Origin of the sequence: Bartonella grahamii ATCC 700132 (genome assembly GCF_000518085.1) — a bacterium.
GTDB lineage: Bacteria > Pseudomonadota > Alphaproteobacteria > Rhizobiales > Rhizobiaceae > Bartonella > Bartonella grahamii.
This window is the reverse complement of sequence record NZ_JACX01000004.1, coordinates 115,343-164,960: the sequence shown is the minus strand read 5'-3', so window position 1 is coordinate 164,960 and position 49,618 is coordinate 115,343. Positions and strand designations below refer to the sequence as shown.

Sequence of the window (49,618 nt, the reverse complement as noted above, 5' to 3'; positions counted from 1 at the left end):
TTTGCTCTAAAATCTCAATAATGCCCGCACTTGAAATAACCCTGTCTTATTCCCCTTTTCTCGCACTGTTGATTGGGTTAAAATATTCGAATAAGACACATCAACATCCGTAATGTCTCCGGTTGCATGGAAACCCAGAGTTGCCCCAACGAGGCGCCCGCCAAAACTGTTTTTGCTTACATCATTGGCTACAGCCCCCAGATCAAGCGCCATATAAGGGGAGAATTGGCTCATAAATTTACGCCCCATTCTCGAAGAAAAACCTGGCAACAACAGCGACAATTCATTGCGCCAAAACACCCCATTATTGCCATAATAAATCGCCTCACGCACCCCGCGCACAGAGGAACTGCCACCAAGCGATATTTGCTCTGAACTAAACAACGTGTCGGGTGATAATTGTCCTGAAAACAGTGTGTTATAGCGAAAGTTATACTGTTTGAGCGAAAAAGGACGCACGTAGCCTAGGGAAAAAGACAATTTGGAAAATTGCCCTTTGGGTGAATTTTTTGTTGCATTCTCTTGCTCTTTATCGTCATAAGCGCCAAGAATTGCCAAACCCTTATGAAATCCTATATGCGCGCTTAATTCTCCTCCAAGCCACTTGCGCGAATGATCAAGCTCAAAGGTTGCAATAGCCAATTTACGGCTGGAAACATCAACCCGACTGCCCATAATAAAATTATCAGAATATTTCCATGTCAACCGTCCCGTAACCCAGGTCTTTCCCTCTTGATCACGGTCGATAACCCGTGAAATCCATGGTGTCAGCGATAAAGACTTCCCCGCAGTCATAATATCGGAAAATATCCCCTTAACACTCGAATGATATTGGCTCCACGTCCCATCAAAACCTGTTGTCCAAGTGCCATAGGGAAGAGAAAATGATCCCGTTAGAGTATCACTATTGGGGCGCTTGTGAGAAAAATGATGCGGACTACCATCCATAGAACGCTGATAGCTAAACGACCATTGATCATTGATCCCTAACAGATCATCAAAAGAAAGGCTCAAGCGCGTTTGATAAATTCCTGTTGCTTTAGCACCAAGATTATCGCTGGAAAGCGTAATAAGCCAAGGTTTCTGTTTTTCAATATGAACATCGAGTATCGAACCACCCGAATTGCTCCCCGCACCAAGATTAATGGTGGCTTGGCGTGAGAAAAGCCGATTGATTTGATCAAGCCCTTGCTCTATCTGGCGCAGATTGGTCGGCTTCCCAATAAGGTTTGGAAAAGCTGTGGTGATTTCTCCTTGAGATTTCCTTCCAACTTTATGCCCATCAAGGGTAATATCTTCCATCACACCTTCAACAACAACAATCTTGAGATGACCGTGCAGACAGAGTAAAATAGACTTAAAATTTGCCAACAGTTAGATGAATTAGTGTCTAAAAAATTCTGCTAATGAGATTTATTTTGCTTTTCGTTTACTTTCTTCTGGAATGAAAATCCCTAAAGATATGAACCATGATTTTTTTTTGCTCTTTTCTACGAAATGGCTCTTAAAAGCGTTTCATCTCTAATCCTACAAGAGGCTATTAAGCAAATTGCTGTGGTAAAGTAGAAGAAATATCCAAAGTTATTCATGCCAAGCGCTTCAGAGCTTGCATCATATTGCAAAAAGTTAGAATCAGAAATTTTGTCAAACACCAAGACTATTCGCAAAGCCATCATGAATACATACGAAAAAGTAGAAAAAGAAAATGTTGTTTTACTTACAAATCTTAATCACTCCAAAGCAATAGCCTGAAATAGCAGTGTGTCGTATGGAAAATTAAAAACAAAAACCGAATGAAGAAAAACTTATGTGGGTAAACAAAGAAAATGCACTTAAGGCTTGATGGCGTCACAGATTTATTGCTATAAAAGCTTCAAATGATGATATCTCTGACACTTTTCGCTTGTTCTCTTGTGGTGGCTTTCACATGCGAAAAGATATGGACTATGACACCTCTTCTCAAGCTTATCAAACTGAACTCAAAGGTATTTCCTTATTGATTTTGAAAGAGTCCTTAAAACGCATTTTGCAGAGCAAAGTAGAAGGCATGTCTAAAAAAATCATTCCAAGAGCAACAGATTTTTTTAAGTATTGTGAAGAGATTTAAAAGATCTTCTTTCACGAGACAAAACTCTTCATGAATTAATGATAGGAGAGTTTAAAATAGATTTCTAAAAAATAGCAAAATAGTGAAAAGTGCTGATCATTTTTGGATTGGATATGCATTTAAAGAGTGATTAAAAAGTTTTTTTAATGTACAATGCATTTCTAGAAGCCAAAATGGCTCTGTAGTATCGAATTTATAAAGTAAATAAATCCATTAATACAAATTAAGGATTTTAGGATACGCGAATTTCAAAATATTTGTTTTTTAAAACATGAATAGCCAGCATCAGCGCAAAAGATATTGTGGCAGTTATGAATCCCTTTCGTGTATTTTTGAAGTAGCAGAGTGTTTCTTTAATCTTTATGAAAGGGTTGCCAGTGCTATGGACTTTTTTGAAAGTGGATTTGGGTATCAAAATGCAAGCGGAGGTACGGGGTATGGAGCTCTGTGTTTAAAGCTATCATCAACTATAGATAAATCATAGACGAGGTTAACTAAAATATTAAAAGCAACTGGATGCAATAGAAGACATTGCTATTAAAAGAAAAGCAAATGCTGAAAAAACTAAACGGTAGTTTGTGTTTTTATATCAGAAAATAATTTAAGAAATTGAGATCATAATTTTTCCACAGGAAATGAATATGTTTACAAATAAGCAAAGAAAAGCCTTGTTTGGCATTATAATTTTTGTATTTTTATGTTTTTCAGGAATAAGAAAAAATCTTGACTTTATTCAGGGTATTTTGACATTCGCGTCTATTTCTTTGGTGATAGTTACAACTGTTTTTGCAATTTTATGCAATTCTAATATCCCTTCTGAGTTGCAAAACAACCCACAATATAAATGCGGCAATACAACAGGTTGGAAGAGATTAACATGTGATTTACAACAGTATATGCACAGTCTCCTAAAATTAATAACTTTAGTGCTTGTTGTTTTGATTTTCCCAAGTAGTTATAAAGAAACTGTTTCTTTTCCTGTCATTTCTAATTACGTGGAGCACAAGTTTTCTTTTTCATTGGATACCGTACTTTGGTACTTAGATATTGCTCTTGGATATTCAAATATTATACTTTGGTACTTTTTTTAGTCTGTGTATTCTTTCTTATGTCCCGTACACGCAGTTTAATAAATATATCTATTTACGCGCTACAGAGCTCTATTAAAGAGGTACAGTAAAATTTACGATTTCATGCTTTAATTCTGCTTTTACAGAGTCTTCATTATACATACCATTATTATCTTTATGTGCTTTAATAGAAAATTTATGTTGAAAAGTTTCAGTATTAAAGATTATATCAAAATCATCATATGTATTTCCAACAAAACTTAATTTTTTCAATGCGGGATTTATTTCATCTTTTCTTAAAAAATTCCAAAAAAAATCATTTAAATTATTTTTTTCTTTAAATTTAATGTCTAAGCTTAACTCTATTTCTCTCAAATCATCAGTGGGAAGTTCATCAAGGGAATTTTTAGCCATCTCTATCAAGTAACTTTCTGATGGCATTGCAAAAAAGTCTGATTGTTTTGGTTGTTTATATTTCAGTTTTATTTCTCTAATTGAACGCAATTTTTTTTCGAACTCTTGCTTATCAACAATGTCAGGTGAGATATCAATCGTTTTCGGAGAAAAAGATTCTTTGTAGTGTAACTGCAAGAATTTGTTTAACTTTTTATTAGAAGAAAAAAGAGTGAACTTTGTAGGAATCAAAATTCCAAAATATTGCTGATTCTGTTCAACTAATTTTTTAGGACGTGGGTTAGGAATATTCTGAAAGCCATTTTCAGAATCAATCACTTCGGGATTGTAAGGACTTTTTTCTCCCATTAAAACATAAATCCAATAGCAGATCTTCGAGTTCACAGAAAACTTTTCAATTATTAAGGTAACACATTGATTATCAACTATAGGATGGTACATTCCCTCCTCTAGAAATTTATCAGCACGACTTATATTAACTAATTCTGAGTCTACATCTATTTTATATTTATAAGAAAGGAATTTAATGGTATTCATAGAATTAACACAATTACAATGTTCATAATCTTATCAGATGGTGAGTCCTGTCCAATTTATCTCAGTGATTATGTGGAAGTTCCATCTATCTAGGATATATTACATCGTTTAGAATCGTTTAGCTGAAAATGAAAGCTATAAAATTTAAATTACAAAAGCAATACGAGTTTAGAGAACTCTGCAGTGAAAGTTGTTTAGATTTTTAGAATATGGCTCCCCCTTCCCTGCTTTTAAGTGGAAGAGAAATCAACGCATCGAACGAAGCGTGGCATCACGTAAAATGGCGTTAATCCGTGTTTGATATCCTTTTCCTTGACTTTTAAGCCACGCTAGCATGTCTGAATCCACACGCACAGTTAGCAACAGTTTTCGTTGGTTTATAGAATGGATTGAGAACGGCGTTTTTCGAGAACGCATCATTGAGTGACGAAATATCTCTATGATCAATTGCACTGTCCGACATTACAGCCAGTTTATCAACTTCAACTCTCTCTGTCATAGGTGATAAGTTACCTACCTCAATTTCATAACGAACTTTCTTCTTTATAACGTTTCCTTTCTTTCAAGTTGGCTCACCGTGCTGAAATAATACGGATTACCTCTATGCCATCTTTATCGTCATGGACAGTATGCGCTACGAATAATAATAAAAAACCATCCATGAGCCCTAAAGCTTGCTAACCATACTCTCCGTTTTCAATACGATCTTGTTTAGCTATGGAGAATGGGTCCGAAAAAACACATGCAGCCATTTCAAAACTTACACGGTGCTTTTTAAGATTAATTTTTGTTTTAGCTTCATCCCACTCAAATCTTATTTTTATACCTTATATTAACACATTTATAAGGGTATTATGTACATCAAGAGTTTTAAATGAACACTGAATTATCGATTAATTAACTGAAAATATAAAAAATAATCCTAAGGCGTTATGCATATAATATGCAAATCGAATAAAACTTACAAGCATGTTGAATAAAATGATATTAATTGACTATTTAGGGGTCTGCTCCTGAAAGCAAAAAATAAATTTTGGTGCCGAAATATTCAACTTTCGTATGGCTACCTTTGAGAGCTATACAGATAAAATACCAATAAAAAGTAAATAAAACAGAATAGTATTCCGTGGTACTTTTTAATCCACATACATTTGGCAAAAATTGTTCTTCAGTACAGAACTACCCCTTTTTAAGAATGAATGAGAGGAGCGATTTTTTTAATGGTCAACGCTACAAAGGATGCAATCAGCACTTTCAAGAAACCACCAGCCAAAAAACCTAATGAACTTATTAAAACCGTCAGCAAAGGAACCTGAGTCATATAAGCTACCCATGGTATTCCAAAAGAATAAACTATCCCAATGCCGCCCACAGTATTTATCACAAATAATGTTATAAAATTTAACCGCTTCCAAAACAATTCTACCATTAAACCAATAAAAAATGCAGCAAATGGAAAACTAATCAGATAACCACTCGTAACTCCTGAAAAAACACTAATTCCACCACGACCACCAGGCAATAGAGGTAACCCAATCGCAATAAGAACAAGGAAAAGAAGTGATGCTAAAGCTCCCCTTTTCGCTCCAAGTATAGAGCCTGCTAACATCGGAGCCATAGACTGAGCTGTAATAGGGACACCCAGCGAAAAAGGAAGATAAATAGGAGGAAAAAGACTCAAAACAGCGTAAATAGCGGCAAATAAAGCAATATAAACTAAATCTTTTGTATTCACTGAATTATTCCTTCACTATGAAAAAACTTTTGTTATTGTTGTATAATTAATAAAAAGTATCAGATTTATAAAAGTACACTTTAAATGCCTTAGATATAGAGAAAAATACTATAATAATTTATTTTAATAATATCACTTATATAAATCACATTAGATTCTACAATGTTTAATTACATCATAGATTACTATGGTTAAATTCAGTAAACTTATTGTGATACATGAATATCATATAATAACAGCATAACAAAATAATACATTTATTTTAGCTTGTTCTTATTATGCTTTGAATGAATGAGAGGAACAGATCTTTTAATCGCGAGTGCAACAAAGGATGCAATCAACACTTTTAAACAATCGCCTATCAAAAAACCTGATGAAGCCATTAAAACCTTCGGTAAAGAGACTTTGGTCATATACGCTGTCCATGGAACACCAAAAGAATAAACTATCCCAATGCCACCAACAATATTTATCACAAATAATGTTATAAAATTTAACCGCTTCCAAAACAATTCTACCATTAAACCAATAAAAAATGCAGCAAATGGAAAACCTATTAAGTAACCACTTGCAATCCCTGAAAAGACACTGATCCCACCGCGACCACCAGGCAACAGAGGTAATCCAATCGCAACAAGAACAAGAAAAAGGAGTGACGCTAAAGCACCCCTTTTTGCCCCAAGAATAGACCCTGCTAGCATCGGTCCCATCGATTGAGCTGTAATAGGTACCCCTAGAAGAAAAGGAAGATAGATAGAAGGGAAAAGGCCCAAAATAGCATAAATAGCGGCAAATAAAGCAATATAAACTAAATCTTTTGTATTCATTTGATTCTTCTTTCACTATAAAAAACTTTGATTATTATGAGATGCTGTATCAATGGTATCAGCATCATAAGAACGCGCTTCCAATGCTTCAGCCACTTCTGAAGCCATTCTTATGGTTCGTATAATTAAAGGTATCGCAAGAGCGACAATGTTAGTATTAAGTCCCCGTGCTTGCTGTGCTTCATGTACCTCATTAAACTTTTCACTCAAAAGAGGAATAAACCTGATCGCCATAGAGATAACCATACTCACTTTTGATGGATTTATACCAAAACAGCAAAAAGGCTGAAGCCCGACTTCAATTGCATCCACCATATCTGAAACTTTTGTTGTGAATGAAACAAGTGATGATAAAGAAAAGAGGATAACAAGACGTAATATGACCTCAACCCCCGTAAGCCAACCGCTAAAAATAGTTTGAAATACAAATAGAAGAACTAAAAGCAATCCCATCGATTTAAATTGCTTTATCGCAGTTTTGAGAGGGACCTTGGCGACTCTATAGAATAAGATGACCAACAACAAAAATAACCCAAGAAGCGCTATGGAAGAAACCATTATTATAAAAGTTCCACACGCCGCAAGAAATAATAACTTAACTCCAGGACTTAACCTATGAATAAACGTATCCCTTGGAATATATAAACCGATCATGACATTCTTCTTATATACTCCTTGATAGCAACAAAAGGTACATCATCAATTGCTATCTCCCCCTTATCAAAAACCAGCACTCTATCAAACTTTTTCAAAAACTCCAAATCATGCGATACAACTATTGCCGTTTGTGGTAATTCTTCTATCACTTGCGTAACGCGATGCTTATTTCGCAAATCAAGTAATGTCGTCGGCTCATCAAAAATAATGTAGTCTGGTTTCATTGCAACTACACCGGAAATAGCAACGAGTTGTTTTTGTCCACCACTTAATAAATGGACAGCGTGATTTCTGAAGTCTTGAAGTTCATAGCGCTGTAAAATTTCATCTACACGCTCCTTAATTTCATCTTTACTAAGCTTTAAATTTTTGAGACCAAATGATAAGTCCTCTTCAACTAATGGTAAAACAATCTGATTATCGGGATTCTGAAATACAAATCCAACTTTACGCTTTACTGCTTTTGCATCGCGCTTGGTATCAAGCCCATCAACGCTTACAAAACCGTGAGATGGTAATTGGAGTCCATTAATAAGACGAACAAATGTACTTTTTCCAGAACCATTCGCACCTATAACAGCAATTCGTTTTTCGGTAAGCTGTACAGTAATATTCCTTAAAACACACAAATCACCAAAAACTTGTGTTACCTCATCAAATTTTATAGTCCCCAAGATTTATTCCAATCAATCCCTTTTATTAGCTCTTCTTTCTCTATCGTTTCAGTTTATAACCTAAAAGTAATAATAAGCACCATAGAGGAATAATAATGACTGCCAAACTCATATCAGGCATCTGTACAGGAATATATGTTTCAAGAAAAGGCACGCTTATTCCTATCATATCAAAAAGTCGAGTCATCAATCCATTTTGCCCAAAACCACTGATAAACATAATGCAAAATAATAAAGTAAGAAAGCAGAGACAAAGATAGTTAGCGTAAGGATATAAACCAAACGCATAAGTAAAGTTGCCTTTTCTGTTCTTATGTGCATTGCGAAATTTCAAATGAACAATAACAATAATAGCCCAAGTGATCACTGCTGCTGCAGTTGCAAGAGCCATGATCCGCATGAAACTATTATCAGGAACAAGAGCATTAACAACGACAATCAACACCGTACAGAATGATGAAAAAAGGATAGCAATATAAGGAACACGAGCAGCACTCAGTTTACTAAAAATATGTGGTGCATTTTTTTGTACAGCTAAACTATAAAGCATACGTCCATTAGAATAAATGCCACTATTGTAAACAGAAATAGCAGCCATAATCACCACAAAATTCAAAATATGACCAGCAGCAGGAATTCCTATAGTCTCGAAAATTGTAACAAAAGGACTACCATTTTTTCCAATCATATTCCAAGGGCTGATTATCATAATAACGCTGATAGAACCAATATAAAAAATTATAATCCTCCACATAACTTGACGGATAGCCGCTGGAATTGTTTTTTGTGGATCAGATGCCTCTCCAGCAGCAATACCAATAAGCTCTGTTCCTCCAAAAGAAAACATTACTACAGAAGTCGCTAAAACAACCCCTACTGCTCTATAAGGAAAAAAACCGCCATGGTCCCAAAGATAATGAATATTCGCTTGATTTTCCCCTAGTCCAGTGACAATGAGAAAAATTCCCAAAATAATCATACCAATAACAGCAGCCACTTTGATCAAAGCGCAAGCAAATTCAAATTCTCCATAAAAACGAACATTAAACAAGTTAATGAATGTAACAAATAAAAGAACAACGAAAGATGCCTTCCAGTGATCAATCAAAATCCAATGATCAAGGTAAAACCCTATCACTGTAAGTTCAGCCATGCTCACAAGAATATAAAGAAACCAATAATTCCAACCTGTTATGAAACCAGCTAATCTCCCCCAATATTTATAAGCAAAAAAACTAAATGCTCCTGAAGACGGTTCTTCTACTGACATTTCACCAAGCATTCGCATAATGAAGTACATAATAAGTCCGCCAACAAGATAAGACAAAATGACTGAGGGACCAGCTAATTGAATTGCCTCGGTTGACCCATAAAAAAGTCCCGTCCCAATAACACCACCCAAAGCAATCATTTGAATATGGCGATTTTGAAGGCTACGCTTCAATTCATTGTGCTTTTTTTCAAACATCATGCCTCATTACTTTTGTTGAGCCTAACCTCAACTTTTATCGAAAAATTAGGCACCTTTTTCAAAAAACACAAAACAAACGTAAACTTATTTTCTTATCATAATGCAACTCCTTATTTTTTTGTGCATTATACATATGCCCCGTTGAAGTTTTAAGAAAAAATATGCTCCACTATTTATTTAAATTAATGTCCTTCATTTTCGTTACACTAACCATTATAGCATTGGTCATTGATAATGCACACTCTGTAATCACATCACATTGGACAACAACCCCCTTTAATAAAATTTTAATAAACCTTCTGCAAACAGATGTCTATCACCTTAATCAATCTCTATGCAAGGTAATGCCTGATTTTCTGTCCTCAATTTGCATTACTCTCACTTATTTACCAGCATGGTTTATCTTTGGTGCTTTAGCAATAGTATTTTGTATCTTAAATTACGAAAAACAAAAACCTTTTCACCAAATATCATATACATATAACGAAGAATATATTTAATCTTGAAAAAGACTTCTAGAGCTCTTTGTACCATACACAACCGATATAGCTTAGAGCACCTCACCCGATTAAAACAACTGAAAATAACTTGATCATCAGAATGGATTAAAACGCTCTATTATAAATATACGCGCTCACTTATGATTTCTATGGATAACGATAACATCGCTTCATTTGTATCAATTTAAAAAAATTAGCGAATAAATCTAACTCCCATCTATAGAAAACTCTGTACAGAAAAAACTTAACATATTGAAGTTCATATATTTTTATGGATGCTTTTTTATACTCTACAAAAACTTTTCTTAATTTTAGTACTAGAAATCACATATAAAAAACGTCTTCTAATATCAGCACTCCTTATAAAATTGGAACTTCTTGAAATTAATGAAGAAGCTTATAAAAATTATTCTACAAATCTAACAAAATGCGTTAAATAAAAACTAATCTGTAAATAATTGCAATTGTAATAAAGAACATTTCGCACCTTCCTCCCATTGTAATATCCACCCTATTACATCTAAAAAAATCCAAGAGAATATCAACAGAAGAATTTTTAAGCACCTTCTCCCTATTGAGAAAATGGTAAAATAACAGCTTCAGTAACACTCTGTTCTTTTAAATCTGAAAATCGTCTCGCTAAGACATCAACTTTTTTAGATATCTCATCTAAACTTTTCCATTGATTAGTTACCACTCGAGAAAGTTCCTCAATGAATTTTTCTTGGTAAGCTAGCTTTATTTCTAGTTCTATCAGCCGATCTTCATCCGACATGATTCTTACTCCATCTTAAATAAAAAAACGTGATTAATTTTATTAATCCTCCCCCTTTTTCTTCCCCTAAAAATGAGAAGTAACTTTTCAACTAATTCTACTCATCTTATTTGCACATTATAAAGGGTTTATAATGATCTTTATTTTCCTAATCACTTATTCAACAAATTTCTTTCTTAAGAATCAGAAATGTTTTTATCTTTACTAAGTTATCTTGACACCATTTTCTATCCTAAGGATCTACATTCCCAGCTTCTTAATTTGAGTGCTATCGTAAATTGGAAAGCATTTATAGTATTAAGATCAAAGAATACTGTCCTCTGACTTTTACATACTTCTCCTGCAAATTATTATCATATTTTATAAATTATTGAAAAAATGCATTCTTGCTTTTATACGTACTTTTAGCTATTACCCTCAAATTAGTTTTGTCTCATTGATTTACAAACCTATGCCGCATTAGCTCAGTTGGTAGAGCACATCATTCGTAATGATGGGGTCGCTGGTTCGAATCCGGCATGCGGCACCGCATTTTCTCTTTTTCATATTAGAACATATAGATTTTTATTTAATTATCTGTTTGAAGACCACCTTCTACAGTTTATATAATTTTACCTAATTTGTTCTTATTTTCTTTGGAGTAAAGGCTAAGATCTCTTTCTTTCTCCATCTCACTGCTCTCCCTAGCTTATATGGCTCCGGAAACAACCCCTGAAGCACCCAATTGCGAATCGTTGTTGTGGATACACTAAAAAGCTGTACACATTCACGGGTTGTTACATATCTATCGCCATCATCAAATATCATCTCATTACCTTTCTCTTTTTTATGTTATGTAAATGGGCGGAGATGCTAGGAGGAGAGAACCTCCCATATCTTCAAGCGGCTTTTTGTTAAAATCTTTTGTATCTCTTGTGCTATTGCCTCTAAAAAGATTTCAATAGCTTGATTAATTTGTTTAAGACGCTTCTGGAAACGTAGCCAATACAACACTAGACAAAGATGATACCATTGTCCCCGAATGCCCCATAAAACACTTCATATGAAAAAGACGAAAGCGTTATTCATATGGAAAAATATATGAAACCGAAATCATCATTCAAGTTTATTACAATACAATATTCTTTACAACACTATCCAATATCATTGGTCCATATATTGAATATGCTCCACTACTATATTGTTTTAGTTGGAAACAGACTACTAGAGAGGGAGAAAATATCGATTATGTTTTTATATAACATTTTATTTAAAATCCTTCATAAAGATATTTTTTAAGAAAATTAAGCAATTAGAGGAAAAAATAAATAACAGTTAAATTCACTATAGATTTTTTGATTAAATATGTATAATACGTTATGTGTATATTGTGTTGATTCTAAGATAATTTGTAGATCTATAATATTCAACTGTAATGTTTTTTTGTTTTTATGAAAATAATTCTATGGTGTAAGTTATGGGTTATACAATTACTTGAAAATCAATACCTATTATTTCATTACTTATTATATCTCTTATTTTTTGTTAAAAAATGCTTTTTTTCATCAGGATTATTGAAGTTTTTTAAGTAAAATTCTTCTAAATCATTCTGGATCAACTGTAAGAATTTATGAGTAAAATCTATCTGATTATAAATGGATTTATTATAAAGTTATTATCTTGTGATGGAGATCAATTGCTGCAAAATGAATGGTGTTTAGCATAATATTTGTTCAAAAAACGATATGGGTTTTAACATAACTCACTATGGAGATTTTGAATTTATTATGCCCTTTCGCTGTTCTGTTCTTAAAAATGAGTAGATGTAAGTTTTCGATTCATATCCTGCTTTGTGTAGGTTTTTTTATAGGTAAGAATAATGCGAAAAATATCAAAAGAAGGGCTTGCATTGATTAAGCAATTGGAAGGCTTACGTTTATCGGCTTATGAATATTCTGGTGGTGTATGGACAATTGGTTATGGACATACAAATGCTGCTGGTGCTCCAAGCGTCCACAAAGACATGCAAATTACGGAAAAAGAAGCTGAAAAAATCCTTTGTCAGGATTTGAGAGAGTGTGAACTCGTTGTTGAAAAAGCCGTTACCGTTCCTTTAAACAATGAACAATTCGCGGCATTAGTATCATTTTGCTATAACGTAGGAATAACAGCCTTTTGCAATTCTACACTTTTAAAAAAGCTCAATAAAGGTGCATATGAAGTGGTACCAACTGAATTGCAAAAATGGACAAGAGTAGGAGGAAAACGTATCCAAGGTCTTGTCAATCGCCGAGCAGCCGAAGCAGGATTATGGGCGAAAGGATCTCATGTTGCCCCAAATTATCATGTAGTAGAATCAGAAGGTGTAACAGGTATTTGCAAAGTAGAAGCTCTTGCACCAATCATAGGTTCTTTTTCAGGGCTTGGAGGGCTTTTTTCAGGAAATGGTCCTGTTCAATGGGTTTTAGCAGGCATTATGGTTTTAGCTGCTTGTACAGCTATGGTATACATTGCTAAACGCTTTCAAGAACACCGCCTATGATCTTATGGATAAAAAAATATCTAAAAATGACGTCAGTGACCATAGCAACTTTTCTTATAGCTTTAGTGAAAGCCTTTTTTCTTGGGAAACAAGTTGAGAAGCAAAAGCAAACAAAGGAAGCTTTCAAGATAGGACAACACGGCTTAAGGTAGAAAATGAAAATTAATAAGAAAAGTGATGCTGCTATGCGTACTAAGCTTTCTAACTGGCTGCGCGACGAATGAACGAACTTCTTGTATTGAATGGCTGCCAATTTATTTGAATCGACAAGATATCAATGTGATTAATCCAAATTTGGCGAGAGATATTTAAAACATAATGAACAAGGTGCAGGTCTATGTGGTTGGAGACATAAACGGAAAATAAAGTGCTAAAGATACAATTCCTCTGAAACATTAATCAATGAAAAGATTTGAAAGAGGTCGATATATTCAGATTAAAAGTAAAAGAACTTAAAGAATAAAAACACTCTGGTGGTCGATTGGATTTAATTAGAGTAACGGAGATGTCTGAGCTGAAGCGAAAGAATTCAACAAGGTTATATTTGTATAAAGTGATTGAGTCTATTGATGTATTCCAAGAGCATCTTTGTTATCCTATCAAAAGAAGATGAGAAAAGATTTTACGGATTTCACTGCTATCATCGTTCAAAGAACTAATGATATACAACGTTCTGTCTTCAACAAAATAGGATTTGGCATGCTTAAGAAAAACAATCCACGGGATTGTATAATGAATAATGGACAGCTTTTATGTGATTTGTGAATGACGTTGTTTCAGCTTTCTAATTGTAATAATGATGTTGAAGATAAGACAAATAGTTCCGCACGGTATCTGCTTTTTCATGCTAAAGTGGCGCAAAAACATTGTGAGTGATATTGGCTGTTAATTTTTCTGTAGTAAATTCCCTATGTGGGAAATAACATGCAACTCTAGTGGAGAAAACCAGCAACCATTTTTACCTTCATTTTTCAACTCTGCTTTTTTGCTTTCAAAAGCCGCTTTTGCAATTTCTTGAAAAATATTGCTTTGCTGTTTTAAGATAACTTGTTCCTGAAATAAAATGGGACCATTACCTTCTTTTAAAACATCACTCTAATATCTTGTAAACTCATATGCTGCTTTTAGAGAAAGTTTGTAACAGAACCGTGCCTTTCACGGCGTTTATTGTGATGTGTATAACGGAAAAATTAAGAGTGCATATTATCTTTTCGAATATTCAACCACAATCTTACTTCATCACAATATTTACCTTGGGGAGATACTTTTACAAAAGATGCTGATAATCTATAAATCGCCCTCACCTAATTCACCTTCTCGTTCATCCTTCTATGCATTGCCCGTCCACCTTTTAAACCGCCTTAAATTTTTGATATAGAATTTTTTCTTTAGTTTTTATTTTTTATTGAATCATAAAAATGATCTGTACCAATCTTGCCTCTATGCATCTTTATACATTTTGATTCTTGTTTCTAAAGCCCAGTCTACCAGCATGTCACTCTGTTTTTTATATTTAATATATATTTTTAGATTTATTCGTAACTTGCTAGAAAAGTTTCTATATTTTGATAGCAAATCTTCTATCAGTTCACTTTTTTCAAAAGATTCTGAAAGGATTCTCAAAAAGTCTACAAATTTAAAGACTCTTTAATGCGTATTGTTTCTTTTTTAGAAATCAAAATTGGTGATGCCTCATTCCTTACCAGAAATTGTATTATTTGAAGAGCAATCTGTATAAGATGATGTAATCTCTTTTATGAAGTTAACTAAAGTTTTTTGAATTTCTAGCATATTGTTTAAAGACAAAAGAAACCTCCCTTTTATTTATGCAAGCAGCTTAGACATCGGCTGATAATTCTCCCGCTTATAAAAAGCTTTTCTGGAATAACCTTCAGAACCACAATAAAGTAGTGAAAGATAAAACAAGTTTTTAGATGATCATAACGCACAATAAAATTAGACCAGTTAAAACGTTCAATGCTAACACCTGCTAAACAGAGGCAAATAAGTTTTAGCACGCCTTCAAATTGGAAAGACTTAAACCCACGCGCTACGACGGATTTCAATTCTCATCGTACGATTTACCTTCCCTCTAAAACTTAATCGCTGTAAATATAAAAACCTTGAAGCCTGTTCTAAATCCGTGAGAGTTGCTGGCTCTTGCTGTATTAAACGTTGAAACTCCTCACAGCTACTCATCTGAAATGCTAGCATTTTTCATAAAAGGACGATAGTAGCGTTGTAACATCCCCAAAAAGTTTACGACATCACCTGAGAGATTATTGCTGGTTTCAGGGGATAGAATCAATTTCTGCTCAAAGAAAATCCCACCCATACCAACAAAAGATTTAGTCTACATGCTATGAGAAATGTCCTCAATAATTTTGATAATTTTTTTAGTCAAATTTCTTTTGTTACCAATATCAGCAGCAACTGTTGTGGAATTAACAGAATTATAATTTTTTATCTTAAACTGTATCCATCATTTTTTACATTCTTTCATCTATCTTAGCCTTCTTTTCACAGCTTCAAATGATAAAAAGTAGCTGCAATGTTAAGTTGTCTTGCATCGAACAAATTTCTCGCAAACTATCCCTATTGGCTAGATGACAACACATCCTCTATTTAAAGAAAGAAAACTTTTCTTTTTTATTCAGCGATAAAGTAAATATTATCCAATTACTTATGAGAGTAATTCGATCAAATGGAAACTGTAATTTTTTCCACTCTGAGTAATCCTGTACCCGTTTATATAGATTTGAAAAACACGCTGTTATGAATATTCATAAAAATGCTTTAAAAATTGATATCAGAAAACTTCTGTTTAAAAAGGGAAAGGTGTTCTCTTACTTGCTACTGAAGAACCTGTTCAGATTTGTCTTGATATTGCTGTAGAGCTTCAAAAAACATAAAGTTATCCCAACGTTTACAAGTGTGCCAACAATTCAACTTTGAGATAATATCTCTGTGCTAGAGTTATGCCAATCTCACCAATCTGTTATTGTCTGTGAAGAGCATAGTATCAATGGAGAAGCCTAGAGATGCAATTGTTAAATCGCTTATAGAACAAAACATTCTATGCCAATTTGTATCATTAGGAATACCTAACGACCCCATCTGCAATAAAAACAAACTGGATTTTTAATAAATTATGCAATCAATAGAGAAAGCATAAACAGTGTTAGCAATGACATACTATACAAAAAATATTCAACTGCTTCCATATGTTCGCCAGTTCAAAAACATCATAACTCATTGAGGATGCAAGAAAATAAGAAAGAAAAGCACATTAATTCACGCAGTCTTGCTCTCAGTAAACGAGCTTTTTTAAAGATTGTATGGGTATTTTTTTCATTGCTTAAAAATGTACTCCATAAAAACAATATCATACCCATATAATATATTATCCAATAAAATTAATATAAATAATATATAGATTATAGAAATATTATTTATTAGATCCATTTTTTATTATAATTATAGCTTTCAATAAATATATATTGACATTTTTAATAATTTTATTTATATACCATAATTAATATTATTCTATATTAAAATAAAACTAAATGAAGTTTATAACTTTACGTTTTATGCTAATGTGGGAAAGAAGTAATTAACATGTTATATTTTTATATATAGGAGTGAAAAATGCTCACAGCATTATTTATATCTATTTTTTCTATATCAACAGTTGTTTTACCTTTAATATCAGCGCTTGTTCCTTTTTATCCATAGAATGAGCTTTTAATAAAATAAGTAAAAGATGTATGCAATGTTATTAGTGTTTTTTTTGTGTTTACTATTATTAAGATTTTTGCGTTAAATATTATTGTATTTACGGAGTATTATTTTAGTTACTGAGTATTTTCTGTGATTTTATAGAGGAGCTTTTTGATCTTTTCTATTTAAATTTAACTGTCAACATATTTGTAAAGTATATAATTATGCTCCTCTATAAAAAGACTTTCTTTTTCTGAAAGCAGTATAACATATTGCTTTCATTGCTTAAAAACATCTATATTTACTAAACTCTTGCGTGTAATATCTTTGATTGTCTGAGTACCGGTCAGTGTCATAGCTACCCGCATTTCATTGGCAAAAAGATCAAGGAGATGCATAACACCTTTCTTACCTGCTGCTGCAAGCGCATAAACAAAAGCACGGCCAATCATAACAGCATCCGCACCTTGTGCTATCATGCGTACAACATCAAGACCAGAACGAACACCTGAGTCCGCTAAAATAGTCAAATGATCCTTTACAGCATCCGCAATTGCAGGCAACGCTCGTGTTGTTGATAATACACCATCAAGCTGACGTCCACCGTGATTAGAAACAACAATACCATCCGCACCAAATTTTACTGCTTCTCGTGCATCTTCTGGATCAAGAATACCTTTCAAAATCATTTTTCCTTTCCAAAAATCGCGAATCCATTGTAGATCATGCCAACCAATTGATGGATCAAAATTTTCACCAAGCCAACCAACGTAATCATCCAATGCAATTTTCTTTTTGAGATAAGTGGAGACATTTCCAAGATCATGGGGGCGCCCCATAACACCAACGTTCCAAGCCCAATATGGATGAGTAAACGCTTGTAAAAAACGACGTAATCCAGCATAAGGACCAGACATCCCCGAATGCGCATCACGATAACGTGCACCAGGAACTGGCATATCAACTGTAAAAACCAACGTACGTACACCAGCTAACCAAGCCCGTTCTAGTGCATCACGCATGAAACCGCGATCTTTGAGAACATAAAGTTGAAACCAAAATGCACCTCCAACCGCTTCTTGCACTTCCGCAATGGGACAAACTGAAACAGAGGATAGAGTAAAAGGAATCCCTTTTGCCGCTGCGGCACGCGCCGCTTCTACCTCTCCACGACGTGTATACATGCCCGTTAGCCCAACAGGTGCAAGTACAATCGGTAAATCAAGTGTCTGTTCAAAAAGCTTGATTGAAAGATCAACTTCACCAACTTGCCTCAGAATCCTTTGACGCAGTGCAAGAGCTTGAAGATCTGTACAGTTACGTCGCATCGTTTCTTCAGCATAAGCCCCACCATCAATATAGTGAAAAAGAAAGGGAGGAAGACGACGCTTTGCTGCCTTACGATAATCAAGTGTTGAAGAAATAATCATTGATGGCACCATTGTTCCTAAATAAAAAGAGAAGATATCCTAAAACGCATAAAAGCGAATCCGTGTACCTTCCTACTCGATATTCTCCCAAAACGCTCTATTGAATAGATAGAAGAAACAGAGATTGCAACTTTCTAAAAAAACTAATTGATAAAAACAATGTCTTTATTTCTCCTATCCAAATTTAAAATCTCACAGTATGGGGTATCATTAATAACGTATCCACTCATATATTGTTCATGTACAATTGAAGTGTTATACTTTCTTTAAACGAATACCTCTTCGAAAGCGATTGCTCCGCAGCTTAATTAGTTATAATTTAAAGTCGTTTCTCCCTCCAAAGGTCCTTAAATTATCGGTTATAAGAATATAGAGCCTGTAGTCATTAAGTATAAACCATAATCTCCCCCAAAAGATAAAAAAATCCTTTATTAATACTGGAAATAAAGCTGTCGCATACATCCAGAAATCTTCTTATATCAATACTCAAAACTGAGACCTATTATTTATTCATGAAAGTTTATAAAAATATACAGTGCCTAATTCACATAAAGCATAAAAAAAATTTTTAACGTTCATACGAGTAGAAGCTCTCCATATTGAATTGAATAATTTTCTAGCAATATTTTATATCTTGAAGCTATAAATGAGTTACTAAAAGTAGAACAATGTTTATTAAAAAAAATGTTACTAAACTGTAGTGCAAAACTTCTTTATTGGCTCTTAAGGATAGTTTTTATACGAAATAAAATATACTGGTCATTCAAGCTCTAGAAAAATGGAGCAATAGCAGCATCAAATCTCGCATGTTTACTTTGAAAAGCAAATACGTTACTGTTATATTGAATATTAGTAATTTATTGATTTATTATAATCAATAAATACGAATAACATATTGAATATAGTAAAATTCTTTCATTTTTGATTTTTTCATGATGAAATAATCAAAACTATTCTTTTGCACATCATAAACGAAGTTCGTATAGATACAACCTCTTGAAAAAAAGAAGTAAAAATGCCTCTCAAATGCAAGGGATGCAATAACTTTGGACACTAAAAATAGAATGAATGGCGCCAATTTTGCGAAGAACAAAATTTTCTTTTATCCAAAATACACTTTCTGCATACATGTTATCAAAATTCGTAGTTTCCAACTCATTTAAAATGCTTGGACAACTTTAAACCCTGTGCTTGATAATGTGATCCAACATCATGTCCATAAAGGGTTGATGGTCGATTAAGCATATGCTCATAGACCAAACGGCCAATCATTTGACCATGCTCTAAGATAAAAGGAACTTCATGGCTCCGCACTTCTAAAACCGCTCTTGCTCCTTTTCCACCCGCTTCCATATGCCCAAATCCTGGATCAAAAAAGCCTGCATAATGCACCCTAAACTCACCAACTAAAGGATCAAAAGGAGTCATTTCTGCGGCATAAAGCGGAGGCACATGAATAGACTCTCGTGAAACTAAAATATAAAATTCATCAGGATCAAGAACCAACTCCCTTTGACCACGATCAAAAAGAGGTTCCCAAAAATCTAAAACGTGGGCAACAGCACGTTTATCAATATCAATAACACTTGTATGATGTTTACCACGATAACCTATAAGCCCGTTTTCGTCTCCCTTTAAATTAATGGAAAGACCAATACCACCAGCGCTAATATTAGGAAGATCCTCCGATATCAGTGTTTCTTGCTTTTGCAAAGTGTGTAACTCAACTTCATTTAAATAACTTTGCCCTTTTCTAAACCGAAGCTGTGATAAATGTGAGCCTTTATGCACCAAAATTGGAAATGTGCGTGGACTAATTTCCAAATAAAGTGGACCATGATAACCAGCACAAATTTTATCAAACTCCTGAGCATTATCCGTAATGACACGCGTAAAAATATCTAATCGGCCTGTAGAACTTTTGGGATTGGCAACAGCAGATAAAAATTCTGGTAAAGCTAAATTTTCCAGAAGAGGAACAATATAAACACACCCCGTTTCCAAAACGGCTCCGTCTCGTAAGTCAAACTCATGCAACTTTAACCGTTCAAGCTTATCCAAAACTTTTGTATTAGGACCCGGCATAAAAGAAGCACGTATACGATAAGCTTTCTCCCCTAAACGAAGATCAAGGCTTGCTGGTTGTATTTGAGATCTATCAAATGGATACTGAGCCTTGAGAAAGTTATTCTCAATCAAAGCTTGTATATCACTATCTGCTAAAATACCGCTTATACGCGCCATATATATTGCCTTCCCTTTTTACATTGTTTCTTTTTTGACCTAGATGATAAATTGGTGCAAGCTATTTTAAGGTGATAAAAACTATTTTTTCTGTTTTTTCCAACCGATTTGTTAACATAAAATAAAATAGGAGGTATTGTAAAAATAATACCTTCCATACTCTCTTATTCTTGAATGTCGCGCAAATGATGTTATCATAGTTTTTTATAGAAGCCTTAAGATTCCTGTTAGAATTTATTATGATTATACGCCATCTTAGCGAAAATATTATTAATCAAATCGCCGCTGGTGAAGTTATTGAACGACCAGCAAATGTTGTCAAAGAACTTGTTGAAAACGCTATTGATGCTGGTGCAACACGCATCGAAATTATTACAGCAAATGGTGGAAAAAATTTTATAAAGGTGAGTGATAATGGTTATGGAATTCCTGCAGATCAGTTAACTTTAGCAGTTTCTCGCCATTGTACCTCAAAGATTACCGATGACGTACACAATATCTGCTTCCTTGGGTTTAGAGGAGAAGCCCTCCCCTCTATTGGTTCTGTTGCTAAACTTAAACTCATTTCACGAACAAAAGATGCTGAGAGCGCTGCTGAAATTTCCGTTACTGCAGGAAAAATTGTAGGACCCAAACCAGCTGCTGCAAACCTTGGAACAATTGTTGAAGTTCGTGATCTTTTCTTTGTCACGCCGGCACGATTAAAATTTATGAAAACCGATCGAGCTGAAACAAATGCTATTAGCGATATGATTAAGCGAATTGCTATCGCATTTCCACATATCCGCTTTTCTCTTTCAGGACTAGACAGAACATCTATGGAACTGTCCGCTACAGAAAATAATATTCAAGGACAATTACAACGTATTACGCAAATTATGGGAAAAGAATTCGCCCCTAATAGCATCGCACTGAATGCTGAACGCGAAGCAGTGCGCTTAACGGGTTTTGCCTGTTTGCCATCTTTCAACCGAAATAATAGTCTTCATCAATTTGCTTATGTTAATGGGCGTCCCGTGCGTGATAAATTTCTATGGGGCGCTATCCGGGGCGCTTATGCTGATGTCATGACACGAGATCGTTATCCTGTCGCTATTCTTTTTATTGATCTCCCACCTGCTGAGGTAGATGTTAATGTACATCCAGCCAAAGCTGATGTACGATTCCGTGATCCAGGATTAATTCGTGGTTTGATCGTTGGAGCTATTCGTGAGGCATTACAGCAATCTGGTATTCGTCCTACTTCAACCCGTTCTGAAGCAACGCTAGCTGCATTTCAAATACAAAAACCATTGGTACAACAACCGTTAGGCAATTTTAAGAACACGCACCAGTCCTCTTCTTATAGCCCACAACCTCATCATTTTGCCGCTGCTTCAATGGTTCACAAACCATTGGATATTACTAGTTCTTTTGGTTTGAAAGAAGATGCTACTCCTATTATGGAGGGCTTAAATATACCAAGTGGGGATACATACATTCCAAACACTACATCTTCATCAGAAGAGTTATCTTATCCATTAGGAGCGGCCAGAGCACAAATCCATAAAAACTATATTATCGCCCAAACACAAGATAGTTTGATCATTGTCGATCAGCATGCAGCTCACGAACGATTGGTTTATGAAGCACTCAAAAATGCACTCTATTCCAAACCGCTTCCTTCACAGTTATTACTTATTCCTGAAATTGTAGAACTCTCTGAAGAGGATGCAACATGCCTTTTAACGCATAAAGATGCTTTGCAAAAATTTGGATTAGGAATAGAACCATTTGGACCAGGAGCAATTGTTGTGCGTGAAACACCTTCCATGTTAGGAGAGATCAACGTCCAAGCCCTTATTAAAGATCTTGCAGATGAAGCCGCTGAGTATGATACAACAAACAATTTAAAAGCAATGCTTGATTATGTTGCAGCAACGATGGCTTGTCACGGTTCAATACGGTCAGGGCGCCTTTTACGCCCCGAAGAAATGAACACACTGTTACGACAAATGGAGGCAATACCCAATACAAGTACATGTAATCATGGACGCCCTACTTATATTGAACTCAAATTGGCAGATATAGAACGGCTATTTGGCAGAAAATAAACTCTTAACTATTTTGACAAGAAAAATATTTTTAAATTAACTCTCGACTTTATAATATATCTTATGGCACTTTTCTTGAATCTCTTGTATCAGTAAAAAGGAATTATAATGTTTTCCGATAGTGAACGCGAAGCAAAAATTCATTATTCTAATAATGGATATGACATTATAGAATATGGTTCCTATACCATTTGTGCTGTTAGCGGACAAAAAATCCCTATAGATGATTTAAAATATTGGAATCATCACCGTCAAGAAGCATATGCTAGTTGTGAAATCTCCTATCAGCGCGAACTTGAGTGCAACCCATATCTCAAGCAATTGTTAAAAACAAAAGAAAAATAAACCCTCGAAAGCTATAAATTTAGCCTTTACCTTTTAGACAAGAAAATTCAAGGGAACGTTTTCTAAAGCGGGTCATGACCTCCTCAAGGACCATACGACAGAAATCTTTTTGAACAAAATCGACATTCACATCAAAGACAATAAGATTTTTAAAATCTTTTTGCGTGTGAATTGTCTGTATACGGATATAATCTTTAGCTGTTGTTGCTAGCCATAAATTGTGCATTTTAGCCTTTTGTATAAGGCTTTTTAAATTTTTATCTGTGAAAAAATAGTGGTCTGGATACATGTAAGTTTGCACCACATGACCAGACAATTCTTTAATAGATTTAAAAAATTTATCTGGATTGCCAATACCGGCAAATGCCAAAAATGATTTTCCTGAAACCTCATCAGAGGCACTGGCTTTAAGATGAGCACGATATAAAGGCTTTCCAGTACGAGAAACAAGAAAAGCAATATTATCAGGCGCATCGGAGTGACCAATCAATAAAACACTATCCATAAAAGAAAACTGCGTTTTTAATGGTACGCGCAAAGGTCCTGCTGGAAAGACAGCTCCATTACCAAAACCGCGCATCGCATCAACAACGAGTAACGTATAATCCATATAAAGACGGCGACTTTGAAATCCGTCATCCATTAAAATAAGATTACATCCCTCTTTTTTCAGCCGTTGTGCCGCTGCATAACGATTAGGTGATACAGCTACCAAAGCATGCCGTGCAAGTAAAAGTGCCTCATCTCCAACATTGTGTGGAGTATCATATTTCTCATTTACAAGATGTACCCCTTTAACTGATCCACCATAACCACGTGATACAACACCAGGTACGAAACCAAGTTCTTTAGTCACTTTGGTAAAAGCAATAACAACCGGCGTTTTACCCGCACCGCCACATGTAAAATTTCCAATACACAAAACTGGCAAATCAATCACGGGAGGCTGTCTTGCCATAAAACGACTTGAAAAATAACCATACCCCCATGAAACTGGAGCTAATACAAAACGCAAAAAGCTTTTATTTTTCCACCAAAAATGGGGGGCGCTAATATGCATATCTACCCTGACGCTGACGTAAACCTGTTTGTATTACAAGGGGTTGTAAAAATGGATCTAAAATCTTTAATGTGCGCTCAAGTGCACCTGCCATATCTGTCGCCACTTCATGAGCCTTATCAACCATTTCTTGTCGCAATGTTTCATTTGTTAAAAGCTTATACACCTGAATAGCAAGCTGTTTTGTATCTTGAACCATATATGCTGCATCATGCGTTAAAAATTGCTCGAACATCTCTTGAAAATTTGAAACATGGGGCCCTGTCAAAATAGCGGAACCAAGCAAAGCCAATTCCAATGGATTGTGTCCACCATTTCCACATAACGACTTACCAACGAAAGAAACTTTCGATAATCGAAGAAAAAGACCCATTTCTCCAATTGTATCTCCCCATAAAATATCGGTATTCATGTTTGGAACAGCATCTCTACTCCTACGAATAAAACGTAATCCCTTATTGTCGCATTTTCTGATAAGATCTTCTGAACGTTCAGGATGACGAGGCACAATAATTGTTAATAAATCTGGCAAATAATTTTTAACAATCTTATGGACCTCAAAAGCAATCTCCTCTTCCCCTTCATGCGTTGAAACAGCAGCCCAAACTGGGCGATTGCCAATAGCATTACGATAACGTGCAAGCAATGCTTGATTTTCAACCAGAAAAACATCAGCCTTGAGATTACCAGAAAACGTAACAGATTTTACGCCAAGTGTATGGTAATAAGCTACATCTCTTTCGTTTTGACCAATCGCCAAATCAATATCCTTAAAAATATGTTTGGCAAGAACGCGTCGTTTTTGCCAAGCTTTAAAAGAATGTTCAGACATATGGGCATTAACCAAAATCTGCGGAATACGCATTTTTGCAAGTTCTTTAATACGAAGAGGCCAAATTTCTGATTCACAAATCAAGGCGAGATCAGGCTTCCAATGACTAATAAAACGGCGCACTGCAAAATCTAAATCCAAAGGAGCATATTGATGAATCAACCTATTACCAAAATGTTTTTTCACAAGAGTAGAAGATGTTACAGTCCCAGTTGTCATTAATACATTGATTTTTAATGATAAAATATAGTTTACAAGTGGAACAAGTGCAAGTGTTTCTCCAACACTTGCTGCATGCAACCAAACTAACGAACCTTGGGGGCGTACATGAGAACTTTTACCTAAACGCTCTTTTTTGCGACACCACTCTTCTTTTCCACGAATAGCACGAAAGAACAAATAAAAAGGAATAACAGGACATAAGCAAAAACCAATCATCCGATAGCTTAAAAGAGCCGTATGTGCCTTTAATTCTACCATTTAAATCACCTCATCCAGCTACTTTAAGATATCTATATGCTTATTTTGTTAAAAAATTCATCAACACTATTGGTTACATCCATATTTTTTTAATATTATCCATATCTTGAATAAAAAACGCTTCATCCACGAGAAAATTCAATACATAAAGGACAAAAAACGTAATTTTATCGCCATATTTTTTTAAAATTTCCCTATAAAGATAACATATACACATTATTTATTTAAATCTCTTTTAATGAAATTTTGTCACTTATATCGATTTTATCACTGCATTCTGCACCCTATAAAAAATCTTACTTAAAAAATAACAAAGCTACATTTCAGTCGATTATAATTTTGAAAATATAAATGATAAATATCATACAACCTATAACATAGATTGTATCAATTTTTTTCAGCTCACTGAATAAATACTTATTATGATTTTAGTAAAACTTTGAATTTTGCACGTTGGTATTTTAGAGAAAAAACTTATTTTTACATATATTATGTATTATCAATTTTTCAAAAAATAATCCATATAAATATTATAACCTATATAAATCCAACAAATAAAATATGTTTAAAAAAAGCCTAATCTCTATGATTTCATTTCAATAAAATGAATATGTAAAACTAATCTTAAAAAAACTTTTGAACGGTATAAAGTTCTCATTTTAAATTGTGATATAATCTCTTAAAGGTAATCCAGAAAAATCTAATCTTGTTTAATAGAAAATTTCTTAAAAGTCTTAAAACAATTTAAATAAGAGTTTTCAAAATTTTAAATCCTCTCTTTTCAGGAGATCGCATGGTGTATTATTCCTTTTAAGATTGTGTATAATCAACACAAAATAATTAATTTATAGATTGTAGTTTTAAACGAGTACTCAAAAAAAACTTATGAGGTAAATTAACTTCATCAATCTATTCAGTTTTTCTAAGTTTCTAATTTTGGTAAGTTTCTAACGACTTTCATGGTTTCTAAGCTTATAGTGATAACTTGTTGGAAAAATTCCAATGGATAAGTAGGGAGTGCTAATAATCTCAACGAAGTAGTAATTGGTATCATTAATAATGCTACTCTTTTTATTAATCTGAACGCATTAATGTTTCATATTCCATTCAAAAGCAGAGTGACTATTCACAATATAATCATAAACTTCGAGTGATCGCTCGTCATGATAATATTGCTGTTGTAAATAGGTTAATAGAACTGTCTTACATTTTTATTAAGCGTAAAGATGGTGGTCCAACAATGGATTTTATAACTTGCACGGACACCATTATGGAATGTGCTTGGGTGCCCTGAAAGATGTTTCCTTAAGAAAACATATGAATTTTAAACAATAAGCATACTCTTTTTTACGGCATTCTATTTTACCCGAAAAACGTACCTATGGAAAGAACGATTAAACAAAAGCGTGAAGCAATCTACAGGCTATAATGACCAAATATTCAAGCTTTACTCTGCATCGCCTAACTCAGCATCAAGAAACTGATGCAAATCTACAATGTAATAACGTTGTAATGCATTATCTACACTGCTTTGTGCTTTTGCCTGCCATGCTTCTTGAGCGGATTGATAATCTGAGAAAATACCAACCACATCTAAATCATCAGGATTCTTAAATTGATTACTGTTAAGATTTTTTAATTCCCCACCAAATACAAGATATAAATATTGTTTTTTTTCGTTGGTTTCAGTCATATGTGCCTCCATATCATTTAGATTATTTTAGCGCGCTTTTACGTGATTAAACTAACTTTGTTTGACGAACAACATCTATCATATCTTGACAGCAATTATTTTTACCAGCAATTAAAAGTCCATATTGGTAAGGTTCAATTCCGTAAGATAGTAAAGGGGCATCAAGCGATAAAAAACACCCTCCACACTCCTGCAAAATAAGATCAGCAGCGGCAATATCCCATTCATGACAATTCGGACGAACTAATACGATATCAATTTCATCTTGAGCAACAAGAACAATACGATAAGCAAGAGAAGGAAGATAATGATAAAGACTGACTCGATTGAGAAAATCATCTGGTAATTTTTGTGCGAGCGATTTATCAAGCGAAATTTTATATTTTCGATGCCCCCCCGAGGCTAAACGAGGAAGTTTTATCCCATTTAATGTTGCCCCTCCACCCGTTACAGCTGCATAAATATCTCCTTGAGCCGGACATTGTAGAACGCCCACTATAGGACGCCCATTCTCAATAATGGCAACCGAAATACACCAATAAGGACTGCCAGAAAGAAAACCTCGTGTTCCATCAATAGGATCAACCACAAAGGAGCGTTCATAATCTTGTTGTTCTCGATTATCTTTTGTTTCTTCTGAAATCCATCCATAATTTGGACGCGCTCCAAGAAGCTTCTCTTTCAAAAAATGATCAACAGCAAAATCTGCCTCACTGACCGGTGAATTACCCTCTTTAATCCAAACATCCAACGTGCATCCAAAATACCGCATTGCTAAATCTCCTGCCTCTCGACAAACATCCCGCAAAAGATTTAAATCAGAAGAATGATGCGTGTTATTTTCCTGCAAGTGTCATCCCTTCAATTAACAATGTTGGAGCCGCCGTACCATAACGCCGATCAATATCATTGGCAGGTGTTAAATGTGCTAACATATGAAGCAAATCAGAACCTAGCGTTACTTCACTCACCGGATAAGCAATTTCACCATTTTCAATCCAAAAACCGGAAGCTCCACGACTATACTGACCAGTAATAAAATCAATGCCATGACCGAATAATTCGGTCACATAAAATCCATTTCGCAAATCTTTTATCATATCGCAAGGCGATACCAAACCCGGTTCAATAGCAAAATTTGTACTTGTCGGCTGCACTAATGATGCCGAACGCACACCGTGTCCATTTGTTTTAAGTCCCAATTCACGTGCTGTAGATGATGAAAGAAGCCAATTTTTTAAAATACCATTTTCAATAATATTGAGTGTTTGCCCCTCTACCCCTTCTCCATCAAAAGGATGAGAAGCATTTCCACGTAATTGCAAAGGTTGATCGGTTACATTAACATTAGGCTTCATCACTTCCTTGCCTAGGAAATTCTGTAAAAGACTTGTTTTACGAGCTACAGAGGCTCCATTGACCATAGATGCGATATGCCCTGCAATTCCGCGAGCCGTACGCGGATTAAAAATAACATCAACGCCCCCAGTCGCCGCACGAACTGCACCCAAACGTCGGACAGCACCAAACCCTGCATTCTTTCCAACAGTTTCTGCTGCCTCTAAATCAGAAAAATGTAAGGCTGTTGTATAATCATAATCCCGCTCCATTTTTGTGCCTTCACCTGCAAGAGCACTACAAGAACGTGAAAAACAACTGGAGCGATAGGCTCCACAAAAACCATCGCTGGTCACAAGAATAAACCCACTCCGACCATAAGCTGTTGCAGCGCCACCAGAATTACTTACACCTTTAACATCAAGAGCTGCTGCCTCTGTTTTTAAAGCATCTTCTGTTAAAAAATGACTGCTTGGCACAAAATCATCAAAAAGATCAAGATCTTTAGGAGACTTAACCAAACACTCTTTATCTGCCAAACCTTCAAATAAACTATCGGGAGAAGCTTTAGCCATCGCAACAGCACGTTCCGCAAGTTCTTGCGGATAAGACGCTAAATTAGCAGAAACACTTGCTACTTTTTTTCCAACAAAAACCCTTAGAGTAAAATCATTGCTCTCTGCTGCTTCTGTTGATTCGACTTTCCCAAAACGAACTGATACACTGGTAGAATGAGCATGAACAATAACGGCATCAGCAGCATCTGCCCCAGAACGCCTTGCTGCTTCAACCAGTGAAACAGCTTTCTCAATCTGGTTTTTGTCAGTCATTATAGACTCCCTGAAATATTTTATTATTTACATTGATAAGCACTCTGACAATTTTATATAAATCAGAATATAACTCTTGTATGTTTATTCATAAAATTACGCACATTTCATGCATTTTTTCTTTTAATGCATCGAATAATTCCCTTTTTAGCTTCTTTATGAAAAGACGCAATATGTCGTAAAATTTCTTTAGTTTCAAGATTTCTCATTGCCCCTTATCATTTTAGATAACCCAATCTGTATTGATAATCAAATCAACCGAAAACTTGGCAATCAACAAAAGACCTAGCAATAACACTTGAATTTAAGTCTAAATCCTCAAAAATTCGAAAAGCATAAAACGACTTAAGTCACAAGCCTTATGTCCTCTGGATAGTCAAGTAACTTCCTTCATTCCTATAGCATTCTTTAATTTCCAAGCAAGAATCAAGAAAGTGCCTTACATTTGTGTATACTTCTTTGCTTCTATAAACTCTCTCATAATAAGATGGCAATCTTGTAAACAAAAAAACATAAACGGAATGAAAAATTTTTCCTTTCATTATGGTTTCAACAAAATGAGCAGTCATAAACTTCTTTACCCTCATGGACGTGGTATCACAAAGAACTCATTTTTTATATTTATCAGAAATAAGTTATGATCATAACATTCTCTCTCGGTTCTAATGCGTCTAATCGAGAGCATCTCATTTTTTCATGCGTCATCCTTAATCGGTTATTTTGTTATTAAACAGGCATAATTTGACAGACTTCTTTTTCCTGAAACAAAAATTCTAAGATACTGGATAGATTTTGATTTAAGAACTATACTCTTTCCTCTTTCCCCTCCATTAAAAAATAAAGAAGTGTAATATTGTCATAAAACGATAATCAATAAAACTTTTATATGAAACTCAACATTGTATCTATCTTTCAATACAATCTGCAAGAAGCGTATTCTTCCAATTAATTTTGACAAGTTTATCGCTCATAATTGTTTTAAAAGATACAAAAATATTTGCAGAAACTATGATATCTGTATGCATTTTAAAAAATCGCTTTTTTAAACATTTAAACCAAATATATACAATGATACGAAATTAATTTTACGGAAATTAAGAGTGAGCTTATTTATCCTTTAGAGCCTTTTAAAGCTGTACTCTTTAGAAAGTCATCATCTTTTAATCAAAAAAACACTTTGATTTATAATTATAATTGATCGTTCTGTAATTTGCATAAAAGAATCAAATATCATTAAATTTTCTCTATTTTAAACTTATTTATGTTGAGGAAATCACAACTATTCGCTCTCACATCATGAATAGAGGTAATGCTGATAAAAACTATTTAAGAAGAAGTCAAAATGCCTTTTATCAAGGCTCTCAAATCAAAAACTAGCGCAATACTAGAAAGTGGCAAATATCATGACAATACCGACCTGCAGATTTACAAGAGCAGAAATAAGCTTCTACAACTTTCTTTATTTTCAGTAAAAATGCGCACCTCATAAGCTTTTATATATTGAATAAAATTCAATGACTCTTATAAGATCTTTGGTGAAAAATTAATTTTCTCAGATGATTTGACTCGATTTCAACGACTAATGAAAAACCAAATCATAGCTCATCGATTTGCTATATACTCATAACTGATTTCATTCTAACAAGGCTAAGATTTCTGCGCCTTTGTAAAGGTATTAACTTCTTTATAAATGCACCCCCTTACGAGATGATTTTGTTTTCAATAAGAGCACGTCTGCTCATTTCAATCATTGCATCACGAAGGTGTAACTTAATTTTTGACCCAATAATCATTCCAAAGAAAGGAGAAAGTAAACCAGACATGGTTACACTATGACGAATTTTGTTATCTGAAGAACCCGATTTTTTTGAACAAATATATTCATGATCAAAACTCATGTGAGTAAGAGGAAGTTTAGTATAATCAGAAAAGAAAACATTTTTTATAACTTTATCAAGTCTAAAAGTTACTGTAGGTCCCTTTTTAGGTTTCATGCGTCCTATAGCGCCTTCTTTGAAAGGACCAGAAAGTTCTACCCACTCAAGTTCACTATCCCAGCAAGGCCATGATGCCACATCTTCCCATATAGCCCAAATCTGCTCAGCACTCGCTTCTGTGTTAATTTCTTCGCTATATATCCATTTAAACATGATAATCTCCCCTGTTTTAAAAATCATCTAGCTTTATTGCTAAAGAATAATATAAAAATTATTCTTAAAAATGTAATAACGATAACACACTTAATACTTTTAGATTTACTTAATATGTAATGATTAACTCACTAAGCGATATTAATAAAATAAACACAAAAATATTCAGGATAAATGAACAATATTATCTACCTTAAATAAAAAATATCTGTTTTAAGTTCATACAATAACAAAGATAAAAGTTACGCACTATTTAGGATATAAATGCAGACTGCATAGTTGAAAGCTTTCAGCTGCTAATGAGATGTTGATGATTAATGTGCAGCCCAAAGAAATGAGACAAAAAGGTATCATAACTATTGTCGTGAAATATATATCCTATTAAAGAAAAAACATTCATCGATAGGAAAGCTAATAATACATTACAGCTTTGACAATGTGTTACACTTTTAATGTAGCTAAAATTAACAAATCAGCATATAACTTACAAAAATTAGCAGCAATACATACTGCTAATTTAGGTCCAATAGCATTACACCTCAAAGCAATTTTTGGCTAGACAGAAGAACAGATGGCCCCTCTATATTAAAGGGCGTATATTGTAAAAGACTCGCTCTTGAGGCTATAAAAAACTTCAAAAAAATGAGAGATCCAGACAAAAAACATAATGAAATCAAAATTCATCAATTCCTTTAACATTAGAATCTTTTATTTACTTTCTGTTTAACCTTTTAAAAACCATATAAAATGAAGAAAACTGTAAAGAAGCATTTTTTCATCCTACCGGATAAAAACAAGAACTTTCTCAAAATGTAAGCGATCGTAATTTATAGAGACGTATTGCTGTCTCACCATAAAAACGCTCATCGTCTAGATAAAAGACATCAGGTAAATGAATTATTGTATCTTTCTTTTCTTCAAGTATGAAGAGTGTATCAGCTTTTGCCCACCCTCCTCGCAAAGCTTCTACGAAAGCACGTTCACCTAAACAACGGCTATAGGGAGGATCAGCGCAGATAACATCAAATGGAAGCATTGTGCCAATATTGCCAAGTTTTGTCGCATCACGACGCAAAATCCGTCCTATCGACTGTAATTCAAAGGCTTCTATATTTTTTTGAAGCAACCCACGTCCCTCAACCGAGTTTTCAACAAAAACAGCCGCCTTTGCTCCACGTGAAAGTGCTTCGATGCCTAAAGCACCAGTACCAGCAAAAAGATCAAGAATACGTTTATTGGTCCAAAATTGTTCTTCACGGCTAGAAAGAATATTAAAAAGGCTTTCACGTGTACGATCACTCGTTGGGCGAATCGACTGATTAACAGGCGAAAACAAAACACGCCCAGCAAATTTACCGCCTATGATCCGCACGTGAACCTCCAAATCGCTTCGAAGTTTTTGCACCATCCCTATGTGGTTTAGATTTTTTCATAGCACCACCAAACGATTTTACCTTTTTCTTTCTCTCAAAAGAATGCTCCTCATGTCCACTTTTTATCATTTTCTCTTTATCCTTGAAAAAGCGATTTTTCTTACCAGAGGGATACGTCTCGTCATAAGATGTTTTGCCACGTTTTTGAACAAAACTTCCCCTCTTCTCTTTGTGTAACGGACTTTCTTTTAGTTTTTCCTTGCCTCGATGAAAGGATTTTCTACCATCCAAATCGCTCTTATGATCATGCGATTTCTCCTCACTATAGGAAGGCTTTCTACGTGTACTCTGCGGACGTGCACCAGGAGCCATCCAAACATTAGCACGGCGAGAACGCGGTAAAAAACGCTCTGCTTTTCCTTCCTCACTTTTCTCCTTCTTTACATTCTCATGAGACTTTGTACTTAATCGTGCACGACTATGTTCAACAGAACCATCTCTTGGTCGGCGCCGTATCGCCCTTTCACTTGAGAAAACCCAACCATCATTTGCAACAGAAAGATCTTTTTGGCTTTGCTTTTCTGCAACAACTGCAGAATTTGAAAATGGCTTAAGAATAGGAGCATCAAAATCTGCATTGGCTTGCATAATCAAACGCTCCCCCAACTGATCTCGTAACATCCGCCCTTTTAACTCTTGCACGGCTCCTTCTTCTAAATCAGAGAGATGAAATGGACCATAAGATACACGTATTAATCGATTAACTGATAATCCCAACGCCCCTAAAACATTCTTTATTTCACGGTTTTTTCCTTCACGCAAAGCGACAGAAAGCCATATATTAGATCCTTGTTCACGTTCAATTGATGCTTCAATCGAACCATAAAAAATGCCATTAATCGCAATACCATTTTTAAGGTTATCCAGCGCGCTCTTCTTTACTCTTCCATGAGCACGAACGCGATATTTGCGGACCCATCCTGTTACAGGAAGCTCTAATACACGCGCTAAGCCTCCATCATTGGTTAAAAGCAAAAGCCCTTCCGTGTTAATGTCAAGCCTTCCAACAGAAAGAACACGCGGCATTCCTTTTGGTAAATTACTAAATACTGTAGGTCTGCCTTCAGGATCACGGTTCGTGGTGACAAGGCCTGCTGGCTTATGGTAAAGCCATAAACGCGTTCGTTCTATAGGAGGTAAAGGTTTGCCATCAACTTTAATAACATCAGAGCGGCTAACATTAAAAGCAGGCGTTGTCACGACCGTACCATTTACAGAAATGCGACCTGCAACAATCATCATTTCTGCATCTCGACGCGAAGCAACACCAGCACGCGCTAACCTTTTAGCAATTCGTTCACTCTCATTATTTTCATTCATTTGCGTTTCAAACCAATCTTTGCCAGTATGTTTAGAAAATTATTCACATGCACCATACCGCTTATCCTGAAAAAGGAAGTAGCATAATCATTTATCATTTTCTATCCTTTAACGACAATAATGTATCTGTTGACTTGCACGTTTGTTTTAAACACTTTAAAAAATAGAGGTATTCCTTTCATTATAAAAGCGTAATAAATTATTCATTCCATCGCATTTCTTATCGAGATAACCTTTAGATTTTCTATACCTTCAGTAGAAAGAATATTATGACTTTGACGCCCATGGAAATAGCCCTTTTAGAAGCGCAATGGGCTGCAAAAAAAGATGAAGTTCCCGTAGGCGCTGTCATTACACGTGGAAAAGCTATCATTGCGCGCGCTGGTAACTTTATAAAATCTGCATATGACCCTACAGGACACGCAGAAATGCGCGCAATCCGTATGGCTTGCGAAACATTGCAAAGCGAAAGGCTTCCTGATTGCGACCTTTATGTAACACTTGAGCCTTGTGCTATGTGTGCTGCTGCTATTTCATTTGCACGCATACGACGTCTCTATTACGCAACAAATGATCCCAAAGGAGGAGCTATAGAAAATGGTCCACGTTTTTATCAGCAACCAACCTGCCATCACAAACCTGAGATTTATTCTGGTTTTAAAGAAAAAGAAGCTGCTCAATTACTTAAAGATTTTTTTGTACAAAAGCGATACTAAAAACAATTCTTCTTCCATAACTTTCACTCTTTAAAAACTATCCTATTTCTCAAAAAAAGACTATTAATTCCTCTGATACAGATATAGCAAAAGCCATTTCGAAGCATTTTTCTCTCTTTTAATGCTGAATATTGCTTCTATTAGATGATACATTCATTTATAAGAATAATTCATTATTTGGTATATAAAATATAAAGTCCAAAATACCGTAGATATACTCTCATTTCAAATTACATTGAATCAATAAAAATCACTTTCTTGCACATCATAAGCGGATTATCGTCTGGATAAAGAACGTTTTAGAAAAGACTAAAAATGTCCCTTATAAAGGCTCTCAAATGCAAGAATTGTCGCAACAATGGAGTCTGGAAAATAAAATGATGGTATCAGCTTTCTCCTTCCTAGCATAAAGATAGTAGAGCACTATAGATTTTACGTTATACTATTCACATGAGCAATATTGTAAAATGAGCTTGAGAAATGTTTCTTGTTAGGAAACACGTAAGGATTCTCTCGATGCTGTTATTATGTTGCTATTTCATGAGAATAATACCTCTCTTACAGCAGTATTATAACTGTGCGTGAATAAAAGCTTGGTATCATAAGTAATTGGAAAAATACTTTACCTTAAATATTTGGTCTTTTCCCTATCGACCAATAGGTGCAGTTTTCGCCGGTTGGCGATAACTTAAAGGTGGTTCAGTGAGATAGCGACGGTATTTTGAACTTCCAACTTGTGCTCTCTGACGACGTAAATATTCCTGTCGTTGCTTCGCATTCAACTGTGAAGGGTTTTCTGAACCAGCGCCATTAACTGACGATCCTTTGTGAGGAAAAGACTTATTTCCTTGATGCTTCTTCGATGCTGCTATTTCATTGACAGATCTATCTTGTTGTGGAATCGGTAAAAATCCGCGCGAACTAGGGCTTGGTATTATAAGCTTTGGATGAGGTTTCATAACAATCTGGCTGCTGTTATTTGTTGGTGTTAATGAAGTAATATTAGCAACATCTTCAAAAAACTGGATCGAAACTGGTTTATCGGTACCATAGGTAGGAGCGGATAAATTGCATCCCGTTAAAACAAAGCACATCCCTAAAATTCCTATTGGAAATATTTTTATTTCACGTTTTCTCACTGCCTATTCCATTTCCTAAGTATATGGCTGATTAATATTCCCGTTATTTATGAGAGAACGGTCCATACACAAATTTCCCCCCTGCAGATAAAACAACGGAATTTTTCTCGTACCACAAAAAACTATATTCATCAATATGAGAAATTTACTTGCATTTCTTTCCTTTGATTTAAAATTTTAAATCTTGCCAAGAATCTGCAATTCCCGCAAAGCAGCTGCATCACGAGCAGATACATCCGGATAAGCAGGATCACTCCCAACATCTTGTGTATAACGCCATGATCGAGCACATTTTTTTCCTAATGCCTTCTCTGGATATACACCAACACCTTCAACATCATTCAAAGTAAAAGCATCGGAAGGTATTGTATCCTGCGTAATTGTGAGTGCACTGGTAATACAGATCTCCGCCATATCCACATTTTCTAATGCTTCTCGTAAAGCCGGATTGGAAATAAAAACAACAGGAGCGGCTTCTAACGAGGATCCAATACGCTTATCAACGCGTTCAAGCTCTAAAGCACCTGTAACAACTTTACGGACCTGCCGAATTTTTTTCCAACGCTCAGACAAAGATTGATTTTGCCATTCTTCTGGTACAGAGCGAAATTGTTCTAAATGCACCGATTGGCTTTCTGGGTAACGCTCTAACCAAGCTTCCTCCATAGTAAAAGGTAACATTGGAGCAAGCCATGTTACCATACGCTCAAAAATCTCACGGACAACCTGCAAGGAGGCCTTGCGTTTTTTTGATGAAGGCGCATCACAATAAAGAGAATCCTTGCGGATATCAAAATAAAATGCCGATAACTCAATGATTGAAAAATCCAATAATGCACGCATAATCTTTTTAAAATCAAATTCATCGTAAGCGCGATTAATCAACTGATCAAGTTCAAAAAGCCTATGCAATATAAATTTTTCAAGATCCGGCAGTGCGCCATAAGATATTTCTTCTCCATCATCATATGCTAAAGTTCCAAGCATCCAACGAATTGCATTGCGTAATTTACGATATGAATCCACATTTGTTTGAAGGATTTTTTTGCCTAAACGCTGATCTTCCCAATAATCAGTTGTCATAACCCAGAGACGAAAAATATCAGCTCCAGATGTTTTAATGATCTCTTGCGGAACAACCGTATTGCCTAAAGATTTAGACATTTTCTTACCATTCTCATCCAAAGTAAAACCGTGTGTGATCACTGCCTTATAGGGAGAGCAAGCACGCGTACCACAGCTTTCCAAAAGAGAAGATTGGAACCACCCGCGATGTTGATCTGAACCTTCAAAATAAACATCAGCAGGCCATTTCAAATCCGCCCTATCTTCCAACACAAAGCTATGGCTTGCTCCAGAATCAAACCAAACATCCAAAATATCATAAACCTGTACCCAAGGCTCATGTGCACGCTCACCTAAAAAACGTTCACGTGCTCCTTCAGCAAACCATGCATCTGCCCCTTCTGCTTCAAAAGCCCGTAAAATACGCTCGTTCACACCTTCATCTTTCAGAATAAAACCATCCTCATTCGCAAAAATACAAATAGGAACACCCCAAGAACGCTGACGAGAAAGAACCCAATCAGGACGATCTTCTATCATAGAAGCTAGGCGGTTTTGCCCAGAAGACGGCACAAAACGCGTTTTTGAAACAGCTTCCAAAGCCCGACTACGTAAAGTTGAACCATCCCCAAAATCTTTATCCATTGAAATAAACCATTGTGGTGTATTGCGAAAAATAACGGGTTTTTTTGAACGCCAACTATGGGGATAGGAATGCTTTAAACGCCCCCGTGCAAACAATCGATCTGCTTTAATTAAAGCGTTAATGACCTCTTTATTGGCATCACCCATTTTTCCATTATCATCAATAATACGCGCAGGTCCTCCTTCACGATCTGGTCCTAAACCTGGAACATCTTTCGTATAGAACCCTGCATCATCAACAGGAAATGGTATAGACGAATCAATCCCCGCTTGCTCCAGTAAGGACTTATAATCATTCCAAATTTCAAAGTCCTCACGCCCATGGCTTGGCGCTGTATGAACAAAACCTGTACCAGCACTCTCTGTTACGTGCGAACCATCAAGCAATGGAATTTTAAAGTTATACCCCCCAGCCAAACCTTTGAGTGGATGAGAAAGAACAAGAGCTTTCAATTCTTCAGCAGAAATAACACGCAACCGCTTCAAAACAAGTTTGGCTTTTTCTGCACAACTCATAGCTAACGCATCAGCAAAGAGAAGTTTTTCCCCAGCTTGAGGACCAAAATCATTTTCAGCACTTTCAACTTCGTAAATACCATAAGAAATCTGTGAAGAATAACTCACTGCACGATTGCTTGGAATTGTCCACGGCGTTGTTGTCCAAATGACGACATAAGCACCATATAAATCATCAGAATTTGCTTCAAAGACAGGAAACTTAACCCAAAGCACCTCTGATTCATGATCATGATATTCAATCTCAGCCTCTGCCAAAGCCGTACGCTCTACAACAGACCACATCACCGGCTTGGAACCACGATAAATCTGATCTGACATAGCAAATTTTATCAATTCACTGGCAATGCGTGCTTCTGCATGAAAAGCCATTGTAGTATAAGGCGTGTTAAAATCTCCCACGACACCAAGGCGTTTAAATTCTTCACTTTGAACGGTTACCCAATGCTGTGCAAATTCACGGCATTCTTTACGAAACTCGTTAAGAGGTACCTCATCCTTATTTTTTCCTTGTGCTCGATATTTTTCTTCAATTTTCCATTCGATTGGAAGCCCATGGCAATCCCAACCAGGTACATAATTTGCATTAAAACCGCGCATTTGGAATGAACGAACAACCACATCCTTTAGAACTTTGTTTAAAGCATGCCCAATATGAATATGACCATTTGCATAAGGTGGACCATCATGAAGAATATAAAATGGACGATCTTTTGCTTGTTGGCGCAATTGCGCATAAAGCCCCATATTTTCCCAACGCGCCATCAATTCAAGCTCTTTTTGCGGAAGCCCTGCACGCATAGGAAAATTTGTCTGTGGGAGATAAAGAGTTTTTGAATAATCTATTGTTTCATTTTTCACAGTCATTGTGAAATATCCCTGTCCACTTTTACGGTTTCATTTTTGCATAACTTCCCTGAACCCTGCAACTCTGGTTTTTATCTATAGGGAAAGCCGAGCTTATCATTCGTATTAAGCAGCGATCAGGAAAATATATCATCACACTCTATGGGCTTTATCATGAAATTCACAAGAAAAGAAACCAAAAAGTGATCTTTTAAAAAATAAAGGCTCCACTGACAGTGGAGCCTTTTAGAAATTTACTCTTTAAAAAATTAGAATTTATAAGCTACACCAACACGGAAATCATTGGTTTTGTAGTTAACTTCAAATTTTTCCTTTGCAAATTTCTTTTTGCCAAAATCAGAGTAACGGTATTCTGCACGTACAATCACATTATCCAGCACCGAGAAATCAACGCCACCACCAAGTGTGTAACCAATCATGGTTTTTGTTTCATCAGCTAAGTTCTTAGAAGAAACGACTCTTCCATCCTCATCCTTAACGGATATTGATATAGTGTCTTGGAACTGCCCATAAGCAATACCACCAGCAAGATAAGGCATAAAACGATCAGCAGCAAAACCAATACGTACCCGTGTAGCACCACCCCAATTTTGTTTGAAAGTATGATTTAAAGTTTCAACTTCATCCTCTTGATCAAGACCAAGTTCAGAAGCCACCCTTTTCATTTGTTCTATACCATATACACTGGAATTGTTCTTATCCACCGCTTGTGTACTTTGTGCACCGTGTCCAGCCATATTCTGTCCACCATGAGAACGAGAAGCATGTGGATTAGCACCATGCGCATGAGCGCCAGAGCCATGCCCACCTCCATGAGATGCACCATGCGGATTAGCATCACTTCCGCTACCATGGGCACCATGATGAGCTCCGTTTTGGGCTCCGCTTGTTCCATTGGAAGCTTTTGCTGGTTCAGAGGATGATCCTGATCTCGCGAGTACAAGTGGTGCGCTCGGTACTGTTTTTTCTGCTGTTGATGGTTGTGATGCTGATTGTACCGATGTAGGCGCTTTTGCTGCTGGCTGTACTGCTGGTGCGGTTACGCTAGATTTTACCAGTGTAGGTTGTACTTGTGCGGACTCTACTGATACAGTAGCTGATCGCGATGCTGACTGCACAGATGGTTGTGATCTACCTACCCCACCTAACGATGCCCCTCCTGTATCTGATCTTCCCAATGAGGACGATGATGGCTGCCCTGCTGCTCCTGCCCCTGCGCCAATAGCTGTTGGTTTAGGTGTAACTGGATTTGATCCATTTCCCCCTACTACTACCAATGGCTGTCTTGTATCTGATCTTGCCAATGATCCCGACGATTCTTGCACTGATCTTCCCTCTGTCTGTGAGGAGGTTTGTTTAGATGTAACAGCTTGTGTTTTGCCCTCTGCTGACGTTGGCGTTCCTCTTACTTCTGATGATTTTGTCACTTGTTTGGAGGATTCTGTTCCTGACGCAGGGCTTGCTGCAGGTGTTCCTGCACCTGCAGATCCTCCTGAAGCGGCTTTTGGTGCTGGTGCCGGTGTTCCTGTTGCTACTTGTGGGGCTGGAGGGGTTGGAGACGTTTGTGGTTTTGTGGATCTGCGGGATCTTACGACTGCATTTTCTACTGTAGTGTTATCAGCTGCACCTATGGTAATTGTCTTTGTGTGTTTTTTACCAGATATCATTAAATCCGTATCGACACCAAAAATAAAGTTATCACCGAGATCAATATTAGAACCTGCATAAAAACCACCTACAAAACCTGAAAGTTTAGGAGAGAACTCTTTATCTAGTGGCAAATTCTTTTCTTGATCAACAAGAGCCATATCAGATTTGCTCGAAAAACCACCAGCTTGGACACCTAAATAAAGACCTGTCCATGAAAAAGTAGGCGCAACAATGGCAGAAGATGTCGATGGTGCTGGTTGATGAGGAATCATAACATCAGCAGCTAGCGCTGTAGACGTTGAAATTAAAGAAAAAATAGATGCTGTTATTAAACGTTTTGTATTCATAAAATCTCTCCAAATATCCAAAATGAAATGTATATAGAGCATCTTTTTTGAAAGGTCTGTAGCAAAAATAACACACTCACAAAAAAATAAAGCTTCTTAAACTTTTAATTTTGCATTCAATGAAAATTTGTAAACTAAATCACACTAGAATTATGTGTCTTAAAGTTGGATTCATTTTCATTAAATTTTTGCATAACTGTTAATGATAATATTCTTTATAAATTTCTTTTTACCGAAATCTGAATAACCGTATTCTGCATGTAATAAACTATCATCTGTTATTGCAAAATCAATGCCTGTGCAAACAGTGAAATCAAATGTTGCCTTTTTTAAACCAAGCGCCATCAAAGTTTCATCTATTTATCAGCATGATCTACTTTTGGTGCTTTAGCGATAGTATTTTGTATCTAAAATTAAGAAAAACAAAGGACTTATTCAAACACTCACAAAAAAAACTTTTAGATTCTTTGCATAAACATCTTCATCCTGACACATTAGTTTGATTTATAAGAATAATTTATTGTTTTCATGTTGAATAAAAAAACTAATACTTTAGGATTCTATCATTTAAAACCTGTTCCATGTTTTATTAATCAAAACCATATCTCTCGATAGCGGAAACAGTCTGCGGATAAAAACATTAAAAGAATTTTAAATGCCTCTTATGAACGCTTTTAACAGCCAAGGTCTGTCCACAACATTGGTGGCTGGCAAAGTTGTATGATGATGCTAGCTGGCTCTTTTGATTAAGAGTGTAAAGATAGTGGTGCTCTATAGACTTTATATTATTTCATTGGGAGGTTTTACCGTCTTATATCACTCACGGATACTGACATGAAGTGGGCTTGATGTACTTGGAAAAATATTTCTTTAAAACAAATGTGTGAATACACAACAACAAGTGTATTCCGTTTGGGGCGTTCTGTTAAGACAATGCGTCATCTTCATTTTCATTATTTAGAAGACATTGCTCTAAATACTTTTGAAAATCGTAAAGCTAAATTAAAAGAAAATGGTAAAGTTGGAAACTGGTTTCTATCTTTACATCTTCATATTCTTCCCCAATGAAACTGTATTTCCCAAAGCTTACTCCAACAGATATACACAATACGCTCGCTCTAATCTGGCATATGCAGAATAAAGTTAGTCACTGGTTATGATCTTTTCCTATTTCTGAGATTAATTGAATACTTTTCCTTATGCGTAAAATGATAGCCGTGATATAAGATTTTATGTAATCAGTAGCTATAAAATCCATATATACCACCAATTAGCCCTCTATAATATAAAACTTTTTTCTTTAAAGTCTTATAGCACAAAATGATACAAGTAAAAATAGAAGGGATTAAGAGATATAGAATAGAGAGCTAATAAAATAAAGGCCCCGTTAAACGAGGCCTTAGTATTTTTTATGCTTCTAATTTCATTTTTACGAAATCAGAATTTGTAAGCGACACCTACACGGAAGTCATTGGTTTTGTAATTGAATTCACGTGTGTCGTTTGCGAATTTCTTTTTACCAAAATCGGAGTAACGGTATTCTGCACGTAAAAGAACGTTGTCTGTCATTGCAAAGTCAACTCCACCACCAATAGTGAAACCAAGCATTGTCTTCGTGTCATCAGCCCAAGTACCACCAGTCAAATCTATGCTTTGCTTAGCTCCTGCTTCTGGCACAATTTCATCCCCGCCAGCTTTCTGCTCAACTTTAGCTCTCTCTCCTTTTCCTGCAACGGATTGAATGCCCTGTACCTGCGCATAGGCAATACCACCAGCAACATAAGGCATAATACGGTCAACAGCAGCAAAACCGATACGGACACGTGTCGCACCAGACCATTTTTCTTTGTAACTGTGCGTTTCTGTTACCTTGTCATCTTTTTGAAACTGTTGCTGATCTTTTAATTCAACCTTAGCTTTTTCAAGGGCAGCATTAAAATCTGCTGCATTTTTTTCAGTAAGCGTCAATTCACGGGCTTTTTTTGATTCTTCACGATCTGCCCAAACTGCATCGGTTTCAACACCGAGAATGAGACCATTTCCGAGGTCTACGTTAGACCCTGCATAAATGCCACCCATGAAACCAGAAGGACTAGGTATGTTATCTTTTTTGAAAAGTTCTCTCTCTTCTCCTGGAATAGTTACTTTAGTTTTACTCGAAAAGTTGCCAACTTGACCACCAAGATAAAAACCCGTCCAAGAAAACGAAGGGGCTGCTGCGATAACTGCTGGTGCGACTTCATGAGGGATCATCACATCAGCAGCTTGTGCTGCAGAAGCTGAAATTAAAGTGGCAACAGACGTTGCTATTAAATATTTTGTATTCATAATTTTGCTCCTAAATTAACTATAAAATGACCTTACAAGATTATAGATAGAAAAGCTGTAGTAAAAATGTCACAGTCATACAAATAAAAACCCAGAAAAACAGCGCTTTTTTCAAAGTCAAGATCTCTTGAAAATTTAATTTTTTATTAATACTTTTTATTCATAATCGCACTTTTGATTAAATTAAACCTTGTAAGCGACACCTATATGAAAGTCGTTGGTTTTGTAGCCTAGTTTAAGGTAATCCTTTTTAAATTCCTTCTTACCAAAGTCTGAGTAGCAGTATTCCGCACGAAGCAGAATATGATTTGTCATCGAAAAATCTATACCACCACCAAGGGTGAAACCCACCATCGCTTTTGTTTTATGAAATACCGTAGCAGAAACTGCTTTACTCGGTTTACCATTTGCCGACTTTTTTGTTTCTGAAACTTTACCAACACTTTGTATTTGCGCATAAGCAATACCACCAGTAACATAAGGCATAATGCGGTCAGCGACGAAAAAGCCTACACGAACCCGTGTTTCACCAGACCTTTTTTCTTTAAAACCAATGTGCTACACTACTGTATCACCCTTTTGAAACTTTTCATCTTCATCCAATGTAACACCAGCATCTTCAAATTCATCATTAACATCATTAAATTTATTAATCGCAAGAATCTTTGAAACCGTCTTCGTCTCTCCTCGGTCCGCCCAGACTGCATCGGTTTCAACACCTAGAATGAGGACATTTCCAAGATCTATGTTGGAACCTAAATAAATACAACCGATGAAACCTGAAGGCTTAGGTAGTCCACCTTTATGAAGTTTTTTCTTTTGTCTCTAAATCAAATACATCAACTTTGACTTAAAAAGTTGCTAACTTGACCACCAAGATAAAAATCTATCCAAGAAAACGAAAGGGCTGTGATAACTGCTGGGATTGTTTCACGAAGAATAATAATGTCTGCAGCTTATGTCGTAAACGCTCCAGCCATAGCGATAATAGACGGTTTGACTAAAGATTTTGTATTCATAAACTTTATTTCTTATTTATTTACGAGCACGGTGTTATACGACTACAGAAAAAACGCTGTAGTAATAAAATGATACAATCATAGGAAACGAAAGATGACGGAAGATAAAATCATTTCATAACTTCACTTCGTACGAGAAATTGTAAGTTACAAGTACGTATAACTTATTGATTTTATGTCATAATTCTTATCTGTCGTTTATAAAAATCTTTTTAATAAAATCTGAATAATATCTTTTACTTCCCTAATAAATATAGGGTATGTGATAATATAACAACAGAAAATAATAGAGGCCCTGTCTTTGACAGAGCCTCTTGGAAATTTATTTCGTTTTTTATGAAATTAGAATTTGTATGCAACACCAACACGGAAATCATTGGTTTTGTAAGCTATTTTATCCTCATCCTTTACAAATGCTTTTTTACCAAAGTCTGAGTAACGGTATTCTGCACGCAACAGAACATTGTCTGTCATTGCAAAGTCAACACCACCACCTACAGTGAAACCAACCATTGTTTTTGATTGATCAAACATTTTAGCAGAAGCGATTTCGGCACCATCAGCTCCTTCCGCCTTAAGGGAATTAACCACTTGCAGCTGCGTATAAGCAATACCACCCGCGAAATAAGGCAAAATGCGGTCAACTGCTGCAAAACCGATACGAACGCGTGTTGCACCAGACCACTTTTCTTTTATAGAGGTGCCCTCTACACGTTTGCCATCCTTCGTGACATTATCAATATTTTTTCCTGAAGCAAATGTAGCTTCAGCAGCTGTAAGCTTATTTTTGAAAGCAGCAAGGCCAGTTTCTCCAATAACTGCTGAATGCGTTTTTGAATCTTCGCGATCTGCCCAGACTGCATCGGTTTCAACACCTAGAATGAGACCATTACCAAGATCTACGTTGGAACCTACATAAATACCACCCATGAAACCGGAAGGCTTAGGTGTCCAGTCTTTATCTGTAATTTTCTTTTTTGTTTCTGAATCAAATTCATCAACTTTACCTGAAAAGTTACCAACTTGACCACCGATATAAAAGCCTGTCCAAGAAAATGAAGGGGCTGCTGAGATGACTGCTGGGGCTGTTTCACGAGGGATGATAACATCAGCAGCTTGTGCTGCAGAAGCTGCTGCCATAGCGATAACAGAAGTTGTTACTAAAGATTTTATATTCATAAACTTTGCTCCTAATTTATTTATGAGCACAGTGCTACAAGATTACAGAAAGAAAAGCTGTAGTAAAAATGATACAGTCACAGAAAATGGAGGGCACATCCAAGACAAAACCACTTTATAGCTTCGTTTTGTACGAGAAATTACAAACTGTATATATAAATAACTTATTGATTTTTAAATGTAATTGTTGTTTATTTTTTATGATTTTTTTAAGAAAATCTGAATAATATCTTTCCACATCCATAATAAATTATGTATTGTGTGATAATATAGCAACAGAGGCGCTGTCAAAGACAGCGCCTCTGTTATTTAACTTATCATCTGTTAAAATTTGTAAGCAACACCAACACGGAAATCATTGGTTTTGTAAGATGTCTCATATTTATCATTTGAGAATTTCTTTTTACCAAAATCAGAGTAACGATATTCCGCACGGACAATAACGTTATTGGTCATTGCTAAATCAACACCAGCACCCAGAGTGTAACCAACAAGGGTCTTTGTTTCATCAGACAAGGTACCAGAAGCTATTACTTTATCTGAATCTTTGCCTGTTATTGAAATCGATGCAGTATCTTGAAGCTGCGTATAGGCGATACCACCAGCAACATAAGGCATAATGCGTTCAGCTGCAAAACCAATACGTACACGTGTCGCACCAGCCCACTTTTCTTTAAAAGTGAAACTGTGGGTTCGTTTAGCACCAGCTTCAAGCGCATCTTTACCAATATTAATTCCAGATTCTGTTAATATCTTCTTAATATAATTTATGTGATCTGGAAGAATAACATATGTGTTTCCTGTCTTCGTGTCATCTTTATTAGACCACATGATATCTGTATCAACACCTAGAATAAGGCCATTGCCGAGATCAACGTTGGAACCTGCGTAAAGACCACCCATGAAACCAGATAGTTTAGGCAAAAGGTCATCAGGCGCTGGAATCTTTTTTCCGTTACTGAGAATATCCATTTTCGTTTTACCCGAAAAACCACCAAGTTGCCCACCAAGGTAGAAACCTGTCCAAGAAAAAGTTGGAGCAACAATAACGGGAGCAACAGGTGTTGGACTTGGGGGAACAATAACATCTGCTGCTTGCGCCGCTGAAACTGAAACAAAAGCGAAAGCAGAAGCTGTTATTAACCATTTCATATTCATATTTTCTCTCCATAGCTGAATATTTATTTGAACACATCATTTCATATAGAGCCCAAACTTCAGATATCTGTAGCAAAAATGATACACTCATAAAAAAAACAAAAAGCCAATGAAAGCATCCTGAATTGCTTGATCTCTTAATAAATAAGAATTGAACTATGCCAATGCACAAATGATTTTCTCTTGTCACATTTGCTCTTCTTTATAAATTTTTCAAAAATATCTGCGTTCTCACCGTGGAAAGCATGTGCTCTTGTCTAATGAAAAATTATCCTTTTATATTAAATTCAAATGCTCTCATCTTAAACCATTGTATATTCAAGCAACAAAAATCATCCCTCTATACATTACAAACGAGCAAGTATGTGAAACCGTTAAAAAACTAAAAATGTCACTTATTAATGTTTTCAATATCAAGAACAGTCAAATGCAATCGTTCTATTTAAATTTATACAAATAATGTTTTTACCTTCATCCTTAGCATGACAAAATGTGAAGTCTATGTATTTGTTTTTTTTCATAAAAAGGATACTTATATCATACATAAACTTGTATCACACATAAACAAGACTTCCAATAATCCACGGATTGAAACAAGATCACATGCAACTTGCCTGCTCTTTGTTTTTACTTTAGGCATTTATTGTTTTTAAATATTTACCATTTTTTGCTTATCTCAACCTCATAGAAAGTCTTTTTCAGGGTTTCAGTCTTATTTGTAGGCTATCTATTTCATACTCTTTTATAAACTAAACTGTAAAAAATGCCTCAAGACAGGCAACTGGTATGATAAATGCTGACATCTATATTAAAACTCTCCCTAAAGCAAAAAAGATGAGAGATCTTTCTTAAAGTGTTCACACCAAACTTTGCTTTGAAAGTCATTAATTGAGCAAACAATTTGGCAGAAAAAATATCTGATATTGCATCATAGATAAATAAAAAATATTTTTAAATATAAGTCGAATAATAGATTGATTATAAACATAATTCATTATTTCGCATATTGAATAAGAAACCCGAATATCGTAAGATTCTCTCATTCCAAACTGGTAGCATGTTGCAATCACTCAAAACCATTTGATTGCATGTTACAAGCAGGAAAAGCCGTGTGGATAAAAACTGTACAAGATAAGGACTAAAAATGCCTCTTATGAATCGTCTCACATACCAGAGGCTGTCACAGCATTGAGAGCTAGCAAAGTGTGTGATGAATGCCGTCTTGCCCCCTTCATAAGTATAAAGATAGTGGTACTCAATGGGTTTACCATTATACCCTTCATAAATGGCGTCGCGAAATGGGCTTGAGAGCATTGAGAAATGTTTCTTTAAAACAAGCGCACGTAGGTATGCAACTCAATGGCGTTTTATTCTTTGAAACACACTAAGATCAAAAGTTTAACATTAAAATAAATACTTGGCTTTCTTCTCGATTTGGACGAAGCGTCCTATCAGACCCTATCTTCCAATAGTCCAGATTTTTGTCGAGTGGGTTTCTTTTAGCTTCCCATTCATGTAATTCACTTAACCAAAGATTCCCTATAGACAAGTCCTTCATTAATCCCGCCACGTACTCTAAAAACACTTATCAAGGCGTTTTACATGCCTTATATAATCACACTTAAAATGACGATATTTACGGCATAACAAAATAACTCAAAATCTCTAGGCTATATTCATCTAAACCCATGAATTTTGTAATGACTGATTGCTATTATACTGTGTTATTCGTTCACTGAAATCTTCCTGCTCGTATCTTTTCCGAACAATCCTCTTCATTCTCACCATGCACAATCATAACACCCTTTAAACAAATAGCTCCCCCCCTGTTTTCAGGTGATAATATCTCCTTTTTCAATTCTCGAACATACGTTACACCTCTCAATGTTGTTTTCTCACTTTTTAAAAACTCATTGGACTTCGTGTAAATAGGTTTGGCCGTCCTCTTTTCCCTGGTCCTTTTTTAGGATTATATCCTCTTTTTTTACCAGAATGTGACACAGGTACTAACTTAGCTGCTGTTATGTATTCACTGTTATTTGTGCAAGAAAGTTCTATTTGAAAAACTTCATATAAGACCTTGCGAAGCTGTTCACTAGAAAAAAGACCTATTGGAGGAACAGCCGAAGATGCTCTCTGTATAAGGTTTTGAGACGCTAAAAAACTCGCCCCCTGAGCGATAGAAATTGAAGCAAAAGTAGCAAAAGCTGTAATAAAATATTTTATGTTCATAAATTTAACCTCATCAAATATCCATAATGGATTTTACCTAGTGCCTTCATTGCAAATTTCTAGAGAAAAATAATATGTTTATAGATAAAAAGTGAAAATCCTTACAAATAAAGCTTTGGAGCCCTTTTAATTTTAAAATAAAAGCAAATTGCCCTACTCTACCAACATAGAAATCACTTATTGAGTAATAAACAAAGGCACGAAGTATCGTCTGAAAATAATAAACTATACGAGCCTCACATAAACATATTGATTTATAAATATAATTTATATTTCCTCACACAAAATGAGCGCCTCGAATATCAGAATATTCTCTCATTCCAAACTTGTTCATTATACATTAAGCAAATTTATTCGCTTCCACATCATAAATGACGTTTGTATATGGATAAAACTCTTGAAAACAGGGGGATTCTTACGAATCTGTTTAAATGCAAAAGCTATTGCAACGTTTTGACTTAGTAAAAAGCACTCTTGCTGACTTGTTTCTAGCACACTTTT

At 35.5% G+C, this 49,618-nt stretch carries 35 protein-coding genes, 1 tRNA gene and 4 pseudogenes; 7 read left to right on the top strand and 33 right to left on the bottom strand.

Annotated features, from left to right (window positions below):
* Positions 1-6 precede the first annotated feature (6 nt).
* Positions 7-1,371 carry a ShlB/FhaC/HecB family hemolysin secretion/activation protein gene (locus U736_RS0102130; protein WP_026500228.1) on the bottom strand — a complete coding sequence of 455 codons (1,365 nt, stop codon included), beginning with the start codon at positions 1,369-1,371 and terminating at the stop codon, positions 7-9.
* Positions 1,372-1,927: 556 nt separating this feature from the next.
* Here U736_RS0102130 and U736_RS12125 point away from each other — a divergent pair.
* Together U736_RS12125 and U736_RS10785 are read left to right on the top strand one after the other, a co-directional pair.
* Positions 1,928-2,107 carry a hypothetical protein gene (locus U736_RS12125; RefSeq protein WP_026500227.1) on the top strand — a complete coding sequence of 60 codons (180 nt, stop codon included), beginning with the start codon at positions 1,928-1,930 and terminating at the stop codon, positions 2,105-2,107.
* 641 nt (positions 2,108-2,748) lie between these two features.
* A pseudogene (locus tag U736_RS10785) lies at positions 2,749-3,287 on the top strand (hypothetical protein).
* Here U736_RS10785 and U736_RS0102110 read toward each other — a convergent pair.
* From U736_RS0102110 to U736_RS0102075, 9 genes are all read right to left on the bottom strand, one after another.
* Positions 3,271-4,128, bottom strand: a complete 858-nt coding sequence (locus U736_RS0102110) for a hypothetical protein (protein WP_012754692.1) — start codon at positions 4,126-4,128, stop codon at positions 3,271-3,273. The pseudogene U736_RS10785 and the gene U736_RS0102110 sit on opposite strands and share 17 nt — an antisense overlap.
* Before the next feature lie 246 nt (positions 4,129-4,374).
* The gene (locus U736_RS12680; protein WP_245256877.1) at positions 4,375-4,548 is read right to left on the bottom strand and encodes a BrnA antitoxin family protein; all 174 of its coding nucleotides are present in this window, start codon (positions 4,546-4,548) and stop codon (positions 4,375-4,377) included.
* A 257-nt stretch (positions 4,549-4,805) separates the two neighbouring features.
* Positions 4,806-4,946 carry a BrnT family toxin gene (locus U736_RS13055; RefSeq protein ID WP_274532019.1) on the bottom strand — a complete coding sequence of 47 codons (141 nt, stop codon included), beginning with the start codon at positions 4,944-4,946 and terminating at the stop codon, positions 4,806-4,808.
* A gap of 371 nt (positions 4,947-5,317) precedes the next feature.
* A complete protein-coding gene (locus U736_RS0102100) occupies positions 5,318-5,863 on the bottom strand; it encodes a biotin transporter BioY (RefSeq protein ID WP_012754691.1) in 546 nt (181 codons plus the stop codon).
* Between the two features lie 257 nt (positions 5,864-6,120).
* Positions 6,121-6,690, bottom strand: a complete 570-nt coding sequence (locus U736_RS0102095) for a biotin transporter BioY (protein ID WP_012754690.1) — start codon at positions 6,688-6,690, stop codon at positions 6,121-6,123.
* A 15-nt stretch (positions 6,691-6,705) separates the two neighbouring features.
* Complete coding sequence (locus tag U736_RS0102090) at positions 6,706-7,344, bottom strand: energy-coupling factor transporter transmembrane component T family protein (protein WP_012754689.1); 639 nt, start codon at positions 7,342-7,344, stop codon at positions 6,706-6,708.
* Positions 7,341-8,021, bottom strand: coding sequence for an energy-coupling factor ABC transporter ATP-binding protein (locus U736_RS0102085; protein WP_012754688.1), 681 nt, complete (start codon positions 8,019-8,021; stop codon positions 7,341-7,343). Before U736_RS0102085 ends, U736_RS0102090 begins: the two co-directional genes overlap by 4 nt.
* 40 nt (positions 8,022-8,061) lie before the next feature.
* A complete protein-coding gene (locus U736_RS0102080; protein WP_012754687.1) occupies positions 8,062-9,489 on the bottom strand; it encodes an amino acid permease in 1,428 nt (475 codons plus the stop codon).
* A 1,074-nt stretch (positions 9,490-10,563) separates the two neighbouring features.
* Entirely contained in the window at positions 10,564-10,767 is a 204-nt protein-coding gene (locus tag U736_RS0102075; RefSeq protein WP_012754685.1) for a SlyX family protein, read from the bottom strand.
* A gap of 453 nt (positions 10,768-11,220) precedes the next feature.
* Here U736_RS0102075 and U736_RS0102070 point away from each other — a divergent pair.
* A tRNA-Thr gene (locus tag U736_RS0102070) sits at positions 11,221-11,293 on the top strand.
* Between the two features lie 89 nt (positions 11,294-11,382).
* On the opposite strand, the gene U736_RS0102065 is transcribed toward U736_RS0102070, so the two are convergent.
* The gene (locus tag U736_RS0102065; RefSeq protein ID WP_012754684.1) at positions 11,383-11,574 is read right to left on the bottom strand and encodes a helix-turn-helix transcriptional regulator; all 192 of its coding nucleotides are present in this window, start codon (positions 11,572-11,574) and stop codon (positions 11,383-11,385) included.
* A 1,051-nt stretch (positions 11,575-12,625) separates the two neighbouring features.
* On the opposite strand from U736_RS0102065, the gene U736_RS0102060 reads away from it, so the two are divergent.
* Positions 12,626-13,288: a lysozyme gene (locus tag U736_RS0102060; RefSeq protein WP_012754682.1), complete on the top strand. Its 663-nt coding sequence runs from the start codon at positions 12,626-12,628 to the stop codon at positions 13,286-13,288.
* 850 nt (positions 13,289-14,138) lie between these two features.
* On the opposite strand, the pseudogene U736_RS12670 reads toward U736_RS0102060, so the two are convergent.
* From U736_RS12670 to U736_RS0102025, 4 genes and pseudogenes are all read right to left on the bottom strand, one after another.
* A pseudogene (locus U736_RS12670) lies at positions 14,139-14,592 on the bottom strand (integrase); the annotation flags it as partial.
* 733 nt (positions 14,593-15,325) lie between these two features.
* A complete protein-coding gene (locus U736_RS12665; RefSeq protein WP_245256876.1) occupies positions 15,326-15,487 on the bottom strand; it encodes a hypothetical protein in 162 nt (53 codons plus the stop codon).
* A gap of 1,799 nt (positions 15,488-17,286) precedes the next feature.
* Complete coding sequence (lldD, locus tag U736_RS0102030; RefSeq protein WP_026500225.1) at positions 17,287-18,438, bottom strand: FMN-dependent L-lactate dehydrogenase LldD; 1,152 nt, start codon at positions 18,436-18,438, stop codon at positions 17,287-17,289.
* Between the two features lie 1,155 nt (positions 18,439-19,593).
* Positions 19,594-20,682 carry a 2'-deoxycytidine 5'-triphosphate deaminase gene (locus U736_RS0102025; RefSeq protein ID WP_026500224.1) on the bottom strand — a complete coding sequence of 363 codons (1,089 nt, stop codon included), beginning with the start codon at positions 20,680-20,682 and terminating at the stop codon, positions 19,594-19,596.
* A 239-nt stretch (positions 20,683-20,921) separates the two neighbouring features.
* Here U736_RS0102025 and mutL point away from each other — a divergent pair, with 239 nt between their 5' ends.
* On the top strand, positions 20,922-22,775 hold the full coding sequence (gene mutL / locus U736_RS0102020; RefSeq protein ID WP_012754678.1) for a DNA mismatch repair endonuclease MutL: 1,854 nt from the start codon (positions 20,922-20,924) through the stop codon (positions 22,773-22,775).
* A 108-nt stretch (positions 22,776-22,883) separates the two neighbouring features.
* Positions 22,884-23,120 (top strand): DUF2093 domain-containing protein, encoded by a 237-nt coding sequence (locus tag U736_RS0102015; protein ID WP_012754677.1) that lies wholly within the window; start codon positions 22,884-22,886, stop codon positions 23,118-23,120.
* A gap of 19 nt (positions 23,121-23,139) precedes the next feature.
* Here U736_RS0102015 and lpxK read toward each other — a convergent pair whose 3' ends face one another.
* From lpxK to U736_RS0101960, 9 genes and pseudogenes are all read right to left on the bottom strand, one after another.
* Positions 23,140-24,180, bottom strand: coding sequence for a tetraacyldisaccharide 4'-kinase (lpxK, locus tag U736_RS0102010; RefSeq protein ID WP_012754676.1), 1,041 nt, complete (start codon positions 24,178-24,180; stop codon positions 23,140-23,142).
* Positions 24,170-25,492 (bottom strand): lipid IV(A) 3-deoxy-D-manno-octulosonic acid transferase, encoded by a 1,323-nt coding sequence (gene waaA, locus U736_RS0102005; protein WP_012754675.1) that lies wholly within the window; start codon positions 25,490-25,492, stop codon positions 24,170-24,172. Before waaA ends, lpxK begins: the two co-directional genes overlap by 11 nt.
* A 922-nt stretch (positions 25,493-26,414) precedes the next feature.
* Positions 26,415-26,678 (bottom strand): annotated as a pseudogene (locus tag U736_RS13125) (type ISP restriction/modification enzyme); the annotation flags it as partial.
* Between the two features lie 261 nt (positions 26,679-26,939).
* Positions 26,940-27,185, bottom strand: coding sequence for a DUF4170 domain-containing protein (locus tag U736_RS0101995; protein ID WP_012754674.1), 246 nt, complete (start codon positions 27,183-27,185; stop codon positions 26,940-26,942).
* Positions 27,186-27,231: 46 nt separating this feature from the next.
* On the bottom strand, positions 27,232-28,035 hold the full coding sequence (locus tag U736_RS0101990) for a 3'(2'),5'-bisphosphate nucleotidase CysQ (protein WP_026500223.1): 804 nt from the start codon (positions 28,033-28,035) through the stop codon (positions 27,232-27,234).
* Entirely contained in the window at positions 28,022-29,353 is a 1,332-nt protein-coding gene (locus U736_RS0101985; protein ID WP_012754672.1) for a TldD/PmbA family protein, read from the bottom strand. Before U736_RS0101985 ends, U736_RS0101990 begins: the two co-directional genes overlap by 14 nt.
* Positions 29,354-31,053: 1,700 nt before the next feature.
* Complete coding sequence (locus U736_RS0101970; RefSeq protein WP_012754671.1) at positions 31,054-31,503, bottom strand: SRPBCC family protein; 450 nt, start codon at positions 31,501-31,503, stop codon at positions 31,054-31,056.
* Positions 31,504-32,308: 805 nt separating this feature from the next.
* A complete protein-coding gene (rsmD, locus tag U736_RS0101965) occupies positions 32,309-32,875 on the bottom strand; it encodes a 16S rRNA (guanine(966)-N(2))-methyltransferase RsmD (protein WP_012754670.1) in 567 nt (188 codons plus the stop codon).
* The gene (locus tag U736_RS0101960; protein WP_012754669.1) at positions 32,856-34,256 is read right to left on the bottom strand and encodes a pseudouridine synthase; all 1,401 of its coding nucleotides are present in this window, start codon (positions 34,254-34,256) and stop codon (positions 32,856-32,858) included. Before U736_RS0101960 ends, rsmD begins: the two co-directional genes overlap by 20 nt.
* Positions 34,257-34,525: 269 nt before the next feature.
* Between U736_RS0101960 and U736_RS0101950 the strand changes: the two genes are divergently transcribed.
* Positions 34,526-34,972: a nucleoside deaminase gene (locus U736_RS0101950; RefSeq protein ID WP_012754668.1), complete on the top strand. Its 447-nt coding sequence runs from the start codon at positions 34,526-34,528 to the stop codon at positions 34,970-34,972.
* A gap of 647 nt (positions 34,973-35,619) precedes the next feature.
* Here the strand turns inward: U736_RS0101950 and U736_RS0101945 are convergent.
* From U736_RS0101945 to U736_RS0101890, 9 genes and pseudogenes are all read right to left on the bottom strand, one after another.
* On the bottom strand, positions 35,620-36,111 hold the full coding sequence (locus tag U736_RS0101945) for a hypothetical protein (RefSeq protein WP_026500222.1): 492 nt from the start codon (positions 36,109-36,111) through the stop codon (positions 35,620-35,622).
* Positions 36,112-36,288: 177 nt separating this feature from the next.
* On the bottom strand, positions 36,289-39,204 hold the full coding sequence (gene ileS / locus U736_RS0101940) for an isoleucine--tRNA ligase (protein ID WP_026500221.1): 2,916 nt from the start codon (positions 39,202-39,204) through the stop codon (positions 36,289-36,291).
* A gap of 248 nt (positions 39,205-39,452) precedes the next feature.
* Positions 39,453-41,201, bottom strand: coding sequence for an outer membrane protein (locus tag U736_RS0101935; protein ID WP_012754665.1), 1,749 nt, complete (start codon positions 41,199-41,201; stop codon positions 39,453-39,455).
* Between the two features lie 180 nt (positions 41,202-41,381).
* Positions 41,382-41,546, bottom strand: a complete 165-nt coding sequence (locus tag U736_RS12115) for a hypothetical protein (protein WP_174888839.1) — start codon at positions 41,544-41,546, stop codon at positions 41,382-41,384.
* A gap of 1,092 nt (positions 41,547-42,638) precedes the next feature.
* Complete coding sequence (locus U736_RS0101920; RefSeq protein WP_012754664.1) at positions 42,639-43,529, bottom strand: outer membrane protein; 891 nt, start codon at positions 43,527-43,529, stop codon at positions 42,639-42,641.
* A 183-nt stretch (positions 43,530-43,712) separates the two neighbouring features.
* Positions 43,713-44,548, bottom strand: a pseudogene (locus U736_RS13120) (outer membrane protein).
* A 342-nt stretch (positions 44,549-44,890) separates the two neighbouring features.
* A complete protein-coding gene (locus U736_RS0101910) occupies positions 44,891-45,727 on the bottom strand; it encodes a porin (RefSeq protein ID WP_026500218.1) in 837 nt (278 codons plus the stop codon).
* A 324-nt stretch (positions 45,728-46,051) separates the two neighbouring features.
* Positions 46,052-46,885 (bottom strand): outer membrane protein, encoded by an 834-nt coding sequence (locus U736_RS0101905; protein WP_012754662.1) that lies wholly within the window; start codon positions 46,883-46,885, stop codon positions 46,052-46,054.
* A gap of 1,902 nt (positions 46,886-48,787) precedes the next feature.
* A complete protein-coding gene (locus tag U736_RS0101890) occupies positions 48,788-49,117 on the bottom strand; it encodes a hypothetical protein (RefSeq protein ID WP_012754661.1) in 330 nt (109 codons plus the stop codon).
* Positions 49,118-49,618: the final 501 nt, after the last annotated feature.

What these genes read in the sequence shown, in the direction of transcription:
- U736_RS0102080 (WP_012754687.1), bottom strand. Translation starts at nt 9,489, where the DNA reads ATGTTTGAAAAAAAGCACAATGAATTGAAGCGTAGCCTTCAAAATCGC.
- U736_RS12125 (WP_026500227.1), top strand. Translation starts at nt 1,928, where the DNA reads ATGCGAAAAGATATGGACTATGACACCTCTTCTCAAGCTTATCAAACT.
- U736_RS0102025 (WP_026500224.1), bottom strand. Translation starts at nt 20,682, where the DNA reads ATGGCGCGTATAAGCGGTATTTTAGCAGATAGTGATATACAAGCTTTG.
- lpxK (WP_012754676.1), bottom strand. Translation starts at nt 24,180, where the DNA reads ATGCATATTAGCGCCCCCCATTTTTGGTGGAAAAATAAAAGCTTTTTG.
- U736_RS0101950 (WP_012754668.1), top strand. Translation starts at nt 34,526, where the DNA reads ATGACTTTGACGCCCATGGAAATAGCCCTTTTAGAAGCGCAATGGGCT.
- lldD (WP_026500225.1), bottom strand. Translation starts at nt 18,438, where the DNA reads ATGATTATTTCTTCAACACTTGATTATCGTAAGGCAGCAAAGCGTCGT.
- U736_RS0101920 (WP_012754664.1), bottom strand. Translation starts at nt 43,529, where the DNA reads ATGAATACAAAATATTTAATAGCAACGTCTGTTGCCACTTTAATTTCA.
- U736_RS12680 (WP_245256877.1), bottom strand. Translation starts at nt 4,548, where the DNA reads ATGATGCGTTCTCGAAAAACGCCGTTCTCAATCCATTCTATAAACCAA.
- U736_RS0102110 (WP_012754692.1), bottom strand. Translation starts at nt 4,128, where the DNA reads ATGAATACCATTAAATTCCTTTCTTATAAATATAAAATAGATGTAGAC.
- waaA (WP_012754675.1), bottom strand. Translation starts at nt 25,492, where the DNA reads ATGGTAGAATTAAAGGCACATACGGCTCTTTTAAGCTATCGGATGATT.
- U736_RS0101890 (WP_012754661.1), bottom strand. Translation starts at nt 49,117, where the DNA reads ATGAACATAAAATATTTTATTACAGCTTTTGCTACTTTTGCTTCAATT.
- U736_RS0102095 (WP_012754690.1), bottom strand. Translation starts at nt 6,690, where the DNA reads ATGAATACAAAAGATTTAGTTTATATTGCTTTATTTGCCGCTATTTAT.
- U736_RS0102090 (WP_012754689.1), bottom strand. Translation starts at nt 7,344, where the DNA reads ATGATCGGTTTATATATTCCAAGGGATACGTTTATTCATAGGTTAAGT.
- U736_RS12115 (WP_174888839.1), bottom strand. Translation starts at nt 41,546, where the DNA reads ATGGCGCTTGGTTTAAAAAAGGCAACATTTGATTTCACTGTTTGCACA.
- U736_RS0101995 (WP_012754674.1), bottom strand. Translation starts at nt 27,185, where the DNA reads ATGACTGAAACCAACGAAAAAAAACAATATTTATATCTTGTATTTGGT.
- U736_RS0102015 (WP_012754677.1), top strand. Translation starts at nt 22,884, where the DNA reads ATGTTTTCCGATAGTGAACGCGAAGCAAAAATTCATTATTCTAATAAT.
- U736_RS0101960 (WP_012754669.1), bottom strand. Translation starts at nt 34,256, where the DNA reads ATGAATGAAAATAATGAGAGTGAACGAATTGCTAAAAGGTTAGCGCGT.
- ileS (WP_026500221.1), bottom strand. Translation starts at nt 39,204, where the DNA reads ATGACTGTGAAAAATGAAACAATAGATTATTCAAAAACTCTTTATCTC.
- U736_RS0101905 (WP_012754662.1), bottom strand. Translation starts at nt 46,885, where the DNA reads ATGAATATGAAATGGTTAATAACAGCTTCTGCTTTCGCTTTTGTTTCA.
- U736_RS0101970 (WP_012754671.1), bottom strand. Translation starts at nt 31,503, where the DNA reads ATGTTTAAATGGATATATAGCGAAGAAATTAACACAGAAGCGAGTGCT.
- U736_RS0102060 (WP_012754682.1), top strand. Translation starts at nt 12,626, where the DNA reads ATGCGAAAAATATCAAAAGAAGGGCTTGCATTGATTAAGCAATTGGAA.
- U736_RS0102075 (WP_012754685.1), bottom strand. Translation starts at nt 10,767, where the DNA reads ATGTCGGATGAAGATCGGCTGATAGAACTAGAAATAAAGCTAGCTTAC.
- mutL (WP_012754678.1), top strand. Translation starts at nt 20,922, where the DNA reads ATGATTATACGCCATCTTAGCGAAAATATTATTAATCAAATCGCCGCT.
- U736_RS0102065 (WP_012754684.1), bottom strand. Translation starts at nt 11,574, where the DNA reads ATGATATTTGATGATGGCGATAGATATGTAACAACCCGTGAATGTGTA.
- U736_RS12665 (WP_245256876.1), bottom strand. Translation starts at nt 15,487, where the DNA reads ATGAGTAGCTGTGAGGAGTTTCAACGTTTAATACAGCAAGAGCCAGCA.
- U736_RS0101910 (WP_026500218.1), bottom strand. Translation starts at nt 45,727, where the DNA reads ATGAATATAAAATCTTTAGTAACAACTTCTGTTATCGCTATGGCAGCA.
- U736_RS0101935 (WP_012754665.1), bottom strand. Translation starts at nt 41,201, where the DNA reads ATGAATACAAAACGTTTAATAACAGCATCTATTTTTTCTTTAATTTCA.
- U736_RS0101985 (WP_012754672.1), bottom strand. Translation starts at nt 29,353, where the DNA reads ATGACTGACAAAAACCAGATTGAGAAAGCTGTTTCACTGGTTGAAGCA.